Source organism: Mucilaginibacter sp. AK015, assembly GCF_014200785.1.
GTDB lineage: Bacteria > Bacteroidota > Bacteroidia > Sphingobacteriales > Sphingobacteriaceae > Mucilaginibacter.
In genome coordinates this window covers 1-57,671 of the sequence record NZ_JACHCV010000008.1, presented here as the reverse complement: position 1 = coordinate 57,671, position 57,671 = coordinate 1, and the positions used below count along the sequence as shown (strand labels likewise).

The following is a 57,671-nucleotide window of genomic DNA, read 5'->3' as shown; positions in this document are numbered from 1 at the left end:
AGGTAGTGCCATGGTCGTAGCTTACGCTTAAGCTACCGGTAGCGTTGCCATACGTACTCTGCCAGCGCAGGTAATTATCCTCACCTGCCAAAAACTCATTGCTGCCTGATGGTTCCGTCCACTCAAATTGGTTTTTTAACTGGGTTTGATACGCCACATAAAATGCCTGCGGCCCGCGGGGCACCCTGCTGCCGTTGATGGTGATGGTATAAACGCCTGCCTGCGGATCTTGTAAGGTTACCTGCTCGGTATTATTCAGCGTATCGCGCTGCCTTTTGGCGGGCGCTAACAGCGAGTCGGCAAGGGGAAAGGCGCTCAGCGACCAAGGCAGCAACTGGGTGCCGCCGGGTGTGGTAACGGTCAGGTCCAGGTTATTTATCAGCGCATAGGGAGCGTTCAACCCGGCGGGCGCATCGTTCCAAACCAACGATACCTTTAGCAGGCTGCAATTTGCCGGGACGGTTATTTGGTAGCTGCTCTGGGCTTTATTTGCAACGCTGCCCGTTTTAAAACGCCCGTCTGTTATGGTCCTTATGGCCTCTAAGCCGTTCAGTTTGCCATAACCTGTTTTATAATCTACAGCAGGCGCACCAATATCGTCGGCGCTGTTTATCAGTACAGCCTTTATTAAGGCCGATGAGGGTAAGGTGCTGTATTGTTTTTTATAAGCCTGTTGCAACAACGCTACCGCGCCGGTTGTTAAAGCCGCCGCGCCCGATGTGCCATCTTCGCCGTCGGCAACCAGTTCGGGCTTCACACGGCCGTCGTAAGCAGGGCCTGCCGAGCTTAATGATTCGGGCACGGAGGTGCGGCCGGTGCCGCCAACTACAACAACATTCTTTGCCTGCTTAAAGGTGCCCGAAAGGTTTGCCATATTAGCGATGCCGTTATACAAACCGGTGGATGGGGTAGTTGTGCCGATATTACCCGAGGAAAATACGTGGACGATCCCGTCATTCGCGTATACCTGCTGGTCGTAAGCTTCGGCTTCGATACCATAAAAATTTTCGATGCCGGTACCGTACGAATGATTTTGAAGGCTGATATTGAAATTTTTAAAAACGGCGGAGGTATCGGGCGAAAGCCTCGAAAAATCTGATGAGGTAAATTTTACGGCAGGCGCCACCCCACGGCCCTTAACAAACGAATTGCCGTTGCCGCCTATCAGTGTGGCCATAATAGTGGCGTGGCCGGAATTGTTTTCGGCAGGGATAACGGATGTAAACGAACGCCCAAGCAGGTCAAGGTCGTCCTCATCATAACGTTCTTCTTTCACGCTTACATTTATGCCGCTGCCATTTATGCCCGCAAAGTTATCCGGTATTGCCGACAAGTTGTTTGCGCCCAGGTCCAGGTCGTCAATAACCAGCTCAGGGTGTGGCCTTCTGTCCAGCCCGGCAAAAACAATGTTGGTTTGTTGTAGCAGGGCCGGCAGTTGTTTCAGCTGTATTTTTATGGTAACCACTTTGCCGTTGGCCGATAGGATAGCGCCGTATTTGCTTACCTGGGTAAGGGCACTGTTGTTTCGGTCTTTCAGCACAAGGTTCACCACCTTAGTAGCATTAGGGTGGCTGGCATTTAAGCGCGCCAGGTTATCGTCGGCCTTCCATATCGCGTTTGCAGGGCTGGCGCTTACCACATTGCCAGAGGGGTTTATAGCGCCGCGCGACGAAACAATGTAATAATTGTATGATACCCTTTTTACCAGGTTAATATTTTTAAAATTTGAAGGCTTTGCAAGTTTGATCAGATAGTATTGCACGCTATCGGGCTGTAATGCACTTGCTGCCGGCGCGGCGTACATTTTGGTTATCGACTGGTCGTTGGTTTTTTTTTGAGCATAAGATATATTGAAGCAGGCAAGAAAAAGAAAAAGGCAGACGATCTTTTTTGTCATATCAGCATACAAAATAAGGGGGAGTTGCTCAAACTCCCCCTCAAAATAAAACTATTTAGTCGATCTTAAGTAATGGCTTAGTATAAATAGTTAAGCGCTATTTTATCGTTGGTGTTAAAAGTGCGGTCGCCGCCGTTAGAGCAGGCCAGCATCCACGAACCGGCATCGGCTGTAGATGGGGTGCCCGGAATAAGCACAGCGCCCACGTTTGAAGCACCTTCGTTTACAGCGCTGCCGCCGCAGCTGTATGCACGGTTAAAGTAATCGGTATGGCGGAAACCAATGCAATGGCCCATTTCGTGCTGTAATACCGATGTTAAGTAGTTAACATCCGGATTAGTACCGTATGCCTGCGCGTTGGTGTTCATCTGGATCTGGCTATAAGGGTTACCCTTTTTAGTTGGGAAGCCCGATGAACCTAAAGTAATGTAGCCACCGCTTGGGCCCTGGTTAAAGCCAACGATCTGGATCTGGCCGCCGCTGCTTACAAACTGGAACTTAAGCGTTAAGTTAAGCGCATTGTAGCGTGCAATAGCATTTTGCGTGGCTGTACCATAAACAGCCGGCAGGTTAGATATCGATACAGTTACGGTGCGTGGCAGGTTTTTTACCAGGTTGGTAGTTCGGTACTGCTCAGTTTCAGCGATACGAACATTGGGGCTGGTGCTTGCCTCGGTAAAGTTCTCCTGTGTTAACAAAATGTCGCCTTCTACCAGGTAACCGTCTTTCACTTTCCTCACCTGGTCGGTACTAAAGCCAAGGTCGGTAATGTTTTTTAATACAGCTGCAGATACGCCGTTTTGAGCAACCGGGGTTGCATCTGTGCTTTTGTTGTCTTTTGTACAGGCAAATAAAACGCTTGCGCCTAAAACCGCGGTAATACCGGTTTTAAATAATAATCTTGTTTTCATGTGTTTGAAAGTTGTTTAGTTTTAGATAAGTTTTAATTATAGATGTAGTTTAGCCGGCCAGCTATTTTTTGTATACGAAAGCTATGTAAACAAGGTTTCATTTCAGTTAACAAAAAAATTACAATTTTCTTACAAAATAAATTTAAAGATGCGGAAAGCCCTAATATTTCTATTTAAGGCAATATCTACCCGGGCTTCGTAGGAAGGGAAGGTCAAATTTAATTATTAGGAAATGTCTGAATGACGGGTAAAAGCGGCTTAGAAATTAAAAGGGCTTTCAAAATCCTTAAAAGCGGGCTGAACCTGGTCTTTGGCCGATAACAGGGCGTCTTTTTCGGCAATGCCCCAGCCAATAGCCAATTCCGGGTCGTTCCAGGCTACGCCAATTTCTGATGCTTTGTTGTAAAGGCCGCCGCTTACTTTATAAATAAAAACGGTATCGTTTACCAAGGTTAAAAAACCGTGTACACAGCCCGGCGGAACCCAAAGCTGTAGTTTGTTTTGGGCCGACAGCTCGTACGCTACATGACGGCCATACGTGGGCGATCCCTTGCGGACGTCAACGGCTACATCTAAAACAGCGCCCTGCACCACCCTTACCAGTTTGCCCTGCGCATGTGGCGGCGCTTGGGCATGCAGGCCCCGCACGGTGTTTTTTTGTGATAAGGACTGATTATCCTGTACAAAATCCGCATGTATCCCCGCTTCTTCAAAAGCCCGTTTGCTGTAGCTTTCAAAAAAGTAGCCCCTGTCGTCAGGAAAAACCCTTGGCTCAACAAGGAATACGCCGGGTATAATGGTTTCGGTAAGCGTCATTTAGTCAACCGTTTTCATTAAGGTATTGAACAGTACAAAACGCTCGTTAAATTGCTGCTGATGTAAATCCTGGAACTTAAATAAATGGGTGCGATAATACTCCTGGAACTGCTCGATAGTATCGGCATTAAATTGTATGCAGTAAGTGATGCCATCGTTAGGCGAATCGATAATGGTGAGCAACCGGTACGAGCTGAAGCAGCCTGTTGCCATAACGGCCGGTATATGCACATTTTTTATCCAGTCGAGCCATTCCTGTTCAACGGTCTCATCTAAAATTACGGTGTCGTTGTAAACTATCATGCGGTAAAAATACAACTTTGATTACACAGATTGGGATTCATTTCACCGGATGATTTTCCACTCTGTCATATCGCCCAAGCGTAGCGAGGAAGAATCTTATACGAGCGATTAAACAACCCGACGACTTTCGTGGTGTATAAGATTTCTCTTCACACCATTCCACAAGCTGGCCCTGTTCATCGAAATGACATTTTTACGAATCGACGGCTGTCAGCTCGCATCGTTCTTGTCGCCCCTTAACAGCCTGAACCTTTTGCGGGCATCGTTCAGCCAAAGGCTGCCTGGGTAATCGGTAATTATTTTCTGATAATAGGTTTTAGCAATGGTGGCGTCGTTCAACTTTGTTTCGTAGATATCGCCCAGCATAAATACGGCATCATCGGCCCAAAGGTCATAGCTGTGGTTTTCGGCAATGTTCTTTAACAGCACTACTGCGTTAGGATAATTTTTTTGCTGTATCATGATACGGGCTTTCGCCATCAGTATATCCGCCTCAAGAGCGTTGCCCGGGTATTTTTTATCAATACTATCCAGTGTAAGCAGGGCCTTTTCGGTCTGCCCGGCAAATATCAGCAGGTCGGCCCTGGCGTATATTTTCAGGGCGTTGCCGCTGCTGTCGGCGTTGAGGTTATCGGTTATCAATAACGACAGGTTAAGCGCATCGTTAGCTATGAGCTGCGTGGTGGCGGCCTTTAATATATCAAGCTGGCGGCGCGCCCAGTTAAAGTCGCCGGTATAATAGGCCATTTTAGCATTCCGCAACATGGCATCCTGTGCTACGGCGGTATTGGGGTTATCTTTTTCTACCTGGCTGTATAACAGGGTGGCATCCCAGGGCTGGTTGTTTAACAGGTAAACATCTGCCAGGTCAAGCTTGCAGGCGGCTACAAGGGCGGGCCTAACGCCGGGTATGGCAATGGCGCTCTCTAACAATGTTTGCGCATCTTTAAGCTTATGCAGCTTAAAAGCCTGCAGGTTGGCCAGCTTTTGCATGGCAAACACGGTGCCCCGGTTGCGGCCTATCTCGTTCAGCAGGTCGTTATAATCTTTTTCGAGCCCCAGCAGGTCGGCCTGTACATACTGGCCCGATGTTACCTTTAAGTTTTTGGTGTTAATAAGCTCTATTTTAGCCGATATATAATTTTGGTCGGCCTTATTGCCCTGGCTTATAATGTATTCGTAGCCACGTATGGCCGCGTCATAAGCTTCGGCAGCAACCAGCGTTCGGCAAAGGTCAAATATATCAGAGCCATCGCTGTTTTGCCGGCGGCTTAATGCCAGCGCCTGGTTAATGGCCATATCATAGTCTTTTTGCTGTATAAACTGCCATATAAGCAGGTTGGTATAAACTACCTGCTGCGGGTCTTTCTGAATGCGCCTTAGCAGGGCGGCTTTCAGCATATCGTAGTCTTCGGGCCCCTCATAAACGGCTGCCAGCGTACCTTCGGCCTGGGTTACAAATACCGGGTTGGTGGGTAAAAAGTTCAGGTACTCCTCAGTAAGCGCGGCCTTATCGCGTTTGTAACGATAAAGAGTTATCAGCTCAAAAGCAAAAGCGGCATCATTATGTAACAGTTTACGCCCCTGCAAAAATATCCTGATGGCATAATCGGCATTGGCGTTCTGGTAAAATTGCGATGCAATGGCCGATATGGCGCCTTGATCGGCAGGCATGTTTTTGATCAGGTTATCATATAGTTCATCTGCTTTAGCGGTGTTGCCCTGCTGCGTGTAAACCGAGCCAAGCGCAATGGTATATTCGTTGTTGCCCGGGTATTTGCGTAACATTTTTTTGGTGATGCTTTCGGCTTCATCAAATTTTTTAAAGTTTACCAGGGAGTTAAAATATTGCTGGTAATAGGCTTCATTATCCTGTTTAAACAGCTTTTGATAAATATCAAGGGCCTTTTGCTCTTCCCCGTTGGCAGCGTATTGCCGCGCCAGCAACAGGTCGTTATTCTGGGCCAAAAGTTTTGTGACGCAAATAAGTGTCAGCAGCAAAAATACATACAGTCGCTTCATTCTTTTTTTATATTTTAGCTTGCCGCGGATATATAATATGTAACGCGATGCACGGGTAAAATTGTAGTGACATAGCTATATAAATAACTTAATTAACTAATTTGACCTCTATTAACAATTAGGATCAATCAGATGCAGGGTCGTTTAAGATCATTTTTATTTATTGCCGTTACGCTGTTTATTTGTGCCTGTAACCGAAACGAGGTAAGGCAAATACCTGTCAGCTCTTTTTTTAAGACACCCCAAAGAACTTACTTTAAAATATCGCCCGACGGCAAATATATATCCTATTTAAAGCCTTATAAAGATAAACAAAATATATACATCCAATCGCTGGCAACGGGGGCCGAACAACGGGCCACAGGCTTTACCGACTATTCGGTACGCGATTATACCTGGACCTTTAACAACCAGATAGTATTTACACAGGATATAATAGCGGTAGATGAGTTTAAGTTGTATACACTTGATATTGCCACGCTGAAAGTAAAAAAGCTGCTTAACCTGGAAAAGGCGCGTATACGTATACTTAACCGTAACCGCCAGCAGCCCGATGTTATTACCGTTGCCATGAACAAGCGCGACCCCGTCAACTTTGATGTGTACCGCCTGAACGTAAAAACCGGCGAATTAAAGCCTTATCTGTTAAACCCGGGCAATATTACCAAATGGTACCCCGACGCAAACGGCAGCATCAGGCTGGTAAAGGTATCTGACGGGGTTAACGAAAGCATACTTTACCGCGTTAACGATAAAAAACCATTTAAGCCCATCATTAAAAACAATTTTAACGATAGGGTAGAGCCCATTGCCTTTACCGGGGGCAAGAATAACTTTTACGCCTTATCAAACGTTAACCGTGATAAAACCGCGCTGATAGAAATAAGCGCTGAAACCGGTAAGGAACAAAAAGTGGTTTATGCCAGCGATAAAGCCGATATACTGGATGTAAATTACTCGAGGGTAAAACGCCGCTTAGAACTTGTTAACTGGGAAGAGGCTAAACCGCAGAAGCACTTTTTAGATGCCGATATCGAGAAGGTGTATAGCACTTTGGCCGGGAAGATAAGGGGTACCCAGATTGATATTGTTGACCGCGACAGCGCCGAAAATAAATTTGTAATAGTAAGCTCGGACGATAAGAACCCCGGCTCGTACTACCTTTACGAACGCAGCAGCGATAAGCTGAGAAGGCTTGCCGATATAAACGCTGATATAAAGCCCGAAGAACTTTGCGATATGCAGCCGGTATCGTTCAAAGCCGGCGATGGCATGATCATAAACGGTTATTTAACTATCCCAAAAGGAAAAGAAAGAAGAAACCTGCCGGTAGTGGTTATGCCGCACGACGGAATTTGGGGACGGGATTCGTGGGGATATGACTCAGAGGTACAGTTTCTGGCCAACCGTGGCTACGCGGTGTTCCAGGTAAATTTCCGCGGTTCGGCCGGGTATGGTAAAGCGTTTCGCACCGCCGGGTTTAAACAGGTTGGCGGTAAAATACAGCAGGATATTACCGATGGTGTAAAATGGCTTATAGCCAATAAAATAGCCAATCCTAAAAAGATAGCCATCTTTGGTGGTAGTTTTGGTGGTTTCTCGGCCTTGTATGGGGTTTCGTTCCATCCCGAGTTGTATAACTGCGCCATTATTAAATACGGGCTCATCAATTTTTTTACTTACTTAAAGGATGCCCCGCCATTTTTTAAGCCTTACCTGAAAATGACCTATGAAATGGTTGGCAACCCCGAAACAGATGCCGATCAGCTAAGGGCTATATCCCCGGTTTTTCATACCGATAAAATAAAAAGCCCGCTGCTGATATTCCAGGGAGCTAAAGACCCCCGAGCAAATATCAGCGAGCTTAACCAGTTTGTGCGCGAACTTAAAAAGCGCAATGTACCGGTAACCTACAGGTTAAAAGAGAATGAGCGCGCCTACTTCAAAAGCGAGCATAACCGTATGGAAATGTACGCCGAGATAGAATCGTTCCTGAACACCAATATGCAGGTTAAACCCTAACCTGGCATGAAGGCGTCAAAGAATTTATACCGCAAAAATTTTACGCTGATAACAGCTTTCCTGGTACTGATAACCGTAAGCCTTGTTATTGCGGTTATTATATCGTACAACCTGACCACCAAATACGTAGAGAACGAGTTCGCGTCGAAAAAAATAGAGGTGCTTGATCAGACCATTAAGCCTTACAACGATTTTTTTCAGCTAAAAATACCCGAGATCACGTCTTACCAGGGCTTCCTGGATTCGGCATCCGCGGCAAATTACTCGGCCACCGTTTTTAAAAGCTACCCGTTTGTGCGCCGGGTTTTGTTTTATGATATGCAGATAAGCAACCCGGTGTTGAAAACAAGCCTTACACCAAACCAGGGAATATCTGTAAAAGCCATTTATCAGTATAAACCTAAGCATGGCAACGTGAAGGGTATAAAAGACATGGCCTGGTCAAATACCGATGATTTTAAACAGATGGCCTTAAAGCTAAGCAACTTCATCAGCGTTGCTGATACCTCGAGGCTGCCTACACAGGACGAGATCTTCCGTACGTTTTACAATGTTACCCCCGATAAGATAAGTTACCTTAACATCCCCCGAAGGGAGGATATCAAAATATACCAGTCTTTGCTGAAGAACGGGAACGTAAAGGCCTTTTATAAACAAAATATGATGACCTTTTTGCTTGACGCCCACCAGCTAAAAGTAAAAAACACCCACCCCGAGCTGTATCAGCAGGTTACCATACAGCCCGTTGTTTACGACCCGCTTGATGTAGAAGGCGGCCGCAAGGTAACCGAAGCGGCGTTAACCGGCGCGTTCTCTAACTTTAAGCTCTATTTTGTATCGACGCAGGAACACCTGGAGCGCGAGATCGATCGCCGCTTTTTGCCCATTGGCGCCATTGTACTGCTTATTTATTTCTTTTTGGTGCTTATTAGCTGGCTGATATACCGTAACCTTAACGTTAACTTAAAGGTGTTTAAGCTGCAGTACGATTTTATAAACAACTTTACCCACGAATTTAAAACGCCGGTGAGCGTTATAAAGATCGCGGGATCGAACCTTAAGGGCGATGCAGAACTTAGCGAACGCCAGCGCCGGCACTATGGCAAGATACTGGATGAAGAGGCCGATAAGCTGAATGAGCTGATGAACAAGCTGTTATCGTTTACGCAACTTGAAAATAAATCGATAACCGTAAAACGCGAGGAAATAAACCTGCAGCAGTTTGTTAAGGGTTACATTGATACCTTTAAAATAAAATACCCTGATTTTAACCTCACCTTTAATATTGGAAAAGTTGATAAGTTTTACAGCGACCCCGTTTTGCTGGGCAGCGTTTTTCAAAACCTGATGGAGAACGCGTATAAATATTCGCACCCCGGTAAAAAAGAATTGTTTATAAACATAAAGCCCGAAAAACGCAATATTGTATTTTCTTTTGCAGATAAAGGTATAGGGATGGCACGCCGCGAACTTAGCGATGTGTTTAAAAAGTTTTACCGCATAGAGAATCAGTATAACCAAAACGGGAGCGTTGGTCTGGGCCTTGCTTTTTGTAAAGAACTGGTTAACTTTATGGGCGGCGAAATTAACGTTAGCAGTAAGTTAAACGAAGGTTCGACATTTACAGTTACGCTACCTTTAGAGATTTAGGGATAAATGTGCGAATTTGCAGATTTTAGAGTTTAAGAGTTTAGGATTTAAGATTTTTAGATGAATAAGGAAATTAAAATAGCATTGGTTGAAGACGACGAAAACCTGCGGTTTTTGGTTGCGGAACGATTGCAAAGCGAAGGATACAAAGTGCTGGAAAGCGGCAACGGCGAAGAAGCCGAGGCGATGATACTGGAAGAGCAGCCTGATATTGTACTGCTTGACTGGATGCTGCCCGGCAAACAGGGCAGCGACGTATGCAGCAGCTTGCGCGAAAAGGGTTTCGGCAAACTGGTAATTATGATGACCGCCAAGGCACAGGATATTGATAAGATAGGCGCTTATAACTTTGGCGTTTCTGATTATATCACCAAGCCGTTTAATATGGATGTGCTTGTAGCCATGATCGACAGCAAGATAAAATTCTCGTTGAATAACGAGAAGACCGAATCGCACACGTTTGGTAACATGGAGCACCTGCCAAACACGCACCTGCTGATACGCGACGGCCGCAAAACCGAGCTGACGATTTTAGAGAACCGCATATTGTTGTATTTTTTGAAGAACAAAAACAAGGTAATAAACCGCGAAGAGCTGATGATGGAGGTTTGGGGCTATAACGCTGATGTAAATACCCGCACGCTTGATATGCACATTGTGCGCCTGCGTAAAAAGATAGAGAACAACCCCGATTCGCCCACCTATCTGCAAACGGTTAGGGGCATAGGGTATAAGTTTGTTTATTAAAACTCCCTAATATGTCATTGCGAGGAGCGTAGCGACGCGGCAATCTCGTGGGCGTGCAAGTTAGCACCGGCTATGAGATTGCGACGGGATCGCTCGCAATGACGCGTGGAATTTACCCTGGCTTTTTATACACCCTACTTACCACAAAATCTCCGAAAAAACTTTTTCTATCTATCACCGCATAGCGGGAGATATTAAACTGTTTATCTACATCGGGCAATCGCCAGGACGGCACCGCGCATAATACTTTAAAAAACAACAGCATGCTTTTAAGCATAGCGTATTGCCACCACTTGCCCATAAGCTGGAAATCGGCATATAGCCACAGTCCGCCTGTTTTTAATGTATTGTGCAGGTGTTTAAAAATACCGGGAAGGGTAGCATCGGTAAAGTTATCAAACAGGAAAGGGGTTATCACCACATCAAAATCTGCCGGCAAATGTGCCTGCTCTGCGGGCTTATTAATGTAAGTTACGGTATTTTGTCCGGTGTGTCTTTTTTGAGAAAGTGCCATCATTTTAGCTGATAGCTCAACATAACTGATGCTTAGGCCCGAGGGATGGAGTTTGGTTATCTCGTCTAATATCCATCCGGTGCCGCCGCCGGCAATTAAAACTTTTGCATTTTTAGGGATGTGTGGTAAAAGCCATACTTGCGCGTTCATCAAAGCTTTGCCAAACACCAGCCGCGAAAGCTTGTCATAAAAAGAGGCGGAGTTATCGTAATTAGCCGGCATAGCCATCGCCAAAAACCAGGCCGAACGCCATCATTACCACATATTGCAATATCAAAACTCCATCTAAATAAAAAAAATAGTAATACTCGTCTCTTTCCCATTTGGATTTGAATATCAACCAGCCCATCAAAACAGCGGTGGTGGCCAGCGCCCAAAAATCCAGGTTGGGGCCATTGTTCCTGAACATAAAAAGCAGCAAGATGTACCCTGCAAGCAGAAACTGGCAAAACAGGTAAGCATTTTTTTCGCCCCAGGCCACAGGGATGGTTTTTAGGCCCGCCTGGCGGTCGCTAAAAAGGTCGCGGATATCAAACGGGATGGTTAACGCCGCTATGATCAAAAAGCGTTTGGCTATCAGGATGGTAATATCCCGGGTAGAGATATCTGCCAGGTGAAGGTCCTGCGCTTCCAGAACGGGCAGCAACACACAACTCATGGTCCATACCAGTGTAATGAGGAATGTTTTTAAACCGGGGATGTTGCGCAGGCCAAATTTCTGTTCGCCAACGGTAAACAACGGCAGGCTGTAACAAAAAGACAGCAGGGAAAGAAATACCAGTAATATGCGCGACTCCATCGACAGCAAAAAAAACAGCGGGATAAGCGACAGCAGCGAGATCATGGTAAAACTGACCATTAACCTGTAGTGCGAAAAAAACCACCGTACCCGCTTGTATGGCGACTGCTGCGGGTGCTTGGGCTTGCTGAGTAATATGCTGAAATTGTAGATGCCTAAAGTTGATGTAAACAACAGCCCCACCACGGTATAAACCGGTTTAGAATCGATCAGGCGAAAGGTTACCAACGCTTGTGCCACCGCGCATAACGACATGAAGATGTTGCTGAAAAGCAAAAAATCAAACGCGCTTTGTACGGCTTTTTTCATTGGTTTGCTAAAGTACAGCAATAGCGATAAAAAGTAAACAATTATTTTATTGTTGGCCACACCGCAGTCGCTCAGCTCCAGCCGTGCGACCATTATTACAAGGACTCGGGCCGCCGATTATAACACCGCGGCGGGACGCCGCTTAATAGTCATCACTCGGCCGGAACCGAGCGATTGCATATGCCGTCGATCATAACACCGCGTCGTGCGCCGCTTAACCAGGAGCAGAGGTGAGCGATTGCATGTTATACAATCTTTAATCCCGGGTCTTCACCCGCCTTTAACGTAAATATGGTTATCTCGGGCAATACGCCAACCCGGCCTTTAAAACCGACAAAGCCGTACCCAACGTTCACATATATCTGCTGGTGTTTTTCGCGGTACAGGCCGGCCCACTCGGAGTATACATATTCGATAGGGCTCCATTGAAATTCCTTTGTGCGGATACCAAATTGCAAACCGTGCGTATGGCCGGCAAACACCGCGTCTATCTGTGGATATTTAGGTATCACCTCGGCGCGCCAGTGCGATGGATCGTGAGAAAGAAGCAGCTTAACCGGCAGGTTATCCGTATTAACCACTGCTTTTTCCATTTTGCCATATTTTGGGAAACGGCTCATTTCGCCCCAGTTGCCTATCCCTAAAATGCCAATTTCTTCGCCATCTACCTTTAAGCGGCGGTTTTCGTCTATCAGTATATCCCAGCCCATATTTTTATGAGTGGCAATAATATCCGCGTTGTTTTTTTGTTTTGCCGCAAGCGATGGCCAGGTGCCATAATCGCCGTAATCATGATTGCCTAAAATTGAGTAAACGCCCAGCGGCGCTTTTACTTTGGCAAAAATATCCTGGTAGTCCCTCATCTCCCAGGCTGCACCGTTCACCAGGTCGCCGGTAAAAAAGGTGACATCGGGTTTTTCGCGCTGCAGCATATCTACGCCGCCCTTTACAGCAGTTTTGTTATAAAAACCACCCGAGTGGATGTCAGATATCTGTCCCACCTTCATGCCATCAAAGGCCTTTGGCAAATTAGGGAGGTAAAGGTCTACATAGCGCACATGGTAATCATAACAGCCCTTGCTCATGCTTAGCCTGATGGCTACCAGCGGAACAACACCCGATAGCAGCCCTGCCTTCATCAAGAACTCAGATCGGGGAATGCTGTCGGCTTTATTTTCTACTATGGGGGCCTCCTTAACGTACTGCTTGTTTTTTCTGAATAAATGAACAACGCCCCTGCGGATGTCATCAATAAAAATGAAGCATATAAAACTTACTTTAAAGATAAACACCAGCGCATAACCAAAAAGCAACCCTGCCCTTTTGCCCGCGTTTAGCGGGGAATATACCCCTATAAGCAGGAAGGTAATTAACAGCGCGGCGCCTAACCAATACACTACCAAAAACCACCGTTTATGCGGGAAAGCTCTTTTTTTAAAAGCCGCCTGCAGCCCTTTTAATATGTAAAAGTCGGCTGCTAACAGTCCAATAATGAGCAATATGGTTAAAAAAGGCCCCTGCATGTATGCTTATAGTGGTTGGTTAGTAGCGGTCATCAAGGTCAAGGTCGTCGTCGTCGGGCTCTAAGTTGAACAAGCTGTTAAACATATCCGAAAATGCGAAGCCGTTATCCAGGAAACCTTTATTCAATTGCGAAAACTCGGCCAGGCCATGCAAAATAAACTCCATTAGCAGCAACGTTTGGTTCTCGCTTAGTTTGGGGTGGAATTTTTTAACCACATCCTTTAAACCAGGTACCGCGTTAAGGGCTTTTTTGTAGTCGGCCAGGGGCAGGTCATCAACCAGCGAGAGGGTGTTGCCATCACCAAACCAGTTGATGATCTCGGCATATACGTTTGGCGTTTTGGATTTTTTAGACTTTTCGGGGTCGGGGAAAAACTGTAACAGCAACGTTTTCACGGCCTTGCCGATAAGAATGTTGGCTACTTTACCGGGGCCTTCCAGTTCGCCTTCGTACACCAGCTCTATCTTGCCGGTAATGGCAGGAATAACGCCCAAAAAATCGGAGATGCGCACAAATGTGCTTTTTTCATTATTGATGAGCATACGGCGTTCGGCATTACTGATCAGGTTTTCGTAGGAGGATATGGTTAACCTTGCTGATACTCCCGATTTTTTGTCGATATACTCCGAGTTGCGTGCCTCAAAGGCAATTTGTTCTATCAGGTCCTTTACCAGGCCGTCGGCCTCTATACTGGCGCGCTGCTCTGGCGTAAGCGAGGCTTCCTGCTGGGTTATCTTGCGCGATATTTCAACCGTGCGCGGGTAATGCGTTAATATCTGGCTTTCTATACGGTCCTTTAATGGCGTAACAATAGAGCCGCGGTTGGTGTAATCTTCGGGATTGGCGGTAAACACAAACTGGATATCCAAAGGCAGGCGCAGTTTAAACCCACGGATCTGTATATCGCGCTCCTGCAAAATATTAAACAGCGATACCTGGATGCGTGCCTGCAGATCGGGCAGTTCGTTTATTACAAAAATGCCCCGGTGCGCGCGGGGGATCAGGCCAAAGTGAATAACCCGCTCGTCGGAGTAGGTTAGCTTCATGGTGGCTGCTTTTATAGGGTCAACATCGCCTATAAGATCGGCAACGGTAACATCAGGCGTAGCCAGCTTTTCGGTGTAGCGCTCGCTGCGGTGTATCCAGCCTATGGGCGTATCGTCGCCATTCCTTTCTACGGTGCTGTGGCCAAACCAGCTGATGGGTGCCAGCGGGTCGTCGAACAATTCGGATCCCTCGATGTATGGCACATATTCGTCCAGCAGGTTTACCAGCAAACGGGCAATGCGCGTTTTAGCCTGCCCGCGCAGGCCAAGCAATAGTATGTTATGGCGCGACAGGATAGCGGTTTGCAGATCGGGTATCACAGTATCCTCAAAACCGATGATGCCTTCAAAACCGCCTTCTTTTTTTTGAAGTTGGTTAATGAGGTTATCTCTCAACTCATCTTTAACCGACCGGCTTTTATAGCCCGATTTTTTGAGCTCGCCAAGGGTTTTTATATTTTTTATATCCATGTTTTAGTTGTTGTCCGGAAGTCCGTAAGAGAGAACGTCCGTAAGATGTTGTTTTTATTTTTTGTAGCTTCTCCCGGACTTTCGGTCATCCGACTTTCCGACTCAAAAGCTACTTCACGTTTTTCCTTCTATTGCGGGCGTAATCTTCAAAAATGTATTCGCCTAAATTATTAAGCGAGCTGTAAAAAGCTTTACCGCCGTTTGTTTCGGTAAATTTGCGAACGAATTGCTGCAGGTATGGGTCTTTAGCGATCATAAACGTGGTGATAGGTATCTTTAGCCTTTTGCACTGCGCGGCCATGTTCAGCGTTTTGTTTACCACTTTTCTATCGAGCCCTATGCTATTTTTGTAGTACCGGGTGCCTTCCTTTAAGCAGGTGGGCTTACCGTCGGTTATCATAAATATCTGCTTGTTATGCGTTTTACGGCGGCGCAGCATATCGGTAGCCAGTTCAAGCCCCGCGTAGGTATTGGTATGGTAGGGGCCAACCTGTAAATAGGGCAGGTCCTGCAGGGTTATCGGCCATGCATCGTTACCAAAAACTACAATGTCCAGCGTGTCTTTAGGGTATTTTGTGCGGATAAGCTCGGCCAGCGCCATGGCTACTTTTTTGGCGGGGGTTATCCTGTCTTCGCCGTAAAGTATCATAGAGTGCGATATATCTATCATCAGCACGGTACTGGTAAGGGTTTTATAGTCCATTTCCTCCACTTCCAGGTCGCGCTCGGTCATCATAAAATCGCCGCCTATGCCGTGGTTCACCTGTGCGTTCTGGATAGACTGCGTCATGTCTATCTGGTCGAGGCTGTCGCCAAACTCAAACTCGCGGCGTTCGGCATTTTTTTCATCACCCTGCCCGCTTTGCGGCGAACGGTGGTTACCCTTTCCCGATTTTTTCAGCTTACCAAAAATTTCCTCTAACGCGGATTGGCGGATGCTTTGCTCCGTTTTGGCCGTAATGTTAAAGCCGCCGTTCTGGTTATCATCAGTCAGGTAGCCTTTTTGCTTAAGTTCGTCAATAAAATCGCCCATGCCGTAATCGTCATTGGTGATGTTGTATTGCTTATCCAGTTCGTTAAGCCATGCCAGGGCCTCACCGGCATCGCCTGCGGTGTAGTTCAATAACTCCAGGAATAACTTTAGTAATTCATCAAATCCGCCCTTAGGGATCTGGTTTGGTTTAAACTGTGAAAATCCAAAACCACGCATATTTTACCCTTTCTTGAGTATAAAGTAACGGATAATTTGATTTAAAAGTTTGAAAACACGCCAATTAAACGCAATTGTTAATTAAGCATGACAAATTGATAAGCAGATGTGCAATTGTATACCGCCCTGTTTAAACGCGCGCTTTGGCCCTGCCGGGCGTTATAGCGTTAACTTTTACGGATGCGGCTTATTTCGTCCTGGTTATAAACCGGGTTTGCACCGCGCTGACTGGTTACAAATGCGCCGATAGCACAGGCGTTTAACAGCAGCCGGGGTATTGGGTTATTAGCCATAATACCGGCAATAAAAGTAGCCAGGAAGGCATCGCCGGCACCCACGGTGTCGGCAACATCCACACTAAAGCCCGGATGTTCAAAAAACTCGTAATCGTGCCAGATGATAGCCCCGTTCTCGCCACGCGTTACGCAAATAGTTTTGGTATGATACTTATTCCTGAACTCTGTTATCTTTCCTTTCAAATCGCCGTTGCTGCCGCCAATAAGCAGGTCGGCCTCTTCCTCGTTCATTTTAATAACGTCTGCGCGTGCCGCAAGGGTTTCGATGGTTTCCAGTGTATAATGCGGGTGGCGCAGATTTACGTCAAATATTTTTATAGCGTCGGTTTCATCAAGCAGGTTCAGCAAGGTATCGTGTGTTGTTTTTTCGCGGCAGGCCAGGCTGCCAAAAACGATAGTTGATGAACGCTTAGCCGCATCTTTAAGGTTGTTGTCAAGGTGGATATTATCCCAGGAAACAGGCTGCGGTATAATATAGGTGGCCTGGCTTTTAGCGTCAAGCTCTACCGTTACCTCGCAGGTGGGCAGGGCGTTATCGCGCTGGATAAGGTCAGAGTATAAGCCGTTGTTTTTTAAGAAATCGACCAGCTCATCGCCTGATGCGTCGCTGCCAACACGGCTGGCGAATTTTACGTCGATATGCTGCTGCACCAGGTGCCTTGCTACGTTCATTGGCGCCCCGCCGGCTTTTTTTTCATCGCCAAAGGCATCCCATAAAACTTCCCCAAAGCATAAAACCCTGTTCTTCATAGATAACGAATAGTGTGGTGGCAAAGCTAAAAAAGGATTTTGGTAAACATTTACAATTTTTAAATAAACCAGCAGCCAATTTGTTAACAATTGTTTAACAATGTTTTTACTCACATTGTCATGCTCAGCATCGGGCGGCATCTCTTCTGCGTTCGTAACTGAATGATAGATACCCGGCTATCTTCAGGATCACAAAGTTTGTTTTATATTTATCCTATGAAAAAGCCCATCTTCTGCCTCCTGCTGCTTGTTATCACCTGCTTTGCCCTGAAAGCGCAGGACAAACAAGCTATCATCGCTGTATTAAACACCCAGCAAGCCGCCTGGAACAAAGGCGACATCGAGGGGTTTATGCAGGGGTACTGGAAGTCGGATTCGCTGATGTTCATTGGCAAGCGAGGGCCAACTTACGGCTGGCAGCAAACAATGGATAACTATAAAAATGGCTACCCCGATAGAGCGGCCATGGGTAAGCTCACTTTCCGGATTGATAAGGTAGAAATATTGGGCACCCGCGACGCCTTTGTAATGGGCGCCTGGAGCCTTGCCCGTGAGAAAGACGCACCCGGCGGCTATTTTACGCTGTGGTTCAGGAAAATTAACGGCGAGTGGAAGGTGATTTGCGACCATACCTCTTAAGATTTGAGACGTTAGATATGAGATCTGAGACATGGCTGCGCTCATCTGCGACGAGTACTAACAGTAGTATCGATTGCATCGGGCAAAATCAATAGCACTCGTCAAAGGCGGGCGCAAATATCAGTTACATTATCTGCCCTTCGGCGTAAAAACAGCGTGTACCGACCGGCCATCCCTTACTGTGGCGGTGCCGGGCTCTATAAGGTCTTTAAGGTCGATGGCAAAGCTGCGTAGCAGTTCTTCGCCGCGTTCGGGATGGGTAATTTCCCGGCCACGAAACATCACCGTTACTTTTACGGCTTCGCCCATTTCAAAAAAGCGGATGAGGTGGCCAAGCTTTTCCTGGTACTCTACCTGGTCAAGCGCAACGCGCGTTTTCATTTCTCGCATTTTGTTTCAGTTTATTGTGATATTGTTGGGTGTTTAAGGGCGCTGCGCTTATTTTATCGGCACCTTAGTCATGTTAGCAATATAGTTAAAATCAGTATAACTGATAACATGGGCAACAGGTGCCTTACTTAATTATTTAGGTTATATTTATATACGGCCCTACCCATTTTACCATTACCGGTAATACCTTCAACAATAACCCGGAATGGATTTAGCTTGTCGCCCTGGTAAAATTTTATTGACGCTTTGCCGCTGCTGTCTGTGCTGATGGCCGGTGCCCAGTACACCACGTCCCTTAGATCGGTTTGGGGGTTGGCTGGATCATACTTTGGGACATAAAATTCTGACGAAACAGAATATCCCTTTGCAATAAATGTATTTATACCCGCCGCCTTTTCTTTAGTAAAATCATAATAAGGGCTCTTTCCTTTGGTATTGATAACAATAACCCCCTTGTCGATAACAGTTCCGATACCGTTCAAATGAATTTCTATCGATTCTACATCCTCGGGCTTGATATCGCTTAGCAATTCGTTGTCATAAAACACATTCCCGTCAATCATAATGGCAAAGCCATTCCTGGCCTTTATTAGCCTTCTGCTGTCATAACTTAGTGTGCCACGTATATCAACCTTGATGCGTGGTTCCTGAAACCTAAGTACATCTACCAGCGATATGTAACCCTTGATCTTGTCGGTGTCTATCACCTTTGAAGCAAAGATGCGCCCCCCGCTTGATGAATACACAGGTTTCTTAGCCTTAACCAGTACTTCCTTTAGCAAAATGCCGCGTTTTGGCCTGCCATTTTGGGCTGTTTTGATAGATCGTATGGCATCGGTCCGCTGCTGGCTTATAAACAGGGTGTCGGCCACACTCGCAGCAGGTGGCGGCGGGGCAGGGGCATTTACGGTATCTATCAATACTTTTACGTGATACTTATTTTTTACATCCTTGGTTTGTACCAGGTATTTTACTGCTCCGCTAAAGTCGATATTGTTAAATACAAACCGCCCGGCCGCATCAGTGAGCGTGTCAACCAGTATAGGCCCTTCTTTAGTGGTTGCATAAAACCTCACCGTGCTGTTAGCCAAAGGCCTGTTTTTATTATCAAGCAAGGTTCCGCTTATGGTAAGGCCAGACTCGGCGTTATAGCGAAGGCTGTCGTTCAGTACAAACCTGCGCCAGCCTTGTGTTAGCAGCAGGTCGTCGAGGTTTTTAGCACGCGCGGCGCTGTCTGTTTTATTCTGCGCGGTAAAATAATAGTTTGGGTGCTCAATATACCCCCTCACATCCGAGGTTAAAAGCAGCGAGGCGCGTATGCTCAACTCATCTTCATCATAATAAGGTTTACCGGCTTTTACTACCGCCATCGAAAAGCTGCCGCTTGCCGGTTTGCCTTCTTTATCAACTGCCTGCAGCTCAATTTCGGTGCTATCTGCGGCCTTATACACCTTTTTTAAGGTGCTCAGCTTTATGTTCAACGCCTCGCCGGTATCGTTAAACAACAATCGTTCGGCAACCGGTTCATGTTCCTTTGTGTAAAGCGTAACACGGGTTACCCCTTCTGGGATCTCTTTTCGGGGTATAGCCACTACAAATCTGTCGGTCTTTGGAATAATATGTGCCAAAAAATAATCTTTAGCATCGTCGTGCATCGATAATAGTACTTCGTTTAAGGGCATTTGCGCGCTTTGGCTTATGCTCATAAAAATGGTATCTGTAAGCATATTATTAACCGCCAGTACATACCCATTTGATTTTGCAACGGGCACGGGCTTTTTTTGCGAAGTGCCGTTACTTAGCTTTATATGCGCGGTGTACTTTTTCCCGCCCTGGGGTGTAAATACAAAGGACCCCATCCCCGCATAGGCAGTGGTAAAACGGGCCGCGATATTATTTTCCTCATCTATAATTTCTCCTTCCGCATAACGGCTTTTTCCATCGGTACCGGTTATTTTTACACCAACCCTGCTGCGCAACCCGGCCACCAATTCGCCCCCTTCGGGGAAAAAGCCTGCATCAAGTGTTTCATTCAAAGCGCTGGTTTTTACTATCGGTACCTTTTCAGTTACGGTGCCGGTTAGCAAGGTGATGTCTTTTTCAAAGAAGGCGGCTTCACCAAAATTGCGCATCCAGTTTGTATATGCCCGCAGCCGGTACCCGCCTTCCTTAAGGCTGTCGGGCAGTGCAATATCTCCGTGCGCCAAACCCGATAGCACGGGCAATTTCAACCGGGCCACCAGCACGCCGTTTGCACCGAATAGTTCGATATGTATTACCTTACTGATAGCTGATGGCATGTTACTTACCGCCTGCACAACATAAGCCTTAAACCAAAGGGTATCTCCCGCGCGATAAAAAGACTGGTCTGTATGCAGGTGTACCTTTTCCCGCTGGCCTGTATCAGGCTGCTGACACCGTGCGAAGTTACTATGCAATATAAAGCAGCAAACAGAACAGATCAGGATCAAAAGGTTTTTCATAATTCTGTAAGCCGGGGGATTTTGACCGTCCCGGGGATAATTTTAGGTTTTTGAAAGTTAAGATAATATTTAATGTTATCAAAGTATAGCAACAGTTAAGCGGTTGTTAATGGCTTAATGCAGGGATGGAACACAAAAATATCTTAAAATAAATTTGCGTAGTTAAATAGCTACATATATATTTGTAGTCAAATAACTACACGATGAATTTACGGAGAGATGTATTCCAGGCCATAGCCGACCCCACCCGCAGGGCAATACTGCTGCTGGTAGCTACTCAATCTATGACGGCCGGGGTTATAGCCGCTAACTTTGACACTGCCCGGCCAACGGTTTCAAAGCACCTGCAAATACTTACCGAATGCGAATTGCTGAAGCAGGAGCAAAACGGCCGGGAGATCTATTATCACATCAACGCGAAAGGAATGAAGGACGTAGCTGACTTTATTGAGCCGTTCCGCAAAATGTGGGACGACAGGTTTAACGCTTTAGAAGCTATCATGAAAAATTATAAAGCCAAATAACATGGAACTGAAAACAAAAATTACTGCCGAAGAAGGGAGGCAGGACCTGCTGATAAGCCGTGAATTTGACCTGCCGGTAGAACTGCTTTTTAAAGCGTTTACAGAAGCCGACCTGGTTGAGCAATGGATGGGCACGAAAGTGCTGAAGCTTGAAAGTAAAAGGCACGGCAGCTGGCAGTTTGAAACAAGCGACGCTAAAGGCAACGTAGTGTTTAAGGCTGATGGAACCATTCACGAGTTTAGCCCCAACCGCAAGATAACCCGCACATTTGAAATGGCCAACGCCCCATTTGGCGTACAGTTGGAACTGCTGAATTTTGAAAAGCTTACCGATGCCACCAGCAGGATAAATATGCATGTGATATACGAATCGAACGATCAGCGCGACCAGATGCTTAAGCTGCCTTTTGCACAGGGCATAAATATGGCGCATAACCGCTTACAGGATGTTGCAGGCAAACTAAAAACAATAGGATGAAAAAGAGAAACTTAATTGTTTATTGGATAACAACCGCGTTGGTGGCCATTGGTATGTTTGGAAGCGGCATGGCGCAAATTATGCAAACCAAGCAAATGACAAACCTGATAGCGCCCCTGGGTTACCCGGCATATTTCCTTTACATTATTGGTACCTGGAAGGTGCTTGGGGCAATAACCATTGCAGCACCACGGCTGCCGCTGGTAAAAGAGTGGGCGTATGCCGGTTTATTTTTTGTGATGACGGGCGCGTTTATGTCGCATCTGCTAAGCGGCGACTACAACATAAAGGCATTGGCAGGGCCATTGTTCCAAACCGTTTTCATTATCTTGTCGTGGTATTTCAGGCCTGCAAGCAGGAAACTTGTATCCATAAATTAATAACATATGAGCAGCAATAAAAATGAGTTGGCAGCGCATGAAGCGGTGGATCTGCTAAAGATTTTGCAGGGCCGTTTTGAAAAAAACATGAAACGCCACGCCGGTATGGAGTGGGCGGATGTACAAGCCCGGCTGGAAGCTAGTCCTGGGAAGCTATGGTCGCTCAACGAAATGGAAATTACCGGGGGCGAACCGGATGTAGTTGGTTTTGATAAGCAAACAGGCGAATATGTTTTTTATGATTGCTCGGCCGAGAGTCCTAAAGGCCGACGGAGCCTTTGTTATGACCGCGAAGCGCTTGATAAGCGAAAGGAATTTAAGCCGGCCAATACCGTTGTTGATGTAGCCGGCGCCATGGGTATCGAGGTGCTAACAGAAGACCAGTACCGTTACTTGCAAACTTTTGGTGGTTTTGACGCTAAAACATCCAGCTGGTTAAAAACGCCCGACAGTATTCGCAAACTGGGCGGCGCCATTTTTGGCGATTTTAGATATAATACAGTGTTTGTATCGCACAATGGCGCTGACTCCTACTACGCCGCCAGGGGGTTTCGCGGTACGTTAAAGGTTTAAATATTTAAGGTGCTGTTAACCACTAAAGAGAAGGAATTGAACACAAAAGTTGATTTTTATTTTGATAAGGCCAAAAAATGGCAGGATGAAGTTAGGGCGCTCAGGGTTATATTGCTTAGCTGCGGGCTTACCGAAGAACTGAAATGGGGATGCCCTTGTTATACCCACCAGGGCGCTAATGTTGTTTTGATACATGATTTTAAAGAATACTGCGCCCTGCTATTTTTTAAAGGGGCGTTGCTGAGCGATACCCATGCTATTTTGATACAGCAAACCAAAAATGTACAGTCGGCCCGGCAAATGCGATTTGCGCATGCTGACGAAGTAACTGAACTGGCAGCTGTTATAAAAGCTTACGTATTTGAGGCTATTGAGGTTGAGAAGGCTGGGCTAAAAGTGGAGCTCAAAAAAACGGAAGAATTTGCTATGCCTTACGAGTTTCAACACAAATTAGACCACATCCCCGCATTGAAAACCGCTTTTGAAGCTTTAACGCCCGGCCGGCAACGGGCCTACCTGCTGCACTTTTCGGCACCTAAACAATCTAAAACGCGCGAGGCAAGGATAGAAAAATGGATGCCACAGATACTTAATGGCAAGGGATTGCAGGACCAATAGCTTAGCCAAACGGTTTTAATGGTTTTGAATTATTAAGAATAATATCATGTTTTTAATAACTACATTTATGAAAACCTAAACGGCGATGAAAGATAACGCGGAGCAGTTATACACCTTGTTGCAATCCATCGAGGGAGTAGTATGGGAAGCGGATGCAGCCATGCAGCATTTTACCTTTATCAGCGACCGGGTACATGGCATCACCGGTTTTTCGCCCCAGGACTGGCTGGGCAGGCCGGGGTTTTGGAAAACGCGCGTCCATCCCGAGGACAAGCACGTAATTGATGAATATGCCGGTTTAAAAGGCGGCACGGTTAAAAACCACACCTTTGAATACCGGATGATACGGGCCGATGGCCACATTATATGGATAAAAGATAATGTTTCGGTGCTGCGTGGCGAAAAAGGGGCCTGCCTGTTGTGTGGCGTTATGCTTGATAACACGGTTGCCGAACGGTTAAAGGGGCTGGAGCGCCTGGAACGTGATGTATTAAAACTAAATTCAGACCTTACCGTATCGCTTCAAAACGTGCTGCTCAGCTACCTGCAGGGCCTTGAAGCGTTGTTCCCACAAATGCAGTGTTCTATTCACCGGGTAAAGAACGGCCGCCTGATAAGCGGGGTGTCGCCTTCGCTACCGGCTGGTTATATGAATGCCATTATCGGGCGGTCCATTGGCGAAAACGAGGGCTCGTGCGGGGCGGCAGCGGCAACCAGGCAACAGGTTATTGTAAGCGATATTGCTACAGACGACCGATGGGTTGAATACCGCTCGCTGGCCTTAAGTTATCAGTTAAAAGCCTGCTGGGCAAACCCGGTGGTAGACGCCGATGGCGAAGTGATGGCTACCCTGGCAATGTACTATCGCGAGCCTAAAGCCCCCACAGAGGAAGAGTTACAGGTAATGGAAAAGGCCACCGCCTTATTACGCATTATTATGGAGAACCGCGGTAAGGCCGAGATCATTAACGAAACCAATTTACTGATGCTGCAAAGCCAGGAGATGGCCCGTTTTGGAAACTGGCGCTGGGATGTACAGCAGGATATTGTCAGCTGGTCGCCCACCTTATATATTATTTACGGCCTCGATCCTGAAGACTTTAAGGCAACTTTTGCCGGCTACCAGGCTTTGCTGCATCCGGAAGACAGGGACCGTGTACGCGGTATCATCGAAAACGTATTGCACAGCAGGCAAGGCACCCAATTTGAAGAAAGGATAAGCCGCCCAAACGGTGATATCAGGTACCTGCGCTCGTGGGCAAGGCTAAAAACGGATGCACAGGGAAACCCCATAGAAATGATAGGCGCCTGCCTGGATATCACCGAAACAGTATTACAGATGCAGGCCATTGAGCAGCAAAACCGTCAATTGCTGGATATTGCCTGGATGCAATCGCACATGATCCGTTCGCCGTTAACCCGCATTATGGCCCTGGTTGAGTTGCTTAAAGATGCATCCAACAGCGATGAAGAAAAAGCAGAGTTTTTGGATCACTTGTTAACCTCAGCCAACGAACTGGACGAGCAGGTAAAACGCATCAACCAAAAAGCAGAACAAAGCAATTAAGGTTGGGCATTTTATCAAAGCTGCCTAATACGGCTTGCCCGCCGCTAATTCGCGTTCGGCCCATTTAACGGCCAGTTGCTCGCGGTATCTGGCGTATTTTTCTTTAAAGGTCATTTTCAGCAGGCTATCCAGACCACCCTTTACGGCCAGGTTGTATACGCTGGCTGCTTTACGGGTAACCGAGGCGTCCCAGGCGCGCAGGCTAAGCGAGTAGGAGCCGTCTATATATTTCATCCAGTGCCAGTACCCGGTCGGCATAAAAAGCGTATCGCCATGCTCCAGGAAAACCTCGGTGCCTTCTACCCCTTCCAGCGCCGGGAACCTTTTGGTGTCAGGGTTTAGTACGTCATAATCCTCTAAAGCATAAGTAGCGTTAGGGATGCAGTATAAACGACGCTTCCACTTGTTTTCGAACAGGATAACATGCTTGCGCCCGCCAAAATGGGTATGGAATATGTGCGGCAGATCGATATCGTAATGTAAAAAGGTAACCGAGTTTGAGCCGCCAAAAAACATGGAGGGCATGCTTTCGATAAAGCCACCCATCAACTCTTTCGGGAAAGCGATGTCATCAAGCAACTGCGGCGCTTGCTTAAAAATATTAAAAAAGAAGATACGCAGTTCGGTAGGCTGCGATTTGATCAGGTCGATATACTCATCAAACGGCATTTCGGCGGCCGATGAGTTAATGGGTTTTGACGGATCGGCCTTTGAGTTGTCATACAAGGGCACCACCTTTTTGCCTACCACTTCCTTCAAATATTCGGGGGTCCACTTGTCGCGGGCGGGCCACGTTTTGGTCAGGCCTTTTATTACCAGCGGGCGGCGCGGGTCAAGGTAATTCCTTTTAAAATCCTCCGGGCTGATATTCTCTACGGTATCTATGGGGCGCAGTATAAAGCTCATGTCTTGCCAGTTTAAGTATCCGCCTGCAAGCAGTTACTTTAACAAAATTAAGCTTATTGAAATAAAATTTACGCCTAAAATGCTTTATGCTGTTTTTATGACAAAGCAAAGCCCGGAGCGTATGCGCCAGGCTTTGTAATGAGTTTGCAGTGGACTGTTTGCAGCTAAATAGTATGCAAACTGCAAACTTTAAACTGCCAACTGACTAATTAGGCATCAATACCGTATTTACCACATGTATAACGCCGTTACTTTGGTTAACATCGGCAATGGTTACCCAGCTTTTTCCGCCTTTTTCGTCAACCAGGTAAATTTTGCCGCCCTGCATCATGGCCTTTAAAACACCGCCGCTTACGGTTTTCAGTTCAGCGGTTCCGTTACCGGCCTTTATTTTTGCCATTAACTGTGCAGCGCTCCATTTACCGCTTACTACATGGTAAGTTAAAATTTTGGTAAGAGTTGCTTTGTTCTCGGCTTTTAAAAGGGTTTCAACAGTGCCTTTTGGCAGTTTGTTAAATGCTTCGTTGGTGGGTGCAAACACCGTAAACGGACCGGCCGATTGAAGGGTTTCTACCAAACCGGCGGCTTTTACGGCCGCAACCAGTGTGGTATGGTCTTTTGAGTTCACTGCATTTTCTACAATGTTTTTGGTTGGGTACATGGCAGCGCCGCCAACCATTTTTGTTTGTGCGTAAGTGTTGGGCGTAATTGCAATAGCTGCTAAAGCAAGCGCCGCGATGATTAATTTTTTCATTTTGTCAGGTGTATGTTGTTTGAGAGAAGATACGCCTTAAATTTAGGCGCGGTTTTATTGAGGGATGATAATTCAAACAACCTATTGCTATAAAAAGCTGGCAGCGATCTGACTCATTTCGAAATCGTTATACCCGTCGGCGCGCTCTTCTTTGGATAGAGGGTAAAGAAGTATAAAGTGGATGAGTTGATTTTTAAAAGAACAGCGAGGCTGCTATATTATCAGCATACAGCTTGCCATACCGGCTAAGCGTTACAACATTATCGGCTTGGGTAAGGCTGCCATTATTAAGATAGGGCGCGGCTGCTTTCAACAGTTCGGTTGAAGCTCCCGGCGCAATGGCGTTCAGTTTATCAAGGTGAAGGCCCCAAACGGTACGCAGCGACGTCATGACATATTCGTTAAGACGATTGGTTTCGGTCAGTACCTCAATTTCGGCGGGGATGATGCTTTGGGCGATGGCTGTGATATACTTAGCGTTATTAGCTACGTTCCATTGGCGGGTTTCGCCGTTAAAGGAGTGGGCCGAGGGGCCAACACCCAGGTATTTCACACCTTGCCAGTAGTTAGTGTTATGCCTCGAGTAATGGCCGGGCCTGCAAAAGTTCGATATTTCGTATTGCTCAAAGCCGTTAGCCAGCATGGCATCCAGCATCAGGCTAAACTGCCCGGCGCCTTGCTGCTCGCTCATGGCGGGCTGTTTCTTTTTGCTGATGAAGGTTGCAAGCGCGGTTTGCGGCTCAACCGTCATGCTGTAAGCCGATATATGGGGGATGCCCAACTGAAATATTTTATTGAGATTGTTTTTCCATTTGGCATCGGTAAGCAGCGGGTAACCGTAAATCAGGTCGGCAGTGATGTTTTCAAAACCGGCGTCCTGCGCGCGTTTTACGGCAGCTTCGGCTTCGGCGGCACGGTGCACGCGGTTCATCCATTGCAAATCCTCGTCAAAAAACGACTGGATGCCAATGCTGAAACGGTTTACAGGTGTATGCCTCAAGGCGTTCACTTTTTGCTGGTCCAGGTCGTCGGGGTTGGCTTCCAGCGTAATTTCGGCACCGGCAGCAACCGTGTGTACTTCGGTGATGGTGTTGATGATGCGGATGATCTCGTCGGCAGAAAGCACCGACGGTGTACCACCGCCAAAATAGATGGTTTCGATGGTTTCATTGGCAAGGTAGTTTTTTTGCAGGCTTATCTCTTTTAAAATAGACTGCACCATCTCGTCCTTAAACCTGGCGGATGTGCTAAAATGAAAATCGCAGTAATGGCAGGCTTGCTTGCAAAAAGGGATGTGGATGTAGATACCGGCCATGCGGCAAAGGTAACAATTAAAGAAACGCGGAAAACGAATGCCTTGAGAGATGACAAAATGCCGATAATAGGTATAGCGTTTACCCTGCAAGCTGTGTACTTAGCGCACCGCTGCTTATACAATTTACACATAGCAAATTGTTTTGCATAACCCGCCATAATTAAGGTAAATTTGCGGCATTACACGGGCTTATACATGCGCAGGTTATTTTGCTTTCTTCTTCTTGTTGTAGTTACGGGCCTATCGGCAGTCCATGCGCAAACAGACTCTGCAGCCACACCTGCTGTAACCGACAGCGTCCGCGTAAAACCCCGCTATAAAGGGCCCATGCCTTTTCTGGATTCGGTGGCCCACGCTACGGCGGCCCGCGAGCAGTTCATATCCGATTCGCTGGCCTGGGTGTACACCAGGGCGCCTGACTCGAACAGGCCCAACCGGTTTGTAGATAGCATACTGCAAGCAAACAAATACAAAAACGACCTGTACCTAAGCCTGTCTACAAAATCAAAAGTGATACAGGGTTATGGCCGAAGCCGCCCCTCGCGCGATGTTTGGGTCATAGCGGTAATTATCGTACTGCTGCTTTTCGCATCAGGGCTTAACATATCATCAAGTAAGGATATGAGCAATGTGTTTCAATCCTTTTATAACCGTAAATCTATTAGTCAGGCCGGAAAGGAGGATAGCCCCATAAACGCCTGGACCTTCATTGGCTTGTTCCTGTTGTTTGGGTTTACCTTTGGCCTGTTCCTTTACCTGCTTACTACAGGTTATTATAAGGTTTATTACACTATTGCCGGTATTCAGCTATTTCTTACGCTATCGTTTGTAATTATCGCGCTTTTCGCAAGTAAATTCCTGGTCTTAAAGTTTCTGGGGTTCGTGTTTGATATTAATAAGCTGGTAAACGATTATATATCAACCTTATCGCTTACTTATTTTAACATTGCCTTTGTGTTTTTGCCGGTTGGGCTATGCTTCAGCTTAATAGCCGATAAGTTTATTCCATTTTTACTTGCGGTAACGTTATTGCTGGTTATCATTATATTTATATGGCAATACCTGCGCAGCAGCGTTAGTATCATTTCTAACTTTCGATTTCATAAGTTTTATTTATTTGTCTATCTTTGTGCCCTCGAAATTTGCCCCATATTGATTTTGATTAAGGCACTTAATATTGGATTTAGGTAGTAGTTTACGTATGGCATTGGAAGATAGAAAGAAAAAGGTTAAAAGCATTTTGGTAACACTGCCAAAACCTGAAAATGATAAAAACCCCTACGCAGAATTGGCTAAAAAGCTTAATTTAAAGATCGACTTCAGATCGTTCATTCACGTAGAGGGGGTTCCTGCCAAAGATTTTCGTAAGGAAAAAATTAACCTTGGCGATTTTACGGCGGTTATCTTCACCAGCCGTAACTCGGCCGACCACTTCTTCCGGATTTGTGAGGAAATGCGTTTTGAGGTGCCTGTAGAAATGAAGTACTTTTGCCTTTCGGAAACCATTGCCCTTTACCTGCAAAAATATATCCAGTACCGCAAGCGTAAAATATTTTTTGGCAAGCAAACCGCCGCCGACCTGGCCGAGGTACTTAAAAAGCACTCAGCCGAAAAATTCCTTTATCCATGCTCGGACGTTGCTGCCGAAGAAACCCAAAAGTTTTTGCTGGATAACGGTTACGATTTTACCCCCGCTGTTTTGTTCCGTACGGTGTGCAGTGACCTTAGCGACCTTGCTGAAGTGTTTTACGACGTTATCGCGTTCTTTAGCCCATCCAGCATACAATCGTTGTATAAGAACTTTCCCGATTTTAAACAAAATAATACACGTATTGCGGCCTTTGGTGCTACCACCCATAAAGCCGTGCTTGAAGCAAACTTGATTTTAGATATCCCCGCGCCAACGCCTGGTGCTCCATCCATGACCATGGCTATTGAGCAATACGTTAAGCAAGCCAACAAATAAGTAATTAACTATTGTTTTGCTGCAACATTCTGTGATTTTCAACGTATAACGGTGAAAATATTTTTGCAATAAAGAAATATTTTTGCGGTGCCCCTGTCATTTTTAAACAAATTAAAAAGGTGTTTTCTTAACTTGCAATAGTATTTATTGGATTTAAAAAACATTTTTTCGGTTTGGTTACTATAAAAAGTGATATATTCGGGGGTGCGTTTTGTTGCATAGATGATATTATGTTACTGATTTTGGATACAAAATGAAACAAGTATACTTTTTAATAATAGTTTTAACCGGTACTATATTAACTGGTTGCGGTATAGGCGGGGGCGGTAACAGCGGCGAAGTAACAGGAGTAAAGCAACGATCGTTTAGGGCTACTACCCCACTTAATATGGTTTATATTAAAGGGGGTACGTTTTTGATGGGCCAAACAGACCAGGATATCACCTTTGCCCAAACATCGCAAACCCGACAGGTTACGGTAGCGCCATTTTTTATGGACGAGACCGAAATATCTAACACTAAGTATAAACAGTTTGTATTTTGGGTACGCGATTCAATAGCCATTACCAATTACTTAAACGACGATAAATATTATTTGCAGCCAAAAAAAGGCGCTCCGGCTGATCCGAACGGCCGTAAATACATCAACTGGAAATACGTAGCAAGCAACCCTATATTTAGTACCCGCGGCAAAAATGCGGCGGCTAACGCCCCTAAGCTGCAGGGCTTATACTATCAGGGCGACGACCGTGTTTTTGACCGTAACGAGATAGATGTACGCCTGTTAAAGTACAACTACGCCCTGATGTCGTTGCGCGATGCGTCAAACTATCGCTATGATAAAACCAAACGCCGGTCGGATTTTATTATTCGCGACACTGTAGGTGTTTACCCTGATACGCTGGTTTGGCTTAACGATTTTTCGTACGCGGCCAACGAGCCAATGGTTGAAGGGTATTTTTCGCACCCGGCCTATCGTAATTACCCTGTTGTGGGGGTTACCTGGCGCCAGGCAAGGGCGTTTACCGTATGGCGTACCCGCTTAAGCGATGGTGCCAAGCATGCACGAGGTTTAGACCCTAACCTTCCGTTTGATTTGCCTAACGATGCCGAATTTGAATACGCCGCACGTGGTGGCAGGGTAGGCACTGATTACCCATGGGGCGGTCCCTACATTAAAAACGCCAAGGGCTGCTTAATGGCCAACTTTAAACCCGGCCGCGGTAACTACACTGATGATGGCGGCGCTTACACAGTAAATGTGAGATCTTATTTCCCTAATGATTACGGGCTGTATAATATGGCAGGCAACGTTGCCGAATGGACCTCATCGGCCTATGACGAATCGGCCTCTACCTTTGTGCACGACCTAAACCCAACATTTAACTACGAAGCCAAGGCAAGCGACCCCGAAGTACTGAAACGTAAAGTGGTGCGCGGCGGTTCATGGAAAGATGTAGGTTATTTCCTGCAAAACTCCACCCGTACCTTTGAGTACCAGGACACCGCAAAATCGTATATCGGTTTCCGTTGCGTAACCCAATACCTTGGCCGCGACATCAAGGACAAGCGCTAATTAAAGAACTATTAAAATAACTAAATATACAATCAATTACATCTACTAAGTTTATGGCTGGTAAAAAGAAACCTTACGGAATAGGAAATATAGTATCATGGGGAGCTACAGTAGTTATTATAGGACTGCTGTTTAAAATACAGCACTGGCCTTATGGTGGTACGTTTATATCGATAGGCCTGATAGCCGAGGCTGGCTTGTTCTTCATACTTGGTTTTCAACGCGAAGAAAAAGACATTGACTGGGTACGTGTTTACCCTGAGCTGAGCGACGATTTTTCAGGCGAATTGCCAAAGGCTTCGGCAAGGCCCGCTGCAGTTAGCAACTTTTCTAATACTGCCGCTTTGGATAAAATGCTGGAAGATGCAAAAATTGGCCCGGAACTGATCAATAGCCTTGGCGAAGGTTTAAGAACCTTCGGCGATAAAGTTAACGGTATCTCAAGGGTTACCGATGCCGGCGATGCTACCCTTGCCTTTACCAATAAAGTAAAACAGGCTACTGCCAGTTATGATAACCTGAGCAATGCCTTTGAAAAGGCATCGGCTAACCTGGCTGAAATGGCAAATACCAACGTAGATTCAAAAGCCTATCACGACCAGGTCACCAACCTGGCTAAAAACCTTTCATCACTAAACGCGGTGTACGAACTGGAACTGCAGGATTCGAGCGCGCATTTAAAAGCGATGAACAGTTTCTACAAAAACCTGTCGTTAACGATGAATAACTTTAACGAGTCGTTAGACGATTCTAAACAGTTTAAAGAAGAAGTTGGGCGTTTAGCTAAAAACCTGGCGTCGTTAAACTCGGTGTATGGTAACATGCTTACGGCCATGAACCAACCCCGTGTTAACTAATAATTGTTTTTTAAGGTACTAAAAGAATAATATAAGAATGGCCGGAGGTAAAGAAACCCCAAGACAGCGAATGATCGGTATACTATACCTGGTACTATTAGGGCTTATAGCGCTGAATGTACCGGATAGTTTGCTGGATTCGTTCAGGAACATTACAAAAAGTTTAGATACATCAAGAGATAACGTAACCAACAGCTTAAATACCACTTACAGCGCTTTTGAAGCAACCAAGCTAAAAGAGCAACCAGAAAAAGCCGGTCAGTTATTAGCTAAGGCACGTAACGCCAGTAAAATTGCTAATGAGCTTAATAGCTATATTGAAGAGCTGAAAGCCGAGCTGATAAAAAAAGGAGGAAACATTAACCCCGATATTGATGATGTGAACGCAAGAGAAAGCCTCGATATCTCGTCGGAAGTGATGATCAATAATAAGAAGGCCGATGTACTGAAAGAAAAGATACAGTCGACAAAAACCAGGTTGCTGGCCCTTTTGGGAAAGGATGCACAGGGTATCAATTTTTCGCTTAATGCTAATGATCTCCCTTCGCGTCCGGGTTATCCTAAAAAGCGCTGGCAGGATGCGTATTTTGGCGAAGGAATACCCTTAGGCGCCGCCTTAACAACATTGGCTAAGATACAGGCTGATAATAAAAATGCCGAAAGTGAAGTTGTCAAAAAATTGTTAGGAAAGGTTGATGAAGCGCAGGTTACCTTAAACCAGTTTAAAGCCGTAGCCGTGGCACCTACAAGTTATGTGCTTTCGGGCCAGCAATACAAAGCCGAGATATTTTTAACGGCTTATGATAAAAACTCAAACCCAACCATAACTGTAGGCGGGTCACCTATCCCTACCTCAAACGGTGTGGGTACTTATACCGTTACGGCAAGCGGCGAAGGAATTAGAAATTGGACCGGGCAATTATTGATTAAACAGTTAGACGGAAGGGTAATGCCTTATCCTATCAGCGGAAGCTATATGGTGGCAAAACCATCAGCGGTAGTTTCGCCTGATAAAATGAATGTTTTATACATCGGCGTACCAAACCCTCTTTCTGTGTCAGCGCCGGGTGTGCCTAAAGAGAGTATAAAAGTTTCTATGTCGGGCGGATCTATAAGCGGCTCTAACGGGCATTATACAGCAAACGTAAGTTCGTTAGGTACCGCAAAAGTAACCGTGACGGGCGAAAAGGGCATGGTTTTGGGTACGTCCGAGTTTCGCGTAAAACGCATACCCGATCCTAAAGCGACATTTGCAGGTAAAAGCGGCGGTAAAACCAGTGCGGCCAACATCCGCGCGCAGGACAGGCTTTTTGCCAGACTGGAAGGCTTTGAGTTTGACGCTAAGTTTAACGTTACCAGGTTTAACATGATCATTATAAAACCACGCCAGGATGCCATCAGCTACAGCACAACGGGCGGCGAATTGTCAAGCGCAATGCGGTCGGCCATGAGCGGTGTTACCCCGGGCACAACCGTTGTGTTCCAGGATATAATTGCCGTAGGCCCGGATGGCACGCAACGCGGATTGGATGGGATTGTATTGACGGCTAATTAAAGAATTATGAAAACAAGATTTTTGATCATTATACTTTGCCTTGCCTGCAGCGTATCTTTTGCTCAAAGGAAAAGATCGACAAAAAAGCCGGTAACCAAAGCCAAAACGCAAACGCCGGTTAACGCTGGTGCGCAGCAAATGGCGGGCGCGGGCGATGCTGCAAACACAGGTTTACAGCCAGACACCACCAGGAAAAAGCCTTTTGACCGCCCACTGGATGGTTATTATAAAAAGAATAATATCCTGAGCGCTAAGGTAACCCCGTACGCCAACCTGCGCGAAGCCGATGTGATGTTTGCCAAACGCGTTTGGAGGGAAATTGACCTGCGCGAAAAAATGAACCAGTACCTGGCATCGCCTAAGGGCAGGTTGATAGACGTTTTAATGGCAGCTATTGATGCCGGCGAGTTAACTGCTTACGACCCTGCGCCTTCAAAAGACGACCCCAATGGCGATGGCTTTTCCAAACCATTAAGCGCCGGGCAGGCCCGCAGTAAAATGGCCGATAGCTCGGTAGTTGACCAGTTTGACAAAAACACCGGTGATAAGATCGGATCGAAGGTGGTTGCAGGCGAGTTTAACCCGGATAGCGTTGTTAAATTCCGTATCAAAGAAGATTGGGTGTTCGATAAGCAACGTTCTGTTTTTGAACCGCGCATTATCGGTATAGCACCGCTTTATAAACCTAAAGCAGCCGGCCTAGACCTTGATTACCAGCCCGCATTTTGGATATACTTCCCCGAAGCAAGGCAGGTGTTAGCAGTTAAAGAAGCTGTAAGCCGTAATAATGATGCAACAGGGCTAAGCTTTGATGATGTATTTGTAAAGCGTTTATTCTCCAGCTATATTGTTAAGCAGTCAAACGACAAGGACGAACGTATACGCGATTACGCTCAGGGGATTGATAAGCTTTACGAATCTGAAAGGATCAAAAAGAGCCTGATGGATTGGGAGCTTAATTTGTGGAGCTACTAAGTATTAAAAGGTAAAAAGCAAAAAGTCAAAATTCATTTCGGGTTTTGACTTTTTGCATTAATGATGCTTCCCTGGTTTAACAAAAATTAATCTGCGCCCTGTAAACCGGTTGGGCGGCTAACCACAGGGTTAAAGTATTGTGCTATGGCTTTTGCCTGTTTCAGGTTCACCACTTCCTGCAGTTCGGTTTCGGTTGCTTCCCGAATTTTTTTGACAGATTTAAAGTATTTTAACAGTTTTTCGGAGGTCGTTTTGCCAATTCCTTCAATTAATTCTAACTCGGTTGCCAGGGTGCCTTTATCCCGTTTTTTGCGGTGGAAAGTAATGCCGAAGCGGTGCGCCTCATCGCGCAGTTGTTGTATTACCTTAAGCGTTTCGGACCGTTTATCCAGATAAAGCGGGTACTGGTCGCCGGGGTAGTATAGTTCTTCCAGCCTTTTGGCGATACCTATAACGGTTACCTGCTTATCAATACCCAGCAGCTTTAAACTCTTCATGGCCGATGATAGCTGCCCTTTACCACCATCAATAATGATCAACTGGGGCAGGCCGGTGTCTTCGTCAAGTACACGGCGATAGCGGCGCAATACAGCTTCTTCCATTGTGGCAAAATCATCCGGACCTACAACGGTTTTTACGTTAAAGTGGCGATAGTCTTTCTTTGATGGCTTGCCATCTTTAAACACCACTATAGCCGATACCGGGTATTTGCCCTGAAAGTTGGAATTGTCAAAACACTCGATGTGGTGCGGCAGCGTGTTCATGCGCAGGTCCTTCATCATCTGGGTAAGCAGGCGCTCGGTGCGTACCTCGGGGTTTAACTTTTCGTACTGGTCTATCTTTTCCTTTTTAAAGAACATTACATTCTTTTGCGACAGATCCAGCAGTTTACGTTTTTCGCCCAGTTTAGGCACCGTAAATTTAAGCTTGGTATCGTCCAGGTCTATCTCGAACGGCACAATGATCTCTTTCGAGGTGCTGTTGTACCTGGTCCTGAACTCCGTTATGGCAATGGTCAGCAGCTCTTCATCGGTTTCGTCCAGGCGTTTCTTCAGCTCAATGGTTTGGGTTTGGGTAATGGTGCCGTTCATTACCTTCAAAAAGTTCACAAAGGCGTATTTTTCTTCGGACGCGATGCTGAACACATCTACATCAGTAATGGACGAATTTACAACGGTTGATTTGCTCTGGTAATTTTCAAGCAGGTCCTGCTTGCGTTTAAGGCGGTGCGCCAACTCAAAGTTAAGCTCGCTCACGGCCTTCTCCAGGTCGCCTTTAAGGTTACGCACCACGTTGCCGATCTTACCGTTCAGCACGTCTGTTATCTCGCTGATGTTGCGGTCGTAATCCGCTTCCGATTGAAAATCCTGGCAAGGGCCCTTGCAATTACCTAACTGGTACTCCAGGCAAACTTTAAACTTGCCTTTCTCAATGTTTTCGCGGGTAAGGTTAAGGTTGCAGGTGCGCAGCGGATAGGTTTCTTTAATAAGCCCTAAAATAGTATGCATCATGCTTACAGATGCATAAGGGCCAAGGTATTTCGAGCCGTCCCTGATAATGCGGCGTGTCCAGTAAATGCGCGGGTAATTTTCGTTCTTGATGATGATCCAGGGGTAGGTTTTATCATCCTTCAGCATCACGTTATAGCGTGGCTGATGCTTTTTGATCATGCTGTTCTCCAGCAGCCAGGCATCCACCTCGGTATCAACAATGGTAAAGGTTATTTTACGAATTTTAGACACCAATACCCGTGTCTTGGCATTTATCTGGGTATCCTTGTTAAAATACGAAGCTACACGGTTGCGCAGGTCTTTTGCCTTGCCGATATATATCAGTTCGTTCTCGGTATCCCAGTACTGATATACGCCCGGTTTATGCGGTATGTTTTTTAAAGCTTCCCTGTAGTCAAATTTGTCCATACGCTTTTGAAATGTTGGAAGGTTGCAAAGTTGTAATGTTATTCTATCAAGGTAATAACCTTTAAACCTTACAACATTTCAACTTTGCAACAAACATCAAAAATCAAGTTTCTTTTCTACCTCGTTGCTGCCTTTCTGTTGTTGGCTGTAAGCGGCGCAATCGAGGGTTATGGTTACCCCTGATTTTGGCGGCACAAAATCTACGTTCTTTTTAATGCCGAGCGCAGGGTTGGCGTAAACCCGTTTCATATAGCCTGCAAATATAGGCAATGCGGTATTGGCACCTTCGCCCAACCGGGTAGACCGGAAGTGGATATCGCGGTCTTCGCAGCCCGTCCACACGCCTGTAACCAGCTGTGGGGTTATACCAATGAACCATCCGTCGGAGTTGTCGTTCGTGGTGCCTGTTTTGCCGCCGATAGGATTAGTTAAGCCGTATTTACCGCGCAGCCTGTAACCCGTACCTTCCTGTATAACGCCTTTCAGCATATAGGTCATTACATAAGCGGTTTGGGGGTTCATGGCCTGCACAATTTTTGGTGTATTATTGTACAGCGTATTGCCGTTCTTATCCTCTATACGTAACAAATAGGTAGGTTCCGTCCATATACCCTCGTTGGCAAAGGCCGAGTAAGCGCCCGTCATTTCAAATACAGAAGCATCAAAAGTACCCAGGCAAATAGAGGGGTAAGGCTGTACAGATGGATCGGTGATGCCCATTCTTTTAATGAGCTGTACAACAGGCTCCGGTTTTATTTCGTTCATAACGCGGGCTGTTACCCAGTTTTGCGACCGGGCCAACGCCAGGCGCAACGTAATGTCGCCTGGCACGGTTTCGCTCGGGGATGATCGCGGTGTCCAGTCAGCGCCGTAGCCGGTAATAGTTATGGGTTCGTTGGGCATTTGCATACAAGGCGAAAACCCATTATCAATGGCAACGGCATAAGTAAACGGCTTGGCCGTTGAACCTACCTGGCGCGTACCCATTTTTACCTGGTCGTATTTAAAATGCTCGAAGTTTGTGCCGCCTACCCAGGCTTTGATATAACCGGTGGTAGGGTCCATGCTCATGAGCGAGTTGCGCAGCATCATTTTACAATACACTATCGAATCGATAGGCTTCATTAATGTGTCAATATCGCCGCGCCAGGTAAAAATGTTCATCTTGGCAGGCGTATTAAAATCTTCGGTTATCTCTTCTTCCGATTTTCCCGCTTGTTTTAAGGCGATGTACCTGTCTGAACGGTGCTTGCCTTTCTCAAGCAGCGATTTAAACGTGGGGATGGTTTTCCAGAGGCTGATGCCTTTCCAATGCGCGTTGAACTGCGCTTGCAGGGTACGCATGTATTCCTTTTGCGCGTCTTCGGCATAACCTTGCATGGTGGCATCAATGGTAGTGTATATTTTTAAGCCGTCGCGGTCAAGGTCATAAGGGGTTACGCCATCAGGTTTAAATATCGATTTATCAACCAATATCTTTTGCACTTCTTTTTTAAGCACAGCCCTGAAATAGGTGGCAATTCCATCGTTATGATCTATCGGCCTGAAAATTAAGCCGAGCGGCTTCGCCTTAAACTCTTCTGCCTGTCCATCGCTTAAATAATGTTCCTCGTTCATGCGGCGAAGCACGAAATTGCGGCGGTTTTTAGCGTTATCGGGATGGTTTATGGGCGAGTAAATACCCGGCCCGTTTATCATGCCAATTAACATGGCGGCCTGGTCGGCGGTAAGCTTATCGGGCGTAGTGTTGAAGTAGGTACGCGCTGCCGAGCTAATGCCATAGGTGTTGTAGGCGCCAAAATCTACCGTGTTTAAGTACAGCGTTAGTATTTCTTCCTTGGTATAGTTACGCTCAATTTTAACGGCGGTTATCCATTCCTGCAGTTTTTGAATAATGCGCTTGAACGGGTTGTGCGATCGTTCTGAAAAAAGGTTAAGCGCCAACTGCTGCGTAATGGTACTGCCACCCTGCTTTTTACCTACCAGGTTATACAATATGATGCTGAAGGTGCGCTGAAAATCAATACCCGAGTGCTGATAAAAGCGGTTGTCTTCGGTAGCTATAAGCGCGTTGATAACATTTGGCGATAGTTGCTTGTAGGTAACGTTTGTGCGGTTTTTTATATAGTACTTTCCGATGATCTGCTTATCAGACGACATAATAACCGACGCCTGGTCGCTCTTCGGGTTCTCCAGTTCGCGGAAGGAAGGCAGCGGGCCAAACACCTGGAACGCTATAAGCAATATCATAATAACAAAAAAAGCAAAGCCGGCAATAAATAAACGCCATATATACCAGTTGTAACGTTTTATATCCTGCGCGGTAAGGTTATTTTTCTTTTTGTTGATCATTCTCTTAGTAATGTGTTTGATAATAGTCTAAATAACTATCCAGTGTTTTTTGGTCGGCTAATTTATCCAGATTTTCTTGTGTTATAATAAAAAAGCTGTATTTATCCTTTGGTACCTTCATTATATCGGGCATTAGCGGGATAATTGCCCGGGCATAATCCTTAACGTTTGTAAGGTTGGTAAAGCGGCCAACGTATATCAGCTGGTTATCGGCGCCAACGCTTTTTAACTGGTGTTTAATGATATTATCCTGAAAGTTGACCCGGTTGAACTGCCCAATACCAAAACGTGACGAAGCCAGATTAGTTGTACCGGTGCTTACATTTACTACAAAATAATAGTTGGTGCTATCGCGCATACTAAATATCCACGGCGCCTGCTTAACCGGTTGCGCAGGCAACGCCGCCGGCTGTGTAACCGCCGCGGCCGGCTGGGTTACGGGCGGCGTAACATTAGTGATTTCCGAAGCTTTTTCTTTTATAACAGGTGGTGCTATAACCGGCGCGGCCTCGGGCTTGCGCACATCAGCCGTCACTACATATTTTTCGGCAGGTACACGGTATTCGGTTTGCTGCTGGTAAACAATAGGAAGGGTAAATTGCGGGTCGTTAGTTTCCCTGGCGGATATTACAACTTTGCGCGCAGCCAGTTCGGCCTGGTTTGCGGTTATGTAGGCCAGGTGCTGGCTTACCAGCGGCGTTATCAGTTTATCATCAGGATAATTGGCTACTATTTGCTGTAAGTAGTTGCTGAAAGGGGTAAGCGGTACCTGGTGACCGGCCGCAAAGGCGCGCAGATAGTACAGCTGCGCCGCGTACCTGTTATTGGGGTATTGGGCAAGCAGGGCGTCGGCCGCGGTTATAACCTGTGGGTATTGCTTGCCGGCATACAGATCATACACCTTATTATATAAGGTGGCGAAACCGGTGTCTTCTTCGTTTAAGTGCTTACTGTACTCAGGGTCGAGTATGGTTTTAGCAAAAGGTGTTTCGGGGTAGTTGTTTACCAGCAGGCCCTTATATTTGTCGGCCAATGCGGGGTTGTTGGTATCACTGTATAAGCGGTAAAGATTGTAGTAGGTGGCGGCTGCATTATCGTTACCAGGGAAATGGCTTAACAATAACTCATATGCCGTAATTGCTTCTTTTTTATCATTTAATACGTCCCTGTAAAAATTGGCTATATCCAGGTAGGCATCAAACATACGCTTGTTGGATTGGGCCATAAGCGCTGGCGTAAGCGGCAGATTTTGCAAAAGCGACTGCCGGTAGCTGCCGGCATTAGTATTACCCGCGGCGGCGGCGTTGCCTCTCACAAAATCGGGATCGGTAGGCTGCGGGGTTGTCGAGGTGTTTTGGGTAATATCGCTGCCCGCGCGATTGCTTCGTCGCCAGTTATCTTCTAACCTGCGGTTGCCCCATACCCGCTTAAAGCTGCTAAAGCCCTGGCTTAAGGCGGCGGAGTTATTGAAGTAAAAATTATCGCCGGTTAGTGTTTCCTGCTGTTGCTGATTTAAATTCGTCGCTCCCCTGTTTTGTACCGAAGCGGCCGCGGTTGCCTGCTGCGCCTGCAGCGTGTGCGCTTCAACCATTTTATCAATACGCGCCAGGCGGGCCGGTTCGTCAAGTTTGGCCAGCATTTGTAGGGTGTCCTCGCGCGATATGATCTGCATCCTGTCGGCAAGCACCTGCAGATTTTCGCTTTTCTTTTTTATGATGCTGTACTTGGGGTAACCGGGCGATAGGTTCACCAATGCGCTGTCGTAATAATTTTTCGCGGCAGTGTAATCAGCCTTGTTTTTAAAAAGCACATCGGCCATACGCAGGTACGACAGGCCCTTTTGATTTTGGTTTTTTGTGCTGGAGTTTACCGATTGGCGGTAGCTTTTCAACGCGCTCTCTATATCGCCCCCGGTGTATTGCAGTTCGGCTATCTGATAATATATCTGATCGGTAAAATCAGCATTGTTCTCATTTTTTAATAACGACCGCAGGCGGGTAAGCCTGCTTGCCTTAACGCCGTTCAGGTTATCTTCTATACGGATACGGTTAAGGTTGGCGTTAAAGGCCATATCAAATATGGCGTTGCTATTGCCAATGCGCGTATAGTTGGCAATGGCATCGGCCGGCTTGTTGTTAAGCTCCTGCAGTTGCGCAAGTATAAATGTCCACCGTAATTCGTTCGCTTTGTTGTGGCTGTGCTGTATGGCCAGTTTTGCCATTTCTTCGGCATCGGTGTAATCCTGTATGTTTATATCATATTGCAGCCTGGTAGCGTAAACGTCGGCAGTGATGTGCTTTTTAGGATTGATGTTTTTTACAGCGCTGTCGATAGCTGTTTTAGCATCATTGGGCTGGTTAATATACAATAACGATCGCGCCTTGTAAACCAGCGCCTCCTGTTTCAATTCGGCGTTGTTGCCAAACGACCGGATGACATAATTGGCATACTCCACCGCGTCAAAGTAATTCCCATCAAGATAATTGGCCTTGCTAAGCAGCAGGTAAGCATCGCCCAGGTAATGACTTTGCTCTTTAACGCTGATAATGGTATTGGCTTTTGCTTTTACCAGGTCAAGCTCAGGGTCGGGCACATCGCTGCGGGTAACCGTATCGCGGTAAACGCTTAGTATCTCGCTGTAATCATCCACGTAGGCCGCCTCGTAAGCTTCCTGTTTGGCCCGCAGCAATTCTTTGGCGTTAAACAGGATGTTGTATTTGGCAGTAAGGTTTTGCAGGCCGCGGTTAAGGGCGCTTTTTTTTTCGAGCGAGCAACCCGCAATGACCACGACCGATGCAAGCAGCCAAAGCTTAGATATAGAAAGGGTAGGAGTATGCCTCAATGGAATATTGTTTGTGTTTGATTATAACCGTTACTAACAACAAATTGAATGCTTGCGGCTAAGGTTTATAAATGCCTTGCTAAAATACTAAAGATTATGCAATAGGTTTAATAAATTTGCGGATGCCTAAAAACGAAAAACCGGACGACAAAGAACCAGTAAAGGAACTAAGCGCCTATGCCAAATATACAGGGATGGCCTTCCAGATGATAGTTATCATCGGTATTTTTGCCTATGCGGGTTATAAAATTGATGAAAATGCCCATCACGGTACCAAATGGGTAACAGCGCTTTTATCATTAATAGGGGTATTTATATCATTATTCATCGTTATCAGATCTGTAAGAAATTGAAGATTCAAGCTACCCTTATCTCGTTCGTTGTTTTCATACTGTTGCTGGCTGCCTTGCCTGCCTGGGCAATGTTTAGCGGCAATAACCATTTGCTGATACCGCACTTTTGGGCGATGTTTGCTTTTATAACCGGCCTTACCCTTTTGGTGGTAGTGGCGCTTTTGGTTACGCAAAAAATCAACCCCGAAAACTACGCCCAAACCTTTTTGGCAGTAACCGTTTTCAAATTATTGGTCAGCCTTGCATTTGTGGTGGTTTTTATACTCAAAAACAAGGTGGAAAAGACGATTTTTGCGGCCGATTTCTTTTACTTATATTTCTTAAATATGGCCTTTGAAGTTTACGTTTTGTTGCGTAACTTGCGCAACCAAAATTTGAAGTAAAAAACTTTATTTAGATGTATAACAGCTCGATTTTGAACTCAAAAATTTTTACACTTTTACGAATTTGTGCCGTTTTTTTAACGCTGACCGCATTTTCGATACCGGCTTTTTCGCAGGAAGAACATGCCGAGGGCACAGAAAAAAAGTTTGAACCGAGCGAGGTTATTTTAGAGCACATTGCCGATTCGCATTCGCTGCATATTATTGGTCACAGCCATTTGCCGTTACCGGTAATTGTTTATACTGACAAGGGCCTGGAGATCTTCTCGTCTGCAAGGTTTGCTCATGAAGAAGAAGGCGCGCACGAAGCCGAAGCGGCCGGTGTATATAAAGGGGCTAATTACAACTATAAGCTGGTTAACGATAAAGTTAAGATAGTTAACGAGGCCGGCGAGGTTGATGAGGCGGCTACAAGTAAACTTTACGATTTCTCGATCACCCGCAACGTGGTAAGTATGTGGATGTCGATCATCTTCCTGCTGCTTATATTTTTGAGTGTGGCATCAGCATACAAAAAACGCCAGGGTAAAGCCCCGAAAGGTTTGCAATCTTTTATAGAGCCGATTATAATGTTTGTTAGGGACGATATTGCCCGCCCAAACATTGGGTACAAATACCAGCGTTTTATGCCGCTGTTATTAACGGTTTTCTTTTTTATATGGATAAACAACCTTATAGGTTTGGTGCCGTTCTTTCCGGGTGGTGCAAACTTAACGGGTAATATAGCAGTAACGCTGGTGCTTTCGGTTATCACCTTGTTTGTGGTGAACCTGAATGGTAACAAGCATTACTGGCAGCACGTGTTTGTACCGGCCGATGTACCTGGCTGGATATGGCCTTTATGGTGGGTTATCGAGCTGGTAGGTATCATATCAAAGCCTTTCGCCTTAATGATACGTTTGTTTGCCAACATTACAGCAGGGCACATTATTGTGCTTAGCTTAATATCGCTGATATTCGTGTTCAAATCGTTTGCTATAGCGCCGGTATCCGTTGCTTTTGTGGTGTTCATGGATGTGCTTGAGTTGCTGGTAGCAGCATTACAGGCCTTTATCTTTACGCTGTTAACCGCCCTGTTTATAGGTACAGCGATAGAAGAGCACCACCATTAATATTTGTAAATAATTATATACTATATATTCACTTTAAATTTAAAACAATGATTGGAAGTATCGCCGCACTTGGTGCAGGTTTAGCAGTAATTGGTGCCGGTATCGGTATCGGTCAAATTGGTGGTAAAGCTTGCGAAGGTATTGCACGCCAGCCAGAAGCTGCTTCAAAGATCCAAACTGCAATGATCATCGCTGCGGCCCTTGTAGAAGGTGTTGCACTGTTTGCTGTGGTTGTGTCATTCCTGGGCTTGAAATAATTTTTCTGCCCGAGGATAAAATTTTAACCGTACCCGTTGCGATTGGCCGCGGGTACGGTTATTAAATGATTTTTTAAAATATATATCAACATATAATAATGAATCCATTAGTTACCCCCGATATTGGTTTAGTGTTCTGGACAACGGTATCATTTGTGGTATTGTTTTTTTTACTGGCCAAATTTGCCTGGAAACCTATTATGGGTGCCCTTAACGATCGTGAGCGCTTTATAGAAGATTCGCTGTCGAAAGCCGAGGCTGCTAAAGAAGAAATGAGCCGCCTAACCAGCGAGAACGAAGCGTTATTAAAACAAGCCCGTATAGAGCGCGACGCGATATTGCAGGAAGCTAAAAAGGTAAAAGACCAGATCATAAGCGATGCTAAGGATGCCGCACACAAAGAAGGTGCCCGCCAGATAGAGCTTGCCCGTATCGAGATAAACAACCAGAAAGCCATTGCTATGGCCGACGTTAAAAACCAGGTTGCGGCCTTGTCGTTAGAGATAGCCGAAAAGGTTTTACGCAAACAACTGGAAGACCAGGAAAAACAAGATGAACTGGTTGCCGACCTGTTAAAGGAAGTGAAATTATAGAAATGAGATTTAGATAGGAGATCTGAGACTTTTTCTCACATCTTATATCTCACATCTCACATCTCAAAAGATATGTCAGAAATAACAGTAGCAATAAGGTACGCGAAAGCATTGATTGACCTTGCGCAAGAGCAAAACAGCCTTGAAGCGGTTAAGAATGATATGGAGCTTTTTCTGAGAACGGTTAAGGCCAGCTCAGAATTGGGCGCTGTTTTGGCTAACCCGATCATATCGCACAGCAAAAAGGTACATATTCTGGCCGATGTTTTTGGCGCCAGCGTTAGTAAAGTAACCCTCGCGTTTTTAAATATCATGGTAAATAAAGGCCGTGGCGAAGTTTTGTTCACTACCGCACAGGAGTTTATTGGCTTGTATGATATCAAAAATCATATTACCAATGCCAGGGTGGTTACAGCATCACCTTTATCTGCCGAAAACAAAAAGAAAATGCTTGATGATGTGCAGCAGGCAATTGGCGGTACTGTTAAGCTTAAGGATAAGGTTGACCCATCGTTAATTGGCGGCTTTGTACTAACCGTTGGCGACAGGCAGGTTGATACCAGCATTGCCAGCAGCTTAAAGCGGATGAAAAAGGAATTTGCGCAAGTTGCGATCAAATAATATTAAATTAAAACTCTAAAATAAATTCAAAAAATGGTAGAGGTAAGACCAGACGAAGTATCAGCAATTTTGCGTCAGCAATTGGCCGGCTTTAAGTCAGAATCTGAATTAGAAGAAGTGGGTACCGTGCTCCAGGTGGGTGATGGTATTGCACGCGTTTACGGATTAACTAAAGTACAATCAGGTGAGCTGGTTGAATTTGATAACGGTTTACAAGGTATCGTACTGAACCTTGAAGAAGATAACGTAGGTGTGGTATTGTTAGGTAAATCTGACGATATTAAGGAAGGTGATAACGTAAAGCGTACCAACCGTATCGCATCAATCAACGTAGGCGAAGGTATGCTTGGCCGTGTTGTTGATACCTTGGGTAACCCAATTGACGGTAAAGGCCCGATAGTAGGTGAGACTTACGAAATGCCTTTGGAGCGTAAAGCACCTGGTGTTATTTACCGCCAGCCGGTAACCGAACCATTGCAAACAGGTATCAAAGCTATCGACGCGATGATCCCTATCGGCCGTGGCCAGCGTGAGTTGGTTATTGGTGACCGCCAAACCGGTAAAACCGCTGTTTGTATCGATACCATCATCAATCAAAAAGAGTTTTATGATGCAGGCCAGCCTGTAACATGTATATATGTAGCGTGCGGCCAAAAGGCCTCTACAGTGGCAAACATTGTACGCACACTGGAAGAGAACGGTGCTATGCCATACTCGATAGTTGTTGCGGCCAATGCATCAGACTCGGCTACCATGCAGTTCTTCTCGCCGTTTGCAGGTGCTGCAATTGGCGAATACTTCCGCGATACCGGCCGCCCGGCATTGATCATCTATGATGACCTTTCAAAACAGGCTGTTGCTTACCGCGAAGTATCATTGTTACTGCGCCGCCCACCAGGCCGCGAGGCTTACCCGGGCGACGTGTTTTACCTGCACAGCCGTTTATTGGAGCGTGCCGCTAAGGTTAACAGCAATGACAACATCGCGCAGCAAATGAACGATTTGCCCGAGTCTATCAGGCACATCGTAAAAGGTGGTGGTTCGTTAACAGCGTTGCCTATCATCGAAACACAGGCAGGCGACGTATCAGCGTATATCCCAACCAACGTGATCTCGATCACCGATGGCCAGATATTCCTGGAGTCGAACTTGTTCCTTGCGGGTATCCGCCCGGCCATTAACGTAGGTATCTCGGTATCACGTGTGGGTGGTAACGCGCAGATCAAATCAATGAAGAAAGTTGCCGGTACACTTAAGCTTGACCAGGCACAATACCGCGAGCTTGAGGCGTTCTCGAAATTCGGGTCAGACCTTGATGCATCAACTAAAAGCGTAATTGATAAAGGTGCCCGTAACGTTGAGATATTAAAGCAAGGCCAGTACTCGCCGGTAACGGTTGAAAAACAGGTAGCTATTATTTACCTGGGTACTAAAAACCTGATGCGTAACGTACCGGTGAACAAGATAAAAGAGTTTGAAGTAGAATATACCAACCAGTTAGAGCAACGCCACCCCGAAGTGCTGGCCGCCCTAAAGGCAGGTAAATTTGACGACCAGTTAACCGGCGTGCTGGAAACAGTAGCTAAAGAACTGGCAGGTAAGTACTAATTTTAGATATGAGATATGAGAAGTGAGTATTGAGACAAATACTCACTTCTTATAGATAAAAATAAACGGGATCAGATTGAAGGAATGAGTTAAATCTCAAATCTCAAATCTCAAATCTCAAATCTCAAAAGATGGCTAATTTAAAAGAAGTAAGAAACAGGATAGCATCCGTAAACTCAACGCAGCAGATAACCAAAGCCATGAAAATGGTTTCGGCGGCTAAGCTGAGAAGGGCTACTGATGCCATTGTACAATTACGCCCCTATGCTAACAAGTTGAAAGACCTTTTGGCTAACTTATCGGCAAGCCTTGAGGATGGCGCCTCGCCATTTTTACAGCAGCGCGAACCGGTACGTGTACTGGTTGTAGTTGTATCATCAAATCGTGGTTTGGCTGGCGCTTTCAATACCAACGTAATAAAGGCGGCCAATAACCTGATAGCCGAAAAATACAGCAAGCAGTTAAGTGCGGGCAACGTATCCATTGTTGCTATTGGTAAAAAAAGCCAGGAATATTATCAGCGCCGTAAATACAATGTTATAGGCAACAATAACGACCTGTACCTTGACCTTAACTTTATAAACGCTTCTAAAATTACCGAAGCGATAATGCAGGGCTTTGTAGACGGCGATTACGACCGTGTTGAACTGGTTTATAACCATTTCCGTAACGCTGCCGTGCAGTACCTGATAACCGAACAGTTATTACCGGTGCCAAGGTCAGAAGCCAAGCCTAAGGAAGCCTTTAAAACCAAAGCTGAGGTGGTTGAAAGTCAGGTTGACTATATACTGGAGCCATCGCAGGAAGAAATTGTAGAACAGCTGATCCCTAAGAATATTAAGATACAGTTATACCGTGCAGTGTTGGATTCGAACGCATCTGAACATGGCGCACGTATGACCGCCATGGACAAAGCGACCGAAAACGCAGGCGACCTGTTGAAAGCCCTTAAGCTTTCGTACAACCAGGCCCGCCAGGCAGCCATCACTACCGAACTTACCGAGATCGTAAGTGGTGCGGCAGCATTAGGCGGTTGATAATTATCATCAAACTATAACAAGAAAGGCTTTCCTATTTGGAAAGCCTTTCTTGTTTTTATATTCTTTGTAGCGTCACCGCAACTTACGCACCCGCTCGTTGCGAGCTATAGCGTTACAATCTTCAACATGCAGGTCGCCGACTTTTCTATCGAAGGTAGCCACGTCGCTACGCTCCTCGCAATTACGTTTATTTATATAGCCGGATTTGCGGAATAATCTTTCCAGAGCTCATCTACCGATTTACCTGTTAATTTGTTCCATGAGGCCGCAGTGTAAGTGCGGTCGCGCATTTGACTGTCCAGCTTTTTAACCGTTCCTTTTTTAACTTTTGTTTCAACCCAAACCAAAAAGCGCGCGGTAACGCGGTAGGCGTTGTCATAATTTTGGGTCGGCTTATAATCGGGAAGTTTCCAGTTAGCCGCCGGGTTGGCTACGCCGTGCTCGTTACGCACATAATCGGCAATACCTTCGGTTAGCCAGCCGGGTCCGTCAAAGTCGCCATAATCCTGTGCAATGTGCATCACCTCGTGGGTAACCACATCAATATCGTTAGGGTGTTTGGTCATGTACGCAACGCTGAAAACAACGCGGCCGTTATCGGTAGCAGCAACACCATGGTATGCCGTATCTATAAAAAAGTTTACTGTTTTCAGGCTCTTTTTGTTGTACTCTTTAACGATTTTTGGGTAAACGGTAAAAAAAGTGGTGATGAGCTTTTGTTTAATGGCATCATCAAAGTGTTCGTCGTTACCCGAGACGATCAGGGTATAACCCTCCCTTTTTATCGTATCAATGCGCGCGGCAAAGCCTGTGCCGCATATCAGCGTTGTTAATAGTAGTACTGTTAATTTTTTCATAAGGCAAAAATAGTGTAAAAGCACAAACGCATGCCATAACACCGTAAAAAGCCTGATACAATGCTATTCTTCTGCAATCAGTTTCAAAGCCTCCAACGCTTTTGGCCAGGCCGCAGCCAAATAATCCATAATGCCCTTATCCATGTTCATCCCGGTCAGGTCAATTACCAGTAAGGTTTTATCGCCTTCAGGGGTTAAGGTGTAGTTTTCAAAAGCGCCGGCAATCTTTTTGGCGTTTTCGCTGGTAAAATCCTCTATTCCATTTACCAATTCGCCCAGCATTTTGAACGACATATGTTCATAAGGGATACAGCGGGCTATTACGGCTATCATACCCCGGTCCTCACGGTCGATAAATAATACTTTGCTGCCCTCCTGCCAGTCGGTAACAACTTTAGATCCTTCGCAAAACGGGGCTGTCCATTGCGTGTAAGTGGTTTCGCCCCAAAGGGTTTCCCAAACCTTTTTTCGCGGCGCGTTAATGCTGATGCTATATTGCTCTTTCATGATCTGTAAGTTAATGATACAAAGATGAGCGGTACCTGCTAAAAAAGGCGGGTGCAATTACGACAAGTTAAGAGGGGAATTGGGACAAGAAGTTAAATTTACTCGCCCCGCGGCACTACGTGCGCCACCCTCGCTGCCGCGCAAAGAGGGTGGGAAGGCAAAAGCCGTCTTTACGAAGTAGAGAGGGTGGTCGGGCGAAGCGATGACCAGGTGAGTAAAATAAACGCTTTATTAAAAATAAACTTGCATTTATATAAGCGCTTATATAAATTGCATTATGAATTTGTATCAAAGTTTAGGATACCTGGTTTTGGGCAGTCGCTTGAGGCGAATGAGCGAAACCTTTCTTGGCGAAATAAACCGCATTTACCAGAATGAAAGCATTGAGTTTGATGCCAGCTGGTTCCCGGTGTTTTACCTGCTCTCTAAAAACGATTCGCTTTCAATAAAAGAACTAAGCGAACAAACGGAAGTATCGCACCCTGCAGCCAGCCAGTTGATAACCAACTTAAAAAACCGCAAACTGGTAGAAACTACGGTTTGCGCCGATGATGGCCGCAGGCAACTGGTGCAGTTTACAGATAATGGGCGCAGCCTGCTGAAACAAATATTACCTGTTTGGGATGCAATTAGCAACAGCATGAGCGAACTTGCCGAAAGCGACCCGGCTATACAAAAAATGTTGCCTGCTATATCGGCATTAGAAAACAGCTTCCGTAATTATAACCTCGCCGGTAAGGTTGGCGAAAAACTAAACCCGATACTTGATGAAAAAATTTAATTACGGTATTGATCACCTCAAGATAGGCACTTGCCTGGATATCGCGGCAGGCACGGTAAAAGGTATAATAAATACGGCCGCTGCCGGGCATATCAATACTTCGTGGAAAGAAGTAGAGAAGATAGTGCACGCCCACCTTCCGGTATACGGCATCAATACCGGCTTTGGTCCGCTTTGCGATACCAGGATATCTGAACAAGATACCAGCCTGCTGCAAAGTAATATCCTTAAGAGCCACAGCGTAGGTGTAGGAAAACCCATCCCGCAGGAAATTGCCAAGCTGATGCTGATCACTAAGGTACATGCATTGGCGCAGGGATATTCGGGCATTGCCCCACAAACTTTGGAAAGAATAATATGGCATATTGATAATGACGTGATCCCGGTTGTGCCAGAGAAAGGCTCGGTCGGCGCATCCGGCGACCTGGCGCCGCTATCGCACCTGTTTTTGCCGCTGATTGGTTTGGGGTATGTGAATGCAGGCAATCAAAAACTCCCAGCAGGAGATGTTCTGAAACAGTATAACTTACAGCCGTTAACATTAGGCCCTAAAGAAGGGCTCGCCCTTATCAACGGTACCCAATTCATTTTGGCCTTTGCTATTAAAGCCGTAGAACGCTTAAACAATATACTCAATAACGCCGACCTGATCGGTGCTATGTCGCTTGAAGGCCTTATGGGCTCAGCAAAGCCGTTTGACGCGAGGCTCCATACCATTCGCCCGTATAAGGGCACAAAGCTTGTGGCAAAGCGTTTAGCCGCCCTGTTGCAAGGCTCGGCAATTGGCGGTTCACACGTAGATTGCGATAGGGTGCAGGACCCATATTCGTTGCGCTGTATGCCGCAGGTGCATGGCGCATCGCGCAACGCCTGGCTGCATTTAAAAGAGCTTACCGAAATTGAACTAAACTCCGTTACAGATAACCCTGTTATTTTTAATGCTGATGATACCATCAGCGGAGGCAATTTTCACGGGCAGCCCCTGGCTTTGCCTTTAGATTATGCTACCGTTGCAGCTGCCGAACTGGGTAACATTGCCGACCGCCGCTGCTACCTGATGAGCGAAGGGCGCTATGGCTTGCCAAAATTACTGACCGAACACGCGGGATTAAATTCCGGCCTGATGATACCGCAGTACACCACCGCGGCATTGGTTACCGAAAATAAAACCCTTTGTTTCCCGGCAAGCGCCGATAGTGTGCCTACCTCGCTGGGCCAGGAAGACCATGTTTCCATGGGCTCTGTCAGCGGGCGCAAACTGCACATGGTACTTGATAATATCGAGTATATACAGGCTATAGAGTTACTGTATGCTTCGCAGGCTTTGGAGTTTCGCAGGCCTTTGCAAAGTACACCTGTGATAGAGACCCTGCACCAACTGGTTAGGCAGCATGTGCCTTTTATAAAAGAGGACAGAATATTTGCAGATGATATAAACGCCCTGCATCAATTAATTACAAGCGGTCAATTACAGTCGGTAGCCACTGAGGCCGCTCAAAAACATAAAATCAACATCACTGAAGATGACGAATTCGGAATTTATTAATACCTACGCCAAACACCCGGTGTATTATGCGCCGATTGGCGACCAACTGCACGCCAAAAGCTGGCAGACCGAAGCACCCCTGCGTATGCTGCTGAATAACCTTAACGGGCAGGTTGCCGAAAACCCCGACGAATTGGTAGTGTATGGCGGCATTGGCCAGGCTGCCCGCAACCCCGAATCGCTCAGGAAGATAATCGAGCTTTTACTGGAACTGGATGATGATCATTCCTTATTAGTACAGTCCGGTAAGCCGGTTGGAATTATTCGCAGCCATCCTCAGGCGCCAAGGGTTTTAATAGCCAACAGCAACCTGGTGCCGGCATGGGCCACCTGGGAGCATTTTAATAAACTACGTGCCGACGGCCTGATGATGTACGGACAGATGACCGCCGGCAGTTGGATCTACATCGGCACACAAGGCATTTTACAAGGCACTTACGAAACTTTTGTGGAAGCCGGTCGTCAGCATTTTAATGGTAACTTAACTGGAAAACTGATCGTCAGTGCCGGTATTGGCGGTATGGGCGGCGCGCAGCCCTTAGCCGCAACAATGGCAGGCGCCGTGTTTTTAGGGGCTGATGTAGATGAAACGCGTATTCAGAAACGTATCGATAGTAAGTATATCGACCGGCTGACACACTCGTATGACGAAGCGATAAGTTGGGTGCAGGATGCCATAGCTAAGGGCAAAACACTTTCGGTTGGTTTGGTTAGCGATGCCGGCGATATGCTGCAAAGATTGATTGCCGATGGCATTGTGCCCGATATGGTGACCGACCAAACCTCGGCACACGACCCATTGAATGGTTATGTGCCTAACGGATTAACGCTTGATGAGGCCCTCGATCTGCGTAAGGCCGACCCTGAACAATACAAACGCCTGTCGCTTAAAAGTATGGCACGGCATGTTGGTTTAATGCTGGAATTACAGAGACGTGGTTCGGTAACTTTTGACTACGGCAACAACCTGCGCGAATTTGCCAAACAGGGCGGCGAGCAAAACGCCTACGATTTTCCGGGCTTTACCCCGGCATTTATCCGCCCGTTGTTTTGTGAAGGCAAAGGGCCGTTCAGGTGGGTAGCACTATCCGGTGATCCCGAAGATATTTACACTACCGACAAGGCTTTGATGGAAGCCTTCCCCGAAAATAAGCCCTTAATAAACTGGCTGGAAAAAGCGCAGAAACAGATAGCCTTCCAGGGCCTGCCAGCACGCATTTGTTGGCTGGGTATGGGCGAACGCGAAAAAGCGGGCCTGATATTCAACGAATTGGTGGCAAGCGGTAAGGTAAAAGCGCCGATCGTAATAGGTCGCGACCATCTGGATTGCGGCTCGGTAGCATCGCCAAATCGAGAGACCGAATCCATGAAGGATGGCTCGGACGCCATATCTGACTGGCCGCTATTAAACCTGATGGCCAACACGTCAGGTGGCGCCACATGGGTATCGTTCCACCACGGTGGTGGGGTAGGTATGGGCTACTCGCAGCATGCGGGCATGGTAGTAGTTGCCGATGGCACCGAACGTGCTGCAACGTGCCTTAAACGTGTACTGTATAACGACCCTGCGATGGGTATCTTCCGCCATGCCGATGCCGGGTATGATAAGGCGCAGGACTGGGCAGACAGGTTTGGTTTGAAGGTGTGGTAGGTGTTAGTGATTAGAGGTTAGTGATTAGAGATTAGTTGGAAAGCAGCCAATTAATAAAGCCGTCATATAAGCAGAACCGTCATTGCGAGCGTAGCGTGGCAATCTTCGATAGAAAAGTCGGCTATAAGCGTGTCGAAGATTGCCGCGTCGCTATCGCTCCTCGCAATGACGTTTGGAATATATTATAATATCAATGAAAAAACTAATAGGTCCGTTTACCCAGATACTCTCCTTAACAGGGCTGCCCTTAAAGGGCGCTTTGCAGGATGAGCAATTGCACATCATCCCCAACGGAGGTGTGCTGGTGGAGCGTGGACTGATATTAGCCATTGGCAACTTTAATGAATTGCGGAAAGCCACCCCATCCGCGCATATAGAAGAAATTACGGGGCAGCAAGTTTTGCTGCCGGGGTTTATAGATTGCCATACACATATCTGTTTCGCCGGTAACCGTGCTAATGACTACGCCATGCGCATCGCGGGTAAAACCTACCTGGAGATTGCCAAAGCAGGCGGCGGCATCTGGGACACAGTTACCCAAACCCGGGCGGCGGATGAAGTTTCGTTGGTAGCATCGCTGTTGCAAAGGGCTAACCGCCATTTGGCTGAGGGGGTAACCACCATTGAGGTAAAAAGCGGATACGGATTAAGTTTGGATGAAGAACTAAAACAGCTGCGTGCTATTAAAGCGGCATCAGCACAAGCAGAGGTCAAACTAATACCTGCCTGCCTTGCCGCGCACATGGTGCCGAAAGATTTTATAGGATCGCAAGCGGAGTATTTGCAGCACTTAGTGAATCACCTGTTGCCCATCATCAAGCAGGAAAACCTATCCAATCGCGTAGATATATTTATTGAACAAAGCGCCATTAATACAGAAAATGCTTTGATATATTTAAACAAAGCTAAACAAATGGGTTTTGATATTACCGTACATGCCGACCAGTTCACCACGGGCGGCAGTGCTGTTGCCGTACAGACAGGCGCGCTTTCTGCCGACCACCTGGAAGCCAGCGGTGATCATGAAATTGAACTATTAGCTGACTCGGATATAGTTGCTGTTACGTTGCCCGGGGCGTCAATGGGGTTGGGTATGCCATACGCCCCCGCACGTAAATTACTAAACGCTGGTGCCTGCCTGGCTATTGCCAGCGACTGGAACCCGGGCTCGGCGCCAATGGGCGATCTGCTGATGCAGGCCGCGGTAATGAGCGCCGCCGAAAAGCTATCTGCTGCCGAAGTTTTTGCGGGGTTAACCTTCCGCGCGGCATCAGCATTAAAAATTGAAGGTGGTATATTAGCGCCGGGCTTGCCTGCCGATATGCAGGCCTACCCATGTGCCGACTACCGCGAAATATTATATTACCAGGGAAAATTGAAGCCGAGCCAGGTTTGGGTTGGCGGCGAGATATAAAGTGTAGGCATGTGCGATTCCCTCCCAACGGGAGGGTGCAGGGAGGGGTTCTAAAAGCGATAAAGAGCACACAGCCCCCTCCCTGCCGCAACACAGACCAACACGCCCTTCCCCAGGGAGGGAATTAAAAGACCAATGAACCATTGAACTAATAAACCAATGAACCAATTAATTGAATGCGTACCAAATTTTAGCGAAGGTGTAAACCTGGCCATCATTAAACAAATAACCGACGAGGTAGAATCTGTTGAAGGCGTACGCCTGCTGAATGTTGACCCGGGAAAGGCAACCAATCGTACGGTGGTAACTTTTGTGGGCGAGCCGCAACAGGTGGTACAGGCAGCCTTTCTGGCCATAAAAAAGGCCGGCGAACTCATAGATATGAGCAGGCACAAGGGAGAGCATCCGCGCATGGGCGCTACCGATGTTTGTCCGCTGATACCGATCGCCAATATCACGATGGAAGAAACCGCCGAATACGCAAAGCAACTGGCCAAGCGTGTGGGCGAGGAGTTAGCTATACCGGTGTACTTGTACCAGCATGCGCAGGCAGATAAAACCCGCGATAACCTGTCGGTGATCAGGGCAGGTGAATACGAAGGCTTTTTCAAAAAGATAAAAGAACCAAAATGGAAGCCCGACTATGGTCCGGCAGAGATGGACACTAAGCAGGGTGCTACCGTTATCGGCGCACGCGATTTTCTGATTGCTTATAACATCAACCTAAACACTACGTCAACCCGCAGGGCAAATGCCATTGCTTTTGATGTGCGCGAGGCTGGCCGTGTAATGCGCGAGGGCGACCCGGTTACAGGCAAAATTATCACTGATAAGAACGGCAAACCGAGATCAATACCCGGTACTTTAAAAAGTGTAAAGGCCATTGGTTGGTATATCGAGGAATACGGCGTTGCCCAGATATCGATGAACCTGACGAATATTGAGGTTACACCGATACATGTGGCCTTTGATGAGGTTTGCAGGAAAGCGGCTGATCGTGGTATCCGGGTAACGGGCAGCGAATTGGTTGGCCTGATACCGCTTAAAGCCATGCTGGATGCAGGGAAATATTTCTTGCGGAAACAACAACGTTCGGTCGGGGTAAGCGAAAAAGAACTGATCAAAATTGCTGTCAAATCAATGGGCCTAGATGAACTTGGTCCCTTTAATCCGGACGAGCGGATCATTGAATATCTGCTGAAAGATACGGCGGCAAGCAGGTTGGTAAACATGTCGCTTACCGCCTTTGCTGACGAAACCGCCAGCGAGAGCCCGGCCCCTGGTGGCGGCTCAATATCGGCCTATATCGGCGCGTTGGGCGCATCCCTGGCTACTATGGTGGCCAACCTGTCATCGCATAAAAAAGGATGGGACAGCCGCTGGGAAGAGTTTGGCAGTTGGGCGGAGCAGGGGCAGAAATTTAAAGATGAATTGCTGAGCCTGGTTGATAAAGACACCGCGGCTTTCAACAAAATTATGGAGGCCTTTAGCCTGCCGAAAGGAAACGAAGAGGAAAAGGCAGTCCGCGACCAGGCTATACAAGACGCTACCAGATACGCTATCGAAATCCCATTTAAGGTTATGCAAACCAGTTTTGAAAGCTTAACGCTGATAAAGGCGATGGTAGAAACAGGCAACCCGAATTCGGTAACAGATGCGGGTGTGGCGGCGCTCTGTGTGCGGTCGGCAGTGATGGGTGCTTTTATGAATGTAAAGATCAACGCTTCGGGTTATAAGGACGGGACTTTCGTAGAGGATATACTAACACGCGGCGAAGATATAGAACAAAAAACCATCGCCGCCGAGGCAGAGATTATTGCACTGGTAAATAGCAAAATAAAACTGTAGAGAAGCGATACTTTGCGAATAAGTAGGGGTAAAACAGAGGCATAAAGTATGGTGTTTTCTGCAAAAAATATATCAACGCGCATAGCCGGCACAGGGCAATCTCTTTAGAAGTGTTTACGCCAGGCAAAACCTCATGCTTTAAGCGTTCTTGTGGCATAATTATTGGTTAATTTTTTTAACACAAATTAACATTCAATATCATGAAATACATATCAAAATTTCTTTCAGTGATAGCAATGGGTGCTGCCCTGGCATCCTGCAGCGGCAATGGCAGCAAAGGAACCGCAGATACCGATAGTGCAGCCATGTATAACAGCAGCAGCACCGATGCCGCCATCGATAGTAACGAAAAGGCGCTTAAAGCTCAAGACTCGACAGAGGTGCTTGATGATACCAAATTCGCGGTAATGGCAGCCAACGGCGGCATGATGGAAGTGCAGTTAGGGAAACTGGCGTTAAGCAAGGGCTCATCACCAAAAGTGCTTGAGTTTGCTAAAATGATGGTTGACGACCATTCGAAGGCTAACAAAGAACTGATGGGTATTGCCGGTACCAAAACCATTACCCTGCCGGCCATTTTGGATAACAAAACCCAGAAGGATTATGACGATATGGCCAAGCTTAACAAAGCGGAGTTTGATAAAGCTTATACAGATTATATGGTGAAAGACCATAAAGAAGACATTGAGGAATTTCAAAAAGAAGCCGACAAAGGCAAGGATGCCGAGTTAAAGGCCTTTGCTGCAAAAACTGTCCCCGTTTTGAAACACCATTTAGAAATGGCACAACAAGCTAACGATGCGGTAAAGAAATAAGCGTTACCACATAACACATAAAAAGAAAGGGCTGCAATTGCGGCCCTTTCTTTTTATCCACCCGTCATTGCGGGCGATAGCGTGGAATCTTCGACAAAAGTAGGGGATTCATGTCGAAGATCGCCACATCGCCACGCTTCTCTAAACGAGGCTGATTATTCTATTTTTAAAAGTGATACCTGACAAAAGCCTCCATAGCGGCATATTCTGCCATGCCGAGCCTGTCATAGTTTTGGGCGGTTTCGCGGTTCCGGTCCTCGGCCCGTACCCAAAACTCGCGTGCATCATCGCCGGGGAAAACCGGCCTGTCCTTTTGCGACTGATGTTT

51 protein-coding genes and 2 pseudogenes (1 of these 53 running past the window's edge) are annotated in these 57,671 nt (G+C 46.4%); 30 read left to right on the top strand and 23 right to left on the bottom strand.

What is annotated here, in order from left to right; all coding sequences use genetic code 11:
* From HDC91_RS19640 to HDC91_RS19620, 5 genes are all read right to left on the bottom strand, one after another.
* A protein-coding gene (locus HDC91_RS19640; RefSeq protein ID WP_183555120.1) for a S8 family peptidase crosses the window boundary here: on the bottom strand, positions 1-1,897 show its 5' portion. The gene continues 911 nt to the left of window position 1, outside the view; 1,897 of the gene's 2,808 nt are visible here — the first part of the coding sequence; it begins with the start codon at positions 1,895-1,897; its stop codon lies off the left edge, out of view.
* Between the two features lie 77 nt (positions 1,898-1,974).
* On the bottom strand, positions 1,975-2,808 hold the full coding sequence (locus HDC91_RS19635; RefSeq protein ID WP_183555118.1) for a M57 family metalloprotease: 834 nt from the start codon (positions 2,806-2,808) through the stop codon (positions 1,975-1,977).
* Positions 2,809-3,066: 258 nt separating this feature from the next.
* Complete coding sequence (gene rfbC / locus HDC91_RS19630) at positions 3,067-3,624, bottom strand: dTDP-4-dehydrorhamnose 3,5-epimerase (protein ID WP_183555116.1); 558 nt, start codon at positions 3,622-3,624, stop codon at positions 3,067-3,069.
* Positions 3,625-3,927 (bottom strand): DUF4286 family protein, encoded by a 303-nt coding sequence (locus HDC91_RS19625; protein WP_162430838.1) that lies wholly within the window; start codon positions 3,925-3,927, stop codon positions 3,625-3,627.
* A 210-nt stretch (positions 3,928-4,137) separates the two neighbouring features.
* Positions 4,138-5,949 carry a tetratricopeptide repeat protein gene (locus tag HDC91_RS19620; RefSeq protein ID WP_183555114.1) on the bottom strand — a complete coding sequence of 604 codons (1,812 nt, stop codon included), beginning with the start codon at positions 5,947-5,949 and terminating at the stop codon, positions 4,138-4,140.
* Between the two features lie 132 nt (positions 5,950-6,081).
* Here HDC91_RS19620 and HDC91_RS19615 point away from each other — a divergent pair, with 132 nt between their 5' ends.
* Genes HDC91_RS19615 through HDC91_RS19605 form a run of 3 tightly spaced genes read left to right on the top strand, consistent with a single transcriptional unit; the run spans position 6,082 to position 10,368 of the window.
* Positions 6,082-7,971, top strand: a complete 1,890-nt coding sequence (locus HDC91_RS19615; RefSeq protein WP_183555112.1) for a prolyl oligopeptidase family serine peptidase — start codon at positions 6,082-6,084, stop codon at positions 7,969-7,971.
* Positions 7,972-7,977: 6 nt separating this feature from the next.
* Positions 7,978-9,621 (top strand): sensor histidine kinase KdpD, encoded by a 1,644-nt coding sequence (locus tag HDC91_RS19610; protein WP_183555110.1) that lies wholly within the window; start codon positions 7,978-7,980, stop codon positions 9,619-9,621.
* Positions 9,622-9,681: 60 nt separating this feature from the next.
* A complete protein-coding gene (locus HDC91_RS19605; protein ID WP_162430842.1) occupies positions 9,682-10,368 on the top strand; it encodes a response regulator transcription factor in 687 nt (228 codons plus the stop codon).
* Between the two features lie 112 nt (positions 10,369-10,480).
* Here the strand turns inward: HDC91_RS19605 and HDC91_RS19600 are convergent, their stop codons facing one another.
* From HDC91_RS19600 to HDC91_RS19575, 6 genes are all read right to left on the bottom strand, one after another.
* The gene (locus tag HDC91_RS19600; RefSeq protein WP_183555108.1) at positions 10,481-11,104 is read right to left on the bottom strand and encodes a bifunctional 2-polyprenyl-6-hydroxyphenol methylase/3-demethylubiquinol 3-O-methyltransferase UbiG; all 624 of its coding nucleotides are present in this window, start codon (positions 11,102-11,104) and stop codon (positions 10,481-10,483) included.
* Positions 11,094-12,083 (bottom strand): UbiA family prenyltransferase, encoded by a 990-nt coding sequence (locus HDC91_RS19595; RefSeq protein WP_255476800.1) that lies wholly within the window; start codon positions 12,081-12,083, stop codon positions 11,094-11,096. Before HDC91_RS19595 ends, HDC91_RS19600 begins: the two co-directional genes overlap by 11 nt.
* 152 nt (positions 12,084-12,235) lie before the next feature.
* Entirely contained in the window at positions 12,236-13,513 is a 1,278-nt protein-coding gene (locus HDC91_RS19590; protein WP_183555106.1) for a metallophosphoesterase, read from the bottom strand.
* 19 nt (positions 13,514-13,532) lie between these two features.
* Positions 13,533-15,032, bottom strand: a complete 1,500-nt coding sequence (locus tag HDC91_RS19585) for a sigma 54-interacting transcriptional regulator (protein WP_183555104.1) — start codon at positions 15,030-15,032, stop codon at positions 13,533-13,535.
* A gap of 109 nt (positions 15,033-15,141) precedes the next feature.
* Positions 15,142-16,242, bottom strand: coding sequence for a VWA domain-containing protein (locus HDC91_RS19580; RefSeq protein ID WP_183555102.1), 1,101 nt, complete (start codon positions 16,240-16,242; stop codon positions 15,142-15,144).
* A gap of 167 nt (positions 16,243-16,409) precedes the next feature.
* Entirely contained in the window at positions 16,410-17,288 is an 879-nt protein-coding gene (locus tag HDC91_RS19575; protein ID WP_162430847.1) for a carbohydrate kinase, read from the bottom strand.
* 216 nt (positions 17,289-17,504) lie between these two features.
* Between HDC91_RS19575 and HDC91_RS19570 the strand changes: the two genes are divergently transcribed.
* Positions 17,505-17,927: a DUF4440 domain-containing protein gene (locus tag HDC91_RS19570; protein ID WP_183555100.1), complete on the top strand. Its 423-nt coding sequence runs from the start codon at positions 17,505-17,507 to the stop codon at positions 17,925-17,927.
* Between the two features lie 129 nt (positions 17,928-18,056).
* Here HDC91_RS19570 and HDC91_RS19565 read toward each other — a convergent pair whose 3' ends face one another.
* Together HDC91_RS19565 and HDC91_RS19560 are read right to left on the bottom strand one after the other, a co-directional pair.
* Positions 18,057-18,308, bottom strand: coding sequence for a hypothetical protein (locus HDC91_RS19565; RefSeq protein WP_183555098.1), 252 nt, complete (start codon positions 18,306-18,308; stop codon positions 18,057-18,059).
* A 137-nt stretch (positions 18,309-18,445) separates the two neighbouring features.
* Positions 18,446-20,800 (bottom strand): MG2 domain-containing protein, encoded by a 2,355-nt coding sequence (locus HDC91_RS19560; protein ID WP_183555095.1) that lies wholly within the window; start codon positions 20,798-20,800, stop codon positions 18,446-18,448.
* Between the two features lie 203 nt (positions 20,801-21,003).
* Here HDC91_RS19560 and HDC91_RS19555 point away from each other — a divergent pair, with 203 nt between their 5' ends.
* From HDC91_RS19555 to HDC91_RS19530, 6 genes are all read left to right on the top strand, one after another.
* Positions 21,004-21,324, top strand: coding sequence for a helix-turn-helix transcriptional regulator (locus HDC91_RS19555; protein ID WP_162430850.1), 321 nt, complete (start codon positions 21,004-21,006; stop codon positions 21,322-21,324).
* Between the two features lies 1 nt (position 21,325).
* On the top strand, positions 21,326-21,802 hold the full coding sequence (locus HDC91_RS19550; protein WP_183555093.1) for an SRPBCC domain-containing protein: 477 nt from the start codon (positions 21,326-21,328) through the stop codon (positions 21,800-21,802).
* Entirely contained in the window at positions 21,799-22,182 is a 384-nt protein-coding gene (locus HDC91_RS19545) for a DoxX family protein (protein ID WP_183555091.1), read from the top strand. Before HDC91_RS19550 ends, HDC91_RS19545 begins: the two co-directional genes overlap by 4 nt.
* Before the next feature lie 6 nt (positions 22,183-22,188).
* A complete protein-coding gene (locus tag HDC91_RS19540) occupies positions 22,189-22,755 on the top strand; it encodes a DUF4256 domain-containing protein (protein ID WP_183555089.1) in 567 nt (188 codons plus the stop codon).
* A gap of 36 nt (positions 22,756-22,791) precedes the next feature.
* On the top strand, positions 22,792-23,373 hold the full coding sequence (locus HDC91_RS19535; RefSeq protein WP_183555088.1) for a YdeI family protein: 582 nt from the start codon (positions 22,792-22,794) through the stop codon (positions 23,371-23,373).
* 85 nt (positions 23,374-23,458) lie between these two features.
* On the top strand, positions 23,459-24,940 hold the full coding sequence (locus HDC91_RS19530) for a PAS domain-containing protein (protein WP_183555086.1): 1,482 nt from the start codon (positions 23,459-23,461) through the stop codon (positions 24,938-24,940).
* A 24-nt stretch (positions 24,941-24,964) separates the two neighbouring features.
* Here HDC91_RS19530 and HDC91_RS19525 read toward each other — a convergent pair whose 3' ends face one another.
* The 3 genes from HDC91_RS19525 to hemW all read right to left on the bottom strand — a co-directional run bounded on the left by HDC91_RS19525 (position 24,965) and on the right by hemW (position 27,915).
* Positions 24,965-25,846: a cupin-like domain-containing protein gene (locus tag HDC91_RS19525; RefSeq protein ID WP_183555084.1), complete on the bottom strand. Its 882-nt coding sequence runs from the start codon at positions 25,844-25,846 to the stop codon at positions 24,965-24,967.
* 205 nt (positions 25,847-26,051) lie between these two features.
* Positions 26,052-26,600, bottom strand: a complete 549-nt coding sequence (locus tag HDC91_RS19520) for a fasciclin domain-containing protein (RefSeq protein ID WP_183555083.1) — start codon at positions 26,598-26,600, stop codon at positions 26,052-26,054.
* A gap of 193 nt (positions 26,601-26,793) precedes the next feature.
* Positions 26,794-27,915 carry a radical SAM family heme chaperone HemW gene (gene hemW, locus HDC91_RS19515; protein ID WP_183555081.1) on the bottom strand — a complete coding sequence of 374 codons (1,122 nt, stop codon included), beginning with the start codon at positions 27,913-27,915 and terminating at the stop codon, positions 26,794-26,796.
* A 195-nt stretch (positions 27,916-28,110) separates the two neighbouring features.
* On the opposite strand from hemW, the gene HDC91_RS19510 reads away from it, so the two are divergent.
* From HDC91_RS19510 to gldN, 6 genes are all read left to right on the top strand, one after another.
* Positions 28,111-29,106 carry a DUF4271 domain-containing protein gene (locus tag HDC91_RS19510; RefSeq protein ID WP_183555073.1) on the top strand — a complete coding sequence of 332 codons (996 nt, stop codon included), beginning with the start codon at positions 28,111-28,113 and terminating at the stop codon, positions 29,104-29,106.
* 10 nt (positions 29,107-29,116) lie between these two features.
* Positions 29,117-29,881 carry a uroporphyrinogen-III synthase gene (locus HDC91_RS19505; protein WP_183555066.1) on the top strand — a complete coding sequence of 255 codons (765 nt, stop codon included), beginning with the start codon at positions 29,117-29,119 and terminating at the stop codon, positions 29,879-29,881.
* A 253-nt stretch (positions 29,882-30,134) separates the two neighbouring features.
* A complete protein-coding gene (locus HDC91_RS19500) occupies positions 30,135-31,457 on the top strand; it encodes an SUMF1/EgtB/PvdO family nonheme iron enzyme (RefSeq protein ID WP_162430868.1) in 1,323 nt (440 codons plus the stop codon).
* Between the two features lie 53 nt (positions 31,458-31,510).
* Entirely contained in the window at positions 31,511-32,314 is an 804-nt protein-coding gene (gene gldL / locus HDC91_RS19495; protein WP_183555064.1) for a gliding motility protein GldL, read from the top strand.
* Between the two features lie 37 nt (positions 32,315-32,351).
* On the top strand, positions 32,352-33,869 hold the full coding sequence (gene gldM / locus HDC91_RS19490) for a gliding motility protein GldM (protein ID WP_183555062.1): 1,518 nt from the start codon (positions 32,352-32,354) through the stop codon (positions 33,867-33,869).
* Positions 33,870-33,875: 6 nt separating this feature from the next.
* The gene (gene gldN, locus HDC91_RS19485; RefSeq protein WP_183555060.1) at positions 33,876-34,844 is read left to right on the top strand and encodes a gliding motility protein GldN; all 969 of its coding nucleotides are present in this window, start codon (positions 33,876-33,878) and stop codon (positions 34,842-34,844) included.
* Between the two features lie 86 nt (positions 34,845-34,930).
* Here the strand turns inward: gldN and uvrC are convergent, their stop codons facing one another.
* The 3 genes from uvrC to HDC91_RS19470 form a co-directional block, all read right to left on the bottom strand.
* Complete coding sequence (gene uvrC / locus HDC91_RS19480) at positions 34,931-36,763, bottom strand: excinuclease ABC subunit UvrC (protein WP_183555059.1); 1,833 nt, start codon at positions 36,761-36,763, stop codon at positions 34,931-34,933.
* A 96-nt stretch (positions 36,764-36,859) separates the two neighbouring features.
* Positions 36,860-39,115, bottom strand: coding sequence for a penicillin-binding protein 1A (locus HDC91_RS19475; protein WP_162430879.1), 2,256 nt, complete (start codon positions 39,113-39,115; stop codon positions 36,860-36,862).
* Between the two features lie 4 nt (positions 39,116-39,119).
* Positions 39,120-41,957 (bottom strand): tetratricopeptide repeat protein, encoded by a 2,838-nt coding sequence (locus HDC91_RS19470; RefSeq protein WP_183555057.1) that lies wholly within the window; start codon positions 41,955-41,957, stop codon positions 39,120-39,122.
* Positions 41,958-42,079: 122 nt separating this feature from the next.
* Between HDC91_RS19470 and HDC91_RS19465 the strand changes: the two genes are divergently transcribed.
* From HDC91_RS19465 to atpA, 7 genes are all read left to right on the top strand, one after another.
* On the top strand, positions 42,080-42,310 hold the full coding sequence (locus HDC91_RS19465) for an AtpZ/AtpI family protein (RefSeq protein WP_183555055.1): 231 nt from the start codon (positions 42,080-42,082) through the stop codon (positions 42,308-42,310).
* Positions 42,307-42,693, top strand: a complete 387-nt coding sequence (locus HDC91_RS19460) for a hypothetical protein (protein WP_162430885.1) — start codon at positions 42,307-42,309, stop codon at positions 42,691-42,693. Before HDC91_RS19465 ends, HDC91_RS19460 begins: the two co-directional genes overlap by 4 nt.
* A 32-nt stretch (positions 42,694-42,725) precedes the next feature.
* Entirely contained in the window at positions 42,726-43,805 is a 1,080-nt protein-coding gene (gene atpB, locus HDC91_RS19455) for a F0F1 ATP synthase subunit A (RefSeq protein WP_255476799.1), read from the top strand.
* A 47-nt stretch (positions 43,806-43,852) separates the two neighbouring features.
* The gene (gene atpE / locus HDC91_RS19450; RefSeq protein ID WP_067062340.1) at positions 43,853-44,062 is read left to right on the top strand and encodes an ATP synthase F0 subunit C; all 210 of its coding nucleotides are present in this window, start codon (positions 43,853-43,855) and stop codon (positions 44,060-44,062) included.
* Positions 44,063-44,160: 98 nt separating this feature from the next.
* On the top strand, positions 44,161-44,655 hold the full coding sequence (atpF, locus tag HDC91_RS19445; RefSeq protein WP_162430889.1) for a F0F1 ATP synthase subunit B: 495 nt from the start codon (positions 44,161-44,163) through the stop codon (positions 44,653-44,655).
* Positions 44,656-44,727: 72 nt separating this feature from the next.
* Positions 44,728-45,276 carry an ATP synthase F1 subunit delta gene (gene atpH, locus HDC91_RS19440; protein WP_183555051.1) on the top strand — a complete coding sequence of 183 codons (549 nt, stop codon included), beginning with the start codon at positions 44,728-44,730 and terminating at the stop codon, positions 45,274-45,276.
* A 33-nt stretch (positions 45,277-45,309) separates the two neighbouring features.
* On the top strand, positions 45,310-46,884 hold the full coding sequence (atpA, locus tag HDC91_RS19435) for a F0F1 ATP synthase subunit alpha (protein ID WP_162430893.1): 1,575 nt from the start codon (positions 45,310-45,312) through the stop codon (positions 46,882-46,884).
* 42 nt (positions 46,885-46,926) lie between these two features.
* On the opposite strand, the pseudogene HDC91_RS20220 reads toward atpA, so the two are convergent.
* Positions 46,927-46,980 (bottom strand): annotated as a pseudogene (locus tag HDC91_RS20220) (CRISPR-associated DxTHG motif protein); the annotation flags it as partial.
* Positions 46,981-47,015: 35 nt separating this feature from the next.
* Here HDC91_RS20220 and atpG point away from each other — a divergent pair.
* Positions 47,016-47,921: an ATP synthase F1 subunit gamma gene (atpG, locus tag HDC91_RS19430; protein ID WP_183555049.1), complete on the top strand. Its 906-nt coding sequence runs from the start codon at positions 47,016-47,018 to the stop codon at positions 47,919-47,921.
* Positions 47,922-48,115: 194 nt separating this feature from the next.
* Here atpG and HDC91_RS19425 read toward each other — a convergent pair whose 3' ends face one another.
* Both HDC91_RS19425 and HDC91_RS19420 read right to left on the bottom strand, forming a co-directional pair.
* Positions 48,116-48,781 (bottom strand): basic secretory protein-like protein, encoded by a 666-nt coding sequence (locus HDC91_RS19425; RefSeq protein ID WP_183555047.1) that lies wholly within the window; start codon positions 48,779-48,781, stop codon positions 48,116-48,118.
* Positions 48,782-48,844: 63 nt separating this feature from the next.
* Positions 48,845-49,288 carry an SRPBCC domain-containing protein gene (locus HDC91_RS19420; RefSeq protein ID WP_183555045.1) on the bottom strand — a complete coding sequence of 148 codons (444 nt, stop codon included), beginning with the start codon at positions 49,286-49,288 and terminating at the stop codon, positions 48,845-48,847.
* Positions 49,289-49,565: 277 nt separating this feature from the next.
* Between HDC91_RS19420 and HDC91_RS19415 the strand changes: the two genes are divergently transcribed.
* The 6 genes from HDC91_RS19415 to HDC91_RS19390 all read left to right on the top strand — a co-directional run bounded on the left by HDC91_RS19415 (position 49,566) and on the right by HDC91_RS19390 (position 57,343).
* Positions 49,566-50,069 carry a MarR family winged helix-turn-helix transcriptional regulator gene (locus tag HDC91_RS19415; protein ID WP_183555043.1) on the top strand — a complete coding sequence of 168 codons (504 nt, stop codon included), beginning with the start codon at positions 49,566-49,568 and terminating at the stop codon, positions 50,067-50,069.
* Positions 50,056-51,615, top strand: a complete 1,560-nt coding sequence (gene hutH / locus HDC91_RS19410; RefSeq protein ID WP_183555041.1) for a histidine ammonia-lyase — start codon at positions 50,056-50,058, stop codon at positions 51,613-51,615. The genes HDC91_RS19415 and hutH overlap by 14 nt, the downstream gene beginning before the upstream one ends.
* Positions 51,593-53,266: a urocanate hydratase gene (gene hutU, locus HDC91_RS19405; RefSeq protein WP_183555039.1), complete on the top strand. Its 1,674-nt coding sequence runs from the start codon at positions 51,593-51,595 to the stop codon at positions 53,264-53,266. Before hutH ends, hutU begins: the two co-directional genes overlap by 23 nt.
* Positions 53,267-53,459: 193 nt before the next feature.
* On the top strand, positions 53,460-54,680 hold the full coding sequence (gene hutI, locus HDC91_RS19400) for an imidazolonepropionase (protein ID WP_183555037.1): 1,221 nt from the start codon (positions 53,460-53,462) through the stop codon (positions 54,678-54,680).
* A gap of 159 nt (positions 54,681-54,839) precedes the next feature.
* A complete protein-coding gene (gene ftcD / locus HDC91_RS19395) occupies positions 54,840-56,528 on the top strand; it encodes a glutamate formimidoyltransferase (protein WP_183555035.1) in 1,689 nt (562 codons plus the stop codon).
* Between the two features lie 200 nt (positions 56,529-56,728).
* Positions 56,729-57,343: a DUF4142 domain-containing protein gene (locus HDC91_RS19390; protein ID WP_183555033.1), complete on the top strand. Its 615-nt coding sequence runs from the start codon at positions 56,729-56,731 to the stop codon at positions 57,341-57,343.
* A gap of 166 nt (positions 57,344-57,509) precedes the next feature.
* Here the strand turns inward: HDC91_RS19390 and HDC91_RS20080 are convergent.
* A pseudogene (locus HDC91_RS20080) lies at positions 57,510-57,671 on the bottom strand (glucosamine-6-phosphate deaminase); the annotation flags it as partial.

Coding starts and splice junctions, on each gene's coding strand:
- HDC91_RS19605 (WP_162430842.1), top strand. CDS start 9,682: ATGAATAAGGAAATTAAAATAGCATTGGTTGAAGACGACGAAAACCTG.
- HDC91_RS19500 (WP_162430868.1), top strand. CDS start 30,135: ATGAAACAAGTATACTTTTTAATAATAGTTTTAACCGGTACTATATTA.
- HDC91_RS19560 (WP_183555095.1), bottom strand. CDS start 20,800: ATGAAAAACCTTTTGATCCTGATCTGTTCTGTTTGCTGCTTTATATTG.
- HDC91_RS19465 (WP_183555055.1), top strand. CDS start 42,080: ATGCCTAAAAACGAAAAACCGGACGACAAAGAACCAGTAAAGGAACTA.
- hutH (WP_183555041.1), top strand. CDS start 50,056: ATGAAAAAATTTAATTACGGTATTGATCACCTCAAGATAGGCACTTGC.
- gldL (WP_183555064.1), top strand. CDS start 31,511: ATGGCTGGTAAAAAGAAACCTTACGGAATAGGAAATATAGTATCATGG.
- atpF (WP_162430889.1), top strand. CDS start 44,161: ATGAATCCATTAGTTACCCCCGATATTGGTTTAGTGTTCTGGACAACG.
- HDC91_RS19585 (WP_183555104.1), bottom strand. CDS start 15,032: ATGGATATAAAAAATATAAAAACCCTTGGCGAGCTCAAAAAATCGGGC.
- hemW (WP_183555081.1), bottom strand. CDS start 27,915: ATGGCCGGTATCTACATCCACATCCCTTTTTGCAAGCAAGCCTGCCAT.
- rfbC (WP_183555116.1), bottom strand. CDS start 3,624: ATGACGCTTACCGAAACCATTATACCCGGCGTATTCCTTGTTGAGCCA.
- HDC91_RS19575 (WP_162430847.1), bottom strand. CDS start 17,288: ATGAAGAACAGGGTTTTATGCTTTGGGGAAGTTTTATGGGATGCCTTT.
- atpH (WP_183555051.1), top strand. CDS start 44,728: ATGTCAGAAATAACAGTAGCAATAAGGTACGCGAAAGCATTGATTGAC.
- HDC91_RS19420 (WP_183555045.1), bottom strand. CDS start 49,288: ATGAAAGAGCAATATAGCATCAGCATTAACGCGCCGCGAAAAAAGGTT.
- uvrC (WP_183555059.1), bottom strand. CDS start 36,763: ATGGACAAATTTGACTACAGGGAAGCTTTAAAAAACATACCGCATAAA.
- hutI (WP_183555037.1), top strand. CDS start 53,460: ATGAAAAAACTAATAGGTCCGTTTACCCAGATACTCTCCTTAACAGGG.
- HDC91_RS19520 (WP_183555083.1), bottom strand. CDS start 26,600: ATGAAAAAATTAATCATCGCGGCGCTTGCTTTAGCAGCTATTGCAATT.
- HDC91_RS19580 (WP_183555102.1), bottom strand. CDS start 16,242: ATGCGTGGTTTTGGATTTTCACAGTTTAAACCAAACCAGATCCCTAAG.
- HDC91_RS19510 (WP_183555073.1), top strand. CDS start 28,111: ATGCGCAGGTTATTTTGCTTTCTTCTTCTTGTTGTAGTTACGGGCCTA.
- HDC91_RS19570 (WP_183555100.1), top strand. CDS start 17,505: ATGAAAAAGCCCATCTTCTGCCTCCTGCTGCTTGTTATCACCTGCTTT.
- HDC91_RS19505 (WP_183555066.1), top strand. CDS start 29,117: ATGGCATTGGAAGATAGAAAGAAAAAGGTTAAAAGCATTTTGGTAACA.
- HDC91_RS19600 (WP_183555108.1), bottom strand. CDS start 11,104: ATGCCGGCTAATTACGATAACTCCGCCTCTTTTTATGACAAGCTTTCG.
- atpG (WP_183555049.1), top strand. CDS start 47,016: ATGGCTAATTTAAAAGAAGTAAGAAACAGGATAGCATCCGTAAACTCA.
- HDC91_RS19595 (WP_255476800.1), bottom strand. CDS start 12,083: ATGGTCGCACGGCTGGAGCTGAGCGACTGCGGTGTGGCCAACAATAAA.
- HDC91_RS19525 (WP_183555084.1), bottom strand. CDS start 25,846: ATGAGCTTTATACTGCGCCCCATAGATACCGTAGAGAATATCAGCCCG.
- atpE (WP_067062340.1), top strand. CDS start 43,853: ATGATTGGAAGTATCGCCGCACTTGGTGCAGGTTTAGCAGTAATTGGT.
- HDC91_RS19390 (WP_183555033.1), top strand. CDS start 56,729: ATGAAATACATATCAAAATTTCTTTCAGTGATAGCAATGGGTGCTGCC.
- HDC91_RS19415 (WP_183555043.1), top strand. CDS start 49,566: ATGAATTTGTATCAAAGTTTAGGATACCTGGTTTTGGGCAGTCGCTTG.
- HDC91_RS19615 (WP_183555112.1), top strand. CDS start 6,082: ATGCAGGGTCGTTTAAGATCATTTTTATTTATTGCCGTTACGCTGTTT.
- HDC91_RS19625 (WP_162430838.1), bottom strand. CDS start 3,927: ATGATAGTTTACAACGACACCGTAATTTTAGATGAGACCGTTGAACAG.
- HDC91_RS19540 (WP_183555089.1), top strand. CDS start 22,189: ATGAGCAGCAATAAAAATGAGTTGGCAGCGCATGAAGCGGTGGATCTG.
- HDC91_RS19590 (WP_183555106.1), bottom strand. CDS start 13,513: ATGCAGGGGCCTTTTTTAACCATATTGCTCATTATTGGACTGTTAGCA.
- HDC91_RS19555 (WP_162430850.1), top strand. CDS start 21,004: ATGAATTTACGGAGAGATGTATTCCAGGCCATAGCCGACCCCACCCGC.
- HDC91_RS19530 (WP_183555086.1), top strand. CDS start 23,459: ATGAAAGATAACGCGGAGCAGTTATACACCTTGTTGCAATCCATCGAG.
- HDC91_RS19635 (WP_183555118.1), bottom strand. CDS start 2,808: ATGAAAACAAGATTATTATTTAAAACCGGTATTACCGCGGTTTTAGGC.
- gldM (WP_183555062.1), top strand. CDS start 32,352: ATGGCCGGAGGTAAAGAAACCCCAAGACAGCGAATGATCGGTATACTA.
- HDC91_RS19620 (WP_183555114.1), bottom strand. CDS start 5,949: ATGAAGCGACTGTATGTATTTTTGCTGCTGACACTTATTTGCGTCACA.
- HDC91_RS19425 (WP_183555047.1), bottom strand. CDS start 48,781: ATGAAAAAATTAACAGTACTACTATTAACAACGCTGATATGCGGCACA.
- HDC91_RS19565 (WP_183555098.1), bottom strand. CDS start 18,308: ATGAAAACGCGCGTTGCGCTTGACCAGGTAGAGTACCAGGAAAAGCTT.
- HDC91_RS19550 (WP_183555093.1), top strand. CDS start 21,326: ATGGAACTGAAAACAAAAATTACTGCCGAAGAAGGGAGGCAGGACCTG.
- HDC91_RS19475 (WP_162430879.1), bottom strand. CDS start 39,115: ATGATCAACAAAAAGAAAAATAACCTTACCGCGCAGGATATAAAACGT.
- gldN (WP_183555060.1), top strand. CDS start 33,876: ATGAAAACAAGATTTTTGATCATTATACTTTGCCTTGCCTGCAGCGTA.
- HDC91_RS19610 (WP_183555110.1), top strand. CDS start 7,978: ATGAAGGCGTCAAAGAATTTATACCGCAAAAATTTTACGCTGATAACA.
- atpA (WP_162430893.1), top strand. CDS start 45,310: ATGGTAGAGGTAAGACCAGACGAAGTATCAGCAATTTTGCGTCAGCAA.
- HDC91_RS19545 (WP_183555091.1), top strand. CDS start 21,799: ATGAAAAAGAGAAACTTAATTGTTTATTGGATAACAACCGCGTTGGTG.
- ftcD (WP_183555035.1), top strand. CDS start 54,840: ATGAACCAATTAATTGAATGCGTACCAAATTTTAGCGAAGGTGTAAAC.
- hutU (WP_183555039.1), top strand. CDS start 51,593: ATGACGAATTCGGAATTTATTAATACCTACGCCAAACACCCGGTGTAT.